Origin of the sequence: Enterobacter cloacae complex sp. IR5459 (assembly GCF_049238005.1) — a bacterium.
GTDB lineage: Bacteria > Pseudomonadota > Gammaproteobacteria > Enterobacterales > Enterobacteriaceae > Enterobacter > Enterobacter hormaechei_C.
The window spans coordinates 1-57,671 of record NZ_JBMKIG010000017.1; the positions used below are offsets into that span (position 1 = coordinate 1).

General features: G+C 55.9%; 46 protein-coding genes (1 of these 46 running past the window's edge). 25 read left to right on the forward strand and 21 right to left on the reverse strand.

Annotation, left to right across the window (positions count from 1 at the left end):
- Nucleotides 1–379: 379 nt before the first annotated feature.
- The 4 genes from hemG to pepQ are packed head-to-tail and all read right to left on the reverse strand — an operon-like array spanning nucleotide 380 to nucleotide 4,371.
- Entirely contained in the window at nucleotides 380–922 is a 543-nt protein-coding gene (gene hemG, locus ACOTX4_RS23550) for a menaquinone-dependent protoporphyrinogen IX dehydrogenase (protein ID WP_045332011.1), read from the reverse strand.
- Nucleotides 923–932: 10 nt separating this feature from the next.
- Entirely contained in the window at nucleotides 933–2,384 is a 1,452-nt protein-coding gene (gene trkH / locus ACOTX4_RS23555) for a Trk system potassium transporter TrkH (protein WP_022649737.1), read from the reverse strand.
- Between the two features lie 41 nt (nucleotides 2,385–2,425).
- Nucleotides 2,426–3,040, reverse strand: coding sequence for an IMPACT family protein (locus ACOTX4_RS23560; RefSeq protein WP_023323863.1), 615 nt, complete (start codon nucleotides 3,038–3,040; stop codon nucleotides 2,426–2,428).
- Nucleotides 3,040–4,371, reverse strand: a complete 1,332-nt coding sequence (gene pepQ / locus ACOTX4_RS23565) for a Xaa-Pro dipeptidase (protein WP_003860124.1) — start codon at nucleotides 4,369–4,371, stop codon at nucleotides 3,040–3,042. The genes ACOTX4_RS23560 and pepQ overlap by 1 nt, the downstream gene beginning before the upstream one ends.
- A 190-nt stretch (nucleotides 4,372–4,561) precedes the next feature.
- Between pepQ and fadB the strand changes: the two genes are divergently transcribed.
- Entirely contained in the window at nucleotides 4,562–6,751 is a 2,190-nt protein-coding gene (fadB, locus tag ACOTX4_RS23570) for a fatty acid oxidation complex subunit alpha FadB (RefSeq protein ID WP_023315008.1), read from the forward strand.
- Between the two features lie 9 nt (nucleotides 6,752–6,760).
- Nucleotides 6,761–7,924 (forward strand): acetyl-CoA C-acyltransferase FadA, encoded by a 1,164-nt coding sequence (gene fadA / locus ACOTX4_RS23575; RefSeq protein ID WP_045332008.1) that lies wholly within the window; start codon nucleotides 6,761–6,763, stop codon nucleotides 7,922–7,924.
- A 202-nt stretch (nucleotides 7,925–8,126) separates the two neighbouring features.
- Here the strand turns inward: fadA and glyS are convergent, their stop codons facing one another.
- From glyS to ACOTX4_RS23590, 3 genes are all read right to left on the reverse strand, one after another.
- Nucleotides 8,127–10,196, reverse strand: a complete 2,070-nt coding sequence (gene glyS, locus ACOTX4_RS23580; protein ID WP_045332005.1) for a glycine--tRNA ligase subunit beta — start codon at nucleotides 10,194–10,196, stop codon at nucleotides 8,127–8,129.
- Nucleotides 10,197–10,205: 9 nt separating this feature from the next.
- A complete protein-coding gene (gene glyQ / locus ACOTX4_RS23585) occupies nucleotides 10,206–11,117 on the reverse strand; it encodes a glycine--tRNA ligase subunit alpha (RefSeq protein WP_003860141.1) in 912 nt (303 codons plus the stop codon).
- Nucleotides 11,118–11,277: 160 nt separating this feature from the next.
- Nucleotides 11,278–11,583, reverse strand: a complete 306-nt coding sequence (locus ACOTX4_RS23590) for a YsaB family lipoprotein (RefSeq protein ID WP_017693801.1) — start codon at nucleotides 11,581–11,583, stop codon at nucleotides 11,278–11,280.
- Nucleotides 11,584–11,767: 184 nt separating this feature from the next.
- On the opposite strand from ACOTX4_RS23590, the gene ACOTX4_RS23595 reads away from it, so the two are divergent.
- On the forward strand, nucleotides 11,768–12,763 hold the full coding sequence (locus ACOTX4_RS23595; protein WP_045332002.1) for an acyltransferase: 996 nt from the start codon (nucleotides 11,768–11,770) through the stop codon (nucleotides 12,761–12,763).
- Nucleotides 12,764–12,815: 52 nt separating this feature from the next.
- Here the strand turns inward: ACOTX4_RS23595 and xylB are convergent, their stop codons facing one another.
- A complete protein-coding gene (gene xylB, locus ACOTX4_RS23600) occupies nucleotides 12,816–14,270 on the reverse strand; it encodes a xylulokinase (protein WP_063938472.1) in 1,455 nt (484 codons plus the stop codon).
- A 59-nt stretch (nucleotides 14,271–14,329) separates the two neighbouring features.
- The gene (gene xylA / locus ACOTX4_RS23605) at nucleotides 14,330–15,652 is read right to left on the reverse strand and encodes a xylose isomerase (protein ID WP_026080557.1); all 1,323 of its coding nucleotides are present in this window, start codon (nucleotides 15,650–15,652) and stop codon (nucleotides 14,330–14,332) included.
- A 371-nt stretch (nucleotides 15,653–16,023) separates the two neighbouring features.
- Here xylA and xylF point away from each other — a divergent pair, with 371 nt between their 5' ends.
- The 4 genes from xylF (at nucleotide 16,024) to xylR (ending at nucleotide 21,001) form a co-directional block, all read left to right on the forward strand.
- Nucleotides 16,024–17,016 carry a D-xylose ABC transporter substrate-binding protein gene (gene xylF, locus ACOTX4_RS23610; RefSeq protein ID WP_006808602.1) on the forward strand — a complete coding sequence of 331 codons (993 nt, stop codon included), beginning with the start codon at nucleotides 16,024–16,026 and terminating at the stop codon, nucleotides 17,014–17,016.
- Nucleotides 17,017–17,088: 72 nt separating this feature from the next.
- Entirely contained in the window at nucleotides 17,089–18,630 is a 1,542-nt protein-coding gene (locus ACOTX4_RS23615) for a xylose ABC transporter ATP-binding protein (RefSeq protein WP_015572746.1), read from the forward strand.
- Nucleotides 18,608–19,789, forward strand: a complete 1,182-nt coding sequence (xylH, locus tag ACOTX4_RS23620; RefSeq protein ID WP_003860151.1) for a xylose ABC transporter permease XylH — start codon at nucleotides 18,608–18,610, stop codon at nucleotides 19,787–19,789. The genes ACOTX4_RS23615 and xylH overlap by 23 nt, the downstream gene beginning before the upstream one ends.
- Nucleotides 19,790–19,822: 33 nt before the next feature.
- Nucleotides 19,823–21,001 (forward strand): D-xylose utilization transcriptional activator XylR, encoded by a 1,179-nt coding sequence (xylR, locus tag ACOTX4_RS23625; RefSeq protein ID WP_003860152.1) that lies wholly within the window; start codon nucleotides 19,823–19,825, stop codon nucleotides 20,999–21,001.
- Nucleotides 21,002–21,036: 35 nt separating this feature from the next.
- Here xylR and ACOTX4_RS23630 read toward each other — a convergent pair whose 3' ends face one another.
- Entirely contained in the window at nucleotides 21,037–21,861 is an 825-nt protein-coding gene (locus ACOTX4_RS23630) for a protein bax (RefSeq protein ID WP_022652025.1), read from the reverse strand.
- A gap of 314 nt (nucleotides 21,862–22,175) precedes the next feature.
- Here ACOTX4_RS23630 and ACOTX4_RS23635 point away from each other — a divergent pair, with 314 nt between their 5' ends.
- Together ACOTX4_RS23635 and avtA are read left to right on the forward strand one after the other, a co-directional pair.
- The gene (locus ACOTX4_RS23635) at nucleotides 22,176–24,206 is read left to right on the forward strand and encodes an alpha-amylase (protein ID WP_022652026.1); all 2,031 of its coding nucleotides are present in this window, start codon (nucleotides 22,176–22,178) and stop codon (nucleotides 24,204–24,206) included.
- 191 nt (nucleotides 24,207–24,397) lie between these two features.
- On the forward strand, nucleotides 24,398–25,651 hold the full coding sequence (avtA, locus tag ACOTX4_RS23640; protein ID WP_015572749.1) for a valine--pyruvate transaminase: 1,254 nt from the start codon (nucleotides 24,398–24,400) through the stop codon (nucleotides 25,649–25,651).
- A 7-nt stretch (nucleotides 25,652–25,658) separates the two neighbouring features.
- Here the strand turns inward: avtA and ACOTX4_RS23645 are convergent, their stop codons facing one another.
- On the reverse strand, nucleotides 25,659–26,114 hold the full coding sequence (locus tag ACOTX4_RS23645; RefSeq protein ID WP_022652027.1) for a 4Fe-4S dicluster domain-containing protein: 456 nt from the start codon (nucleotides 26,112–26,114) through the stop codon (nucleotides 25,659–25,661).
- Between the two features lie 3 nt (nucleotides 26,115–26,117).
- Nucleotides 26,118–26,936 (reverse strand): IclR family transcriptional regulator YiaJ, encoded by an 819-nt coding sequence (gene yiaJ, locus ACOTX4_RS23650; RefSeq protein ID WP_015572751.1) that lies wholly within the window; start codon nucleotides 26,934–26,936, stop codon nucleotides 26,118–26,120.
- A gap of 224 nt (nucleotides 26,937–27,160) precedes the next feature.
- On the opposite strand from yiaJ, the gene yiaK reads away from it, so the two are divergent.
- The 8 genes from yiaK to araD all read left to right on the forward strand — a co-directional run bounded on the left by yiaK (nucleotide 27,161) and on the right by araD (nucleotide 34,755).
- On the forward strand, nucleotides 27,161–28,159 hold the full coding sequence (gene yiaK, locus ACOTX4_RS23655; protein WP_022652028.1) for a 3-dehydro-L-gulonate 2-dehydrogenase: 999 nt from the start codon (nucleotides 27,161–27,163) through the stop codon (nucleotides 28,157–28,159).
- Nucleotides 28,160–28,169: 10 nt separating this feature from the next.
- Complete coding sequence (locus ACOTX4_RS23660; RefSeq protein ID WP_015572753.1) at nucleotides 28,170–28,637, forward strand: YhcH/YjgK/YiaL family protein; 468 nt, start codon at nucleotides 28,170–28,172, stop codon at nucleotides 28,635–28,637.
- Between the two features lie 26 nt (nucleotides 28,638–28,663).
- The gene (locus ACOTX4_RS23665; RefSeq protein WP_022652030.1) at nucleotides 28,664–29,590 is read left to right on the forward strand and encodes a DUF4862 family protein; all 927 of its coding nucleotides are present in this window, start codon (nucleotides 28,664–28,666) and stop codon (nucleotides 29,588–29,590) included.
- Between the two features lie 45 nt (nucleotides 29,591–29,635).
- Nucleotides 29,636–30,955: an MFS transporter gene (locus ACOTX4_RS23670; RefSeq protein ID WP_022652031.1), complete on the forward strand. Its 1,320-nt coding sequence runs from the start codon at nucleotides 29,636–29,638 to the stop codon at nucleotides 30,953–30,955.
- 92 nt (nucleotides 30,956–31,047) lie between these two features.
- Nucleotides 31,048–32,553 (forward strand): FGGY-family carbohydrate kinase, encoded by a 1,506-nt coding sequence (locus tag ACOTX4_RS23675; RefSeq protein WP_045331999.1) that lies wholly within the window; start codon nucleotides 31,048–31,050, stop codon nucleotides 32,551–32,553.
- On the forward strand, nucleotides 32,550–33,203 hold the full coding sequence (ulaD, locus tag ACOTX4_RS23680; RefSeq protein ID WP_017693795.1) for a 3-keto-L-gulonate-6-phosphate decarboxylase UlaD: 654 nt from the start codon (nucleotides 32,550–32,552) through the stop codon (nucleotides 33,201–33,203). Before ACOTX4_RS23675 ends, ulaD begins: the two co-directional genes overlap by 4 nt.
- Nucleotides 33,204–33,205: 2 nt before the next feature.
- On the forward strand, nucleotides 33,206–34,066 hold the full coding sequence (locus tag ACOTX4_RS23685; protein ID WP_017693794.1) for an L-ribulose-5-phosphate 3-epimerase: 861 nt from the start codon (nucleotides 33,206–33,208) through the stop codon (nucleotides 34,064–34,066).
- Nucleotides 34,060–34,755 (forward strand): L-ribulose-5-phosphate 4-epimerase, encoded by a 696-nt coding sequence (araD, locus tag ACOTX4_RS23690; RefSeq protein ID WP_045331996.1) that lies wholly within the window; start codon nucleotides 34,060–34,062, stop codon nucleotides 34,753–34,755. The genes ACOTX4_RS23685 and araD overlap by 7 nt, the downstream gene beginning before the upstream one ends.
- Here araD and ACOTX4_RS23695 read toward each other — a convergent pair whose 3' ends face one another.
- Nucleotides 34,756–35,574 (reverse strand): AraC family transcriptional regulator, encoded by an 819-nt coding sequence (locus ACOTX4_RS23695; RefSeq protein ID WP_032649828.1) that lies wholly within the window; start codon nucleotides 35,572–35,574, stop codon nucleotides 34,756–34,758.
- 226 nt (nucleotides 35,575–35,800) lie between these two features.
- On the opposite strand from ACOTX4_RS23695, the gene ACOTX4_RS23700 reads away from it, so the two are divergent.
- Together ACOTX4_RS23700 and ACOTX4_RS23705 are read left to right on the forward strand one after the other, a co-directional pair.
- On the forward strand, nucleotides 35,801–37,201 hold the full coding sequence (locus ACOTX4_RS23700) for an MFS transporter (protein ID WP_045331993.1): 1,401 nt from the start codon (nucleotides 35,801–35,803) through the stop codon (nucleotides 37,199–37,201).
- 10 nt (nucleotides 37,202–37,211) lie between these two features.
- Nucleotides 37,212–39,161: a glycoside hydrolase family 127 protein gene (locus ACOTX4_RS23705; RefSeq protein WP_058652510.1), complete on the forward strand. Its 1,950-nt coding sequence runs from the start codon at nucleotides 37,212–37,214 to the stop codon at nucleotides 39,159–39,161.
- 137 nt (nucleotides 39,162–39,298) lie between these two features.
- Here the strand turns inward: ACOTX4_RS23705 and aldB are convergent, their stop codons facing one another.
- Nucleotides 39,299–40,837 (reverse strand): aldehyde dehydrogenase AldB, encoded by a 1,539-nt coding sequence (aldB, locus tag ACOTX4_RS23710; RefSeq protein ID WP_006808612.1) that lies wholly within the window; start codon nucleotides 40,835–40,837, stop codon nucleotides 39,299–39,301.
- Nucleotides 40,838–41,003: 166 nt separating this feature from the next.
- On the opposite strand from aldB, the gene ACOTX4_RS23715 reads away from it, so the two are divergent.
- Nucleotides 41,004–41,888 (forward strand): ROK family protein, encoded by an 885-nt coding sequence (locus ACOTX4_RS23715; protein WP_003860164.1) that lies wholly within the window; start codon nucleotides 41,004–41,006, stop codon nucleotides 41,886–41,888.
- A 3-nt stretch (nucleotides 41,889–41,891) separates the two neighbouring features.
- On the opposite strand, the gene selB is transcribed toward ACOTX4_RS23715, so the two are convergent.
- The 3 genes from selB to ACOTX4_RS23730 form a co-directional block, all read right to left on the reverse strand.
- Complete coding sequence (gene selB, locus ACOTX4_RS23720) at nucleotides 41,892–43,730, reverse strand: selenocysteine-specific translation elongation factor (protein WP_023315017.1); 1,839 nt, start codon at nucleotides 43,728–43,730, stop codon at nucleotides 41,892–41,894.
- The gene (selA, locus tag ACOTX4_RS23725; RefSeq protein WP_045331984.1) at nucleotides 43,727–45,112 is read right to left on the reverse strand and encodes an L-seryl-tRNA(Sec) selenium transferase; all 1,386 of its coding nucleotides are present in this window, start codon (nucleotides 45,110–45,112) and stop codon (nucleotides 43,727–43,729) included. Before selA ends, selB begins: the two co-directional genes overlap by 4 nt.
- Before the next feature lie 103 nt (nucleotides 45,113–45,215).
- Nucleotides 45,216–45,824, reverse strand: coding sequence for a glutathione S-transferase (locus ACOTX4_RS23730; protein ID WP_015572763.1), 609 nt, complete (start codon nucleotides 45,822–45,824; stop codon nucleotides 45,216–45,218).
- 436 nt (nucleotides 45,825–46,260) lie between these two features.
- Between ACOTX4_RS23730 and ACOTX4_RS23735 the strand changes: the two genes are divergently transcribed.
- The 4 genes from ACOTX4_RS23735 to ACOTX4_RS23750 all read left to right on the forward strand — a co-directional run bounded on the left by ACOTX4_RS23735 (nucleotide 46,261) and on the right by ACOTX4_RS23750 (nucleotide 50,426).
- Nucleotides 46,261–48,168, forward strand: coding sequence for a PTS mannitol transporter subunit IICBA (locus tag ACOTX4_RS23735; protein ID WP_023315019.1), 1,908 nt, complete (start codon nucleotides 46,261–46,263; stop codon nucleotides 48,166–48,168).
- A gap of 101 nt (nucleotides 48,169–48,269) precedes the next feature.
- Nucleotides 48,270–49,418 (forward strand): mannitol-1-phosphate 5-dehydrogenase, encoded by a 1,149-nt coding sequence (mtlD, locus tag ACOTX4_RS23740; RefSeq protein ID WP_017382581.1) that lies wholly within the window; start codon nucleotides 48,270–48,272, stop codon nucleotides 49,416–49,418.
- Nucleotides 49,415–50,005: a mannitol operon repressor MtlR gene (gene mtlR, locus ACOTX4_RS23745; RefSeq protein ID WP_015572766.1), complete on the forward strand. Its 591-nt coding sequence runs from the start codon at nucleotides 49,415–49,417 to the stop codon at nucleotides 50,003–50,005. The genes mtlD and mtlR overlap by 4 nt, the downstream gene beginning before the upstream one ends.
- A gap of 58 nt (nucleotides 50,006–50,063) precedes the next feature.
- Nucleotides 50,064–50,426: a YibL family ribosome-associated protein gene (locus ACOTX4_RS23750; RefSeq protein WP_015572767.1), complete on the forward strand. Its 363-nt coding sequence runs from the start codon at nucleotides 50,064–50,066 to the stop codon at nucleotides 50,424–50,426.
- Between the two features lie 32 nt (nucleotides 50,427–50,458).
- On the opposite strand, the gene ACOTX4_RS23755 is transcribed toward ACOTX4_RS23750, so the two are convergent.
- Genes ACOTX4_RS23755 through ACOTX4_RS23770 form a run of 4 tightly spaced genes read right to left on the reverse strand, consistent with a single transcriptional unit; the run spans nucleotide 50,459 to nucleotide 55,334 of the window.
- Nucleotides 50,459–51,553 carry a fimbrial protein gene (locus ACOTX4_RS23755; protein WP_045331981.1) on the reverse strand — a complete coding sequence of 365 codons (1,095 nt, stop codon included), beginning with the start codon at nucleotides 51,551–51,553 and terminating at the stop codon, nucleotides 50,459–50,461.
- Nucleotides 51,554–51,562: 9 nt separating this feature from the next.
- The gene (locus ACOTX4_RS23760) at nucleotides 51,563–54,043 is read right to left on the reverse strand and encodes a fimbria/pilus outer membrane usher protein (RefSeq protein WP_052687537.1); all 2,481 of its coding nucleotides are present in this window, start codon (nucleotides 54,041–54,043) and stop codon (nucleotides 51,563–51,565) included.
- A 4-nt stretch (nucleotides 54,044–54,047) separates the two neighbouring features.
- Nucleotides 54,048–54,722: a fimbrial biogenesis chaperone gene (locus ACOTX4_RS23765; protein WP_022652045.1), complete on the reverse strand. Its 675-nt coding sequence runs from the start codon at nucleotides 54,720–54,722 to the stop codon at nucleotides 54,048–54,050.
- A 30-nt stretch (nucleotides 54,723–54,752) separates the two neighbouring features.
- Nucleotides 54,753–55,334 carry a fimbrial protein gene (locus ACOTX4_RS23770; protein ID WP_032660742.1) on the reverse strand — a complete coding sequence of 194 codons (582 nt, stop codon included), beginning with the start codon at nucleotides 55,332–55,334 and terminating at the stop codon, nucleotides 54,753–54,755.
- Between the two features lie 1,099 nt (nucleotides 55,335–56,433).
- Here ACOTX4_RS23770 and lldP point away from each other — a divergent pair.
- Nucleotides 56,434–57,671: the 5' portion of an L-lactate permease gene (lldP, locus tag ACOTX4_RS23775; RefSeq protein ID WP_045331976.1), read on the forward strand. The gene runs 418 nt beyond the window's last position; the window shows 1,238 of its 1,656 coding nt (coding positions 1–1,238); its start codon is at nucleotides 56,434–56,436; the stop codon falls past the right edge of the window.

A 57,671-nucleotide genomic window follows, 5' to 3' on the forward strand; every position in this document is an offset into this window, starting at 1 on the left:
CATGATCAAACTCTTCAATTTAAAAGTTTGATGCTCAATGAATTAAACTTCGTAATGAATTACGTGTTCACTCGTTGAGACTTGGTATTCATTTAGTGTCCGAGGACATTAAGAATCCATGTCACTTTGAGTGCCCACACAGATTGTCTGATAAATTGTTAAAGAGCAGTGCCGCTTCGTTTTCGCTGCGGCGCGGGGTGTGCATATTACGCTTTCCCGCTTCAGAGTCAAGCGTTTGTTTTGCTTTTCTCTGCTGACCCGGCGGCTTGCGTGCCGTTGTTCCGTGTCAGTGGAGGCGCATTATAGGGAGTTCTTCTGAAGTGACAAGCACTAAATACAAAAAACTTTTCGTTCGCTCATTTTTCAAACTCAACGCTTATTAAACCCGCGCATCGTCCGTTAAATGCGCAATTTCACGGGCAAAACTGGCGACCTGAGCCCAGTCGGTATAAACCACTTCTTTACGCGTATCCGTTTCCCCGCCCGTCATTTTCATGATCAGGCGGATCATAAAGCGGTCGTACCAGCGGTAACGCGGGTAACGCAGCGCGCCAGCAAAGACAGAACAGATATCGGGCTGCCATGGCGAACTCAGCAAAAACTTACGCGTATAGCTGTTAGTCTGCGGCGTACGCTTCTCTGCTTTACGGGCAACCAGGTTGACCGAGTAAAACGCGCCAGGCAGCTGAGCGAGTTCCGCCGTATGCTTTCTCACAAAGCGATCCAGCGCCGGATGGAAATGGCCGTAACGAATTGAAGCGCCAATGACCACGCGGTCGTAATCCTGCCAGGCAATCTGCTCTGTGCGATTCAGGTTCACCACATCAGAATAAATGCCCAGCTCTTTGAGTTCAGAAGCCAGATATGAAGCAATCTCACGCGTTTGTCCGTCACGCGTTGAGAAAAGAATTAACGTTTTCACCAATGTCTCCTTACTCACGCCAGAATGTTGGGGTAAACAGCACCAGCAGCGTAAAGACCTCAAGACGCCCAAACAGCATATTGGCGATTAAGATCCACTTCGCCACCGGGTTCATACTGGCGAAGTTATCCGCCACGACGCCCAGCCCCGGCCCCAGGTTGTTTAACGTTGCCACCACAGAGGCGAAGGCAGAGAAATCATCCACGCCCGTGGCGATAATCGCCAGCATACTGACAATAAAGACCAGTGCATAAGCGGAGAAGAATCCCCACACCGCTTCGAGGATGCGTTCCGGCAGCGCGCGGTTCCCCAGCTTAATACTGTAAACCGCATTCGGGTGGACCAGACGTTTCAGCTCACGGTTCCCCTGCTTGAACAGCAGCAGAATACGGATCACCTTCAGACCGCCGCCCGTTGACCCGGCACAGCCGCCGATAAACGCAGAGCACAACAGCAGCACCGGCAGGAACAGCGGCCAACGCGCAATACTGTCCGTGGTGAAACCGGCGGTTGTTGCCATCGATACCACCTGGAAGAAGGCCTGGTTCAGGGTCGTGACCGCCGAGTTATAGACATCGTGGAACCACAGTACCAGGGTACAGATGATCACCAGAGTCAGCTGGACGCCAATAAACATCCGGAATTCCGGGTCGCGCCAGTACACCTTCAGGCTCCGTCCGCTAAGCAACGAGAAGTGTAGACCGTAGTTACAGCCTGAGATCAGCAAAAAGATGGCAATGATGGTATTGATTGTCGGGCTGTCGAAGTAGCCGACGCTGGCATCGTGGGTGGAGAACCCGCCGATAGCAATAGTCGCAAAGCTGTGCCCGATGGCATCAAACGCAGGCATCCCGGCAAACCACAGCGCCAGCGCGCAGGCCACCGTCAGCAGGACATAGATAAGCCACAGGGTTTTCGCCGTCTCCGCAATACGCGGGCGCATTTTGTTATCTTTCAGCGGGCCGGGCATCTCCGCCCGGTAAAGCTGCATCCCCCCGACGCCCAGAATCGGCAGGATAGCCACCGCCAGGACAATGATCCCCATACCGCCGAACCACTGAAGCATCTGCCGGTAAAAGAGAATCGCATGCGGGAGCGAATCCAGCCCCACAAGCGTGGTGGCCCCGGTGGTCGTTAATCCGGAGAACGATTCAAAAAACGCATCCGTGACGGTGAGATTCGGTTGTTCGGAGAAGATAAACGGCAGCGCACCCACGCTTCCCAGTACCGTCCAGAACAGGACCACAATCAGAAACCCCTCCCGGGATTTCAGTTCACCTTTCTCACGGCGGTTTGGCCACCACAGCAGGGAGCCAATCGTCAGCGCGACAAAAAAGGTTTGCGTAAATGCACGCCCCGCGCCGTCCCGGTAGATGAGCGCCACCAGTCCGGGAATGATCATTGTCCCGGAGAAAAGTATGACCAGCAATCCAACGATTCGGGTAATGGCACGAAAATGCATCTCTGCCGCTTCCTTAGGTATTCAAAATTGTGAGGTGGGGATTATTCTTCAATCGGCAGTAATTGCAATGAACCGCGACTAAAATCAGCGAGTTTTGCTGAAAAAGCAGCCAGTTCCGCCTGAGGAAGCGCCACGCGTAATTGCACCATTGCCTGATAATCACTCTGTGCGATGACACCGTTAAACTGTTTAAGCAGTGCTTCGATACCCGATAGCTGGGCGTAATCGCATAACAAAGTATATTCCGTAAGTGGCGTTTTGCGGGTTGTTATCAGAAGATTAAGCGCCTGCTGGACACCACCTCCGTAGGCTTTAACCAGCCCTCCGGTGCCTAACAAAATGCCCCCGTAGTAGCGGACCACGACGGCGGTGATTTCACCCACGCCGCTGCCCATCAACTGGGAGAGCATCGGTTTTCCGGCCGTACCCGCCGGTTCACCGTCGTCAGAAAATCCGAGCTGCTGTGAGTCGTCTGGCGGCCCTGCGACCCACGCCACACAGTGATGGCGGGCATCCGGGTGCTGCGCGCGGACGGACTCGACGAACGCCTTCGCCGCCTCCACGCCGTCGGTATGCGCCAACAGCGTGATAAAGCGGCTTTTTTTGATTTCCTCAACAAAGGTGACCGGCTCGGCCGGTATCAGCCAGCTTTCCATCAGGCCAGCTTCAAATCTCGCGTCATGTTCTCAATGCTGTTCTCGTGAATAACCACGTTATCCTCGATACGAATGCCGCCATAAGGCTTCAGCGCTTCAATTTTCTCCCAGTTGAAGTGCTTGCTGAATTGCCCTTCGCGCCACGGCGCCAGCAGGGATTCAATAAAGTAGATGCCCGGCTCGATGGTCAATACCATACGCGGCGCCAGAACGCGGGTGCAGCGCAGATAAGGATATTTAGACGGTGCCGCCAGGTGCGTGCCGGTATCATCCTGCATAAAGCCCGCGACGTCATGAACCTGCAAACCCAGCGGGTGGCCGATACCATGCGGCATAAATGGCCCGGTCAAATCGTTCTCAACCATCGCCTCTTCGCTCATGTCTTTGATAATCTGATGCTTACGCAGCAGTTTAGCGATGCGCTGATGGAACTGGATGTGATAATCCACGTAGCTGGTTCCGGCCTTCATGGTGCCAATCAGCGCCAGCTGTTCGTCGTTCACGTCTTTAATCAATTGCGCAAAATCGGTATCCGCATTCGCCGCCCAGGTACGGGTCAGGTCTGCCGCATAACCATTGTACTCAGCCCCCGCGTCCAGCAGGAAGCTACGCATCTCAGCCGGAACCTGATGATCCAGTTTGGTGTAGTGCAGAACCGAGGCATGTTCATTCAGCGCCACGATGTTGCTGTACGGCACGTCGGTATCGCGGTGGCCGGTCGCCGTCAGGTAAGCCTGATTGATATCGAACTCGCTCATACCGGACTGGAACGCTTCGTGCGCCGCACGGTGGCCATTCACCGCCGTTTTTTGCGCTTCACGCATGCAGTAAAGTTCGTAGTCGGTCTTGTAGGCGCGATAGTAGTGCAGATAATCCAGCACGCCTTTCGGGTTGAGTTTATCTGCCGGAATATCCAGACCCAGCGCGCGCTCAGGAACCGGACCAATGTAGCCGATGTTGCCGCGCGCCGCTGGCAGCTGGCTGCCTATGCCGTCTGCTTTTGGCAGCGCAATCACGTCAATTTCTTCGGTCCAGAATGAGGTCGGCAGCGGCTCCACGTTGTGCCAGTAATCGACCGGCAGGTAGAACCACAGTTTCGGCTTGTTCACGCCATCCACCAGCAGCCAGCAATTTGGAACCTGCGTGACAGGCACCCAGGCTTTAAACTGCGGGTTAACCTTGAAGGGATAAGCATGGTCATCAAGAAAAGTATTCATCAGCTCGCCGGAGTGGATCAGCAGGGCATCCAGCTTGAAGCGGGCCAGTACATCGCGGGTACGTTCCTGTAGGGTAACGATATGATTTTTATAAAGCGAAGCCAGTGAGTCCATCATTCTTCCTTTCGTTTTTTTGACCTCAAGTCATCGCATCTTAGCACACCTCACTCCGGCTGCGTGATTTCCACCGACCGTGATCAGCGCAGCAATTTCTTAATGACTAATTTGCATTTTATTAACATAAATTCCACACTCCGTTTCATCTGGTATGACCAGATCCAATTGCTGGATTCAGGAGACCGACATGCTCTACAAAGGCGACACCCTGTACGTAGACTGGCTGGAAGATGGCATTGCCGAACTGGTGTTCGATGCCCCCGGCTCAGTGAATAAGCTTGATACCGCGACGGTGGCCAGTCTTGGCCAGGCGCTGGATGTACTTGAAAAGCAATCAGATTTAAAAGGGCTGCTGCTGCGCTCCAACAAAGCGGCCTTTATCGTTGGCGCGGATATCACCGAATTCCTGTCGCTGTTCCTGGTGCCAGAAGAACAGCTGAGCCAGTGGCTGCACTTCGCGAACAGCGTCTTTAATCGTCTGGAAGATCTGCCTGTCCCGACCCTTTCTGCCGTCAACGGTTACGCGCTGGGCGGCGGCTGCGAATGCGTGTTAGCCACTGATTACCGTCTGGCGACCCCGGACCTGCGTATCGGCCTGCCGGAAACCAAGCTGGGCATCATGCCGGGCTTTGGCGGCTCCGTCCGTATGCCGCGCATGCTGGGCGCCGACAGCGCGCTGGAGATCATTGCCGCGGGTAAAGACGTCGGCGCAGAACAGGCGCAGAAAATTGGCCTGGTCGACGGCGTTGTAAAACCTGAGAAGCTTGTTGAAGGCGCACTCGCCATTCTGCGTCAGGCCATTAACGGCGACCTCGACTGGAAAGCCAAACGTCAGCCGAAGCTGGAGCCGTTAAAGCTCAGCAAGATTGAAGCCACCATGAGCTTCACTATCGCCAAAGGCATGGTGATGCAGACGGCGGGTAAACACTACCCGGCGCCAATCACGGCGGTGAAAACCATTGAAGCGGCAGCCCGTCTGGGCCGTGATGACGCCCTGAAGCTGGAAAACCAGAGCTTTGTCCCGCTGGCGCACACCAACGAAGCCCGCGCGCTGGTTGGTATCTTCCTTAACGATCAGTTTGTGAAGGGCAAAGCCAAACAACTCACCAAAAACGTTGAAACGCCAAAACACGCGGCGGTACTCGGCGCGGGCATTATGGGGGGCGGCATCGCCTACCAGTCTGCCTGGAAAGGCGTGCCGGTGGTGATGAAGGACATCAACGAGAAATCCCTGACGCTGGGCATGACCGAAGCGGCCAAGCTGCTGAATAAACAGCTTGAGCGCGGCAAAATTGATGGTCTGAAGCTTGCAGGCGTGATCTCCACCATCCAGCCAGTGCTGGAATACAGCGGTTTCGACCGTGTGGACGTGGTGGTTGAAGCGGTCGTCGAGAACCCGAAAGTGAAAAAAGCGGTGCTGGCCGAAACCGAAGACAAGGTGCGTCCGGAAACCGTGCTGGCCTCTAACACCTCCACCATTCCTATCAGCGAACTGGCGAGCGTGCTGAAGCGTCCGGAAAACTTCTGCGGGATGCACTTCTTTAACCCGGTGCACCGCATGCCGCTGGTCGAAGTGATCCGTGGGGAGAAAACCTCCGACGAAACCATCGCCAAAGTGGTGGCGTGGGCGAGCAAGATGGGCAAAACGCCGATCGTCGTTAACGACTGCCCGGGCTTCTTCGTTAACCGCGTGTTGTTCCCTTACTTCGCCGGCTTCAGCCAGCTGCTGCGCGACGGCGCAGACTTCCGCAAAATCGATAAAGTGATGGAAAAACAGTTCGGCTGGCCGATGGGCCCGGCGTATCTGCTGGACGTTGTCGGCATCGATACTGCCCATCACGCTCAGGCGGTGATGGCGGCGGGCTTCCCGCAGCGCATGCAGAAAGACTATCGCGACGCCATTGACGCCCTGTTCGACGCCAACCGCTTTGGTCAGAAAAACGGTCTGGGCTTCTGGCGCTATAAAGAAGACAGCAAAGGCAAACCGAAAAAAGAAGAAGATGCGGCGGTGGATGGCCTGCTGGCCGACGTCAGTCAGCCGAAACGCGACTTCACTGACGACGAGATCATCGCCCGGATGATGATCCCGATGATCAACGAAGTGGTGCGCTGCCTCGAAGAAGGCATTATCGCCAGCCCGGCAGAAGCGGATATGGCGCTGGTGTACGGCCTCGGCTTCCCTCCGTTCCACGGCGGCGCGTTCCGCTGGCTGGATACGCTCGGCAGCGCTCGCTATCTCGATATGGCTCAGCAGTACCAGCACCTCGGCCCGCTTTATGAGGTGCCGGAAGGTCTGCGTAACAAAGCGCGTCATAACGAACCCTACTACCCAGCAGTTGAGCCAGCCCGTCCGGTTGGCGCGCTGAAAACGGCTTAAGGAGTCACAATGGAAAAGGTTGTCATTGTTGATGCGATTCGCACCCCGATGGGCCGTTCAAAAGGCGGTGCGTTCCGTAACGTGCGTGCGGAAGACCTCTCCGCGCACCTGATGCGTAGCCTGCTGGCGCGTAACCCGGCGCTGGACCCTGCTGCGCTGGACGATATCTACTGGGGCTGCGTCCAGCAGACGCTGGAGCAGGGCTTCAACATTGCCCGTAACGCGTCCCTGCTGGCGGAGATCCCGCACTCGGTTCCGGCCGTCACCGTCAACCGTCTTTGCGGTTCGTCGATGCAGGCGCTGCACGACGCGACGCGGATGATCATGACCGGCGATGCGCAGGCCTGTCTGGTGGGCGGCGTGGAGCACATGGGCCACGTGCCGATGAGCCACGGGGTCGATTTCCATCCAGGTATGAGCCGCAACGTGGCGAAAGCCGCCGGTATGATGGGCCTAACCGCCGAGATGCTCTCCCGTCTGCACGGCATCAGCCGTGAGATGCAGGATGCCTTTGCCGCTCGCTCGCATGCCCGCGCCTGGGCCGCCACGCAGTCTGGTGCCTTTAAGAATGAGATCATCCCGACCGGCGGTCACGACGCAGACGGCGTACTGAAGCAGTTCAGCTATGACGAAGTCATCCGCCCGGAAACCACCGTTGAAGCGCTTTCTACCCTGCGTCCGGTGTTTGATCCGGTCACCGGTACGGTAACGGCGGGCACCTCGTCTGCCCTGTCCGACGGTGCCGCCGCGATGCTGGTGATGAGCGAAAGCCGCGCCCGCGAATTAGGCCTGACGCCACGCGCCCGCGTGCGTTCGATGGCGGTCGTGGGCTGCGATCCATCCATCATGGGCTACGGCCCGGTTCCGGCGTCAAAACTGGCGCTGAAAAAAGCGGGGCTGAGCGCAAGTGATATCGACCTCTTTGAGATGAACGAAGCGTTCGCCGCGCAGATCCTGCCGTGCATTAAGGATCTGGGGCTGATGGATCAGATCGACGAGAAGATTAACCTCAACGGCGGCGCGATCGCCCTCGGACACCCGCTGGGCTGCTCCGGGGCGCGTATCAGTACCACGCTGATTAACCTGATGGAACGCAAAGATGCCCAGTTTGGTCTGGCAACGATGTGTATCGGGTTGGGTCAGGGGATCGCGACAGTGTTTGAGAGGGTGTAAATTAATTGAGAGAGTGTAAATAAGGAAAAGTATCTCAAAGCCAATGACGTCAGAACAAGGCGGCAAGCGAGCGAATCCCGATGAGCTTACATTAGTAAGTGATTCGGGTGAACGAGCGCAGCCAACGCAGTTATGGCGCCATTGGCGAAGAGAGACAGTTTAGTTGCCGTTCTTCCCGCCTGTCAGGGGCGGGTTTTTTACGTTATTGCAGCAGCGAAATATCCGCCACGCGCAGGAACAGCTCACGCAGTTTCTCAAGCATCGAGAGACGGTTAATCCGCAGCTCTTTATCTTCCACGTTCACCATCACCTTCTCGAAGAAGGCGTCGATGACGTCACGCAGCTCCGCCAGCTCCACCAGCGCTTCCTGGTAGCGACCTTCCGCGAAATACGGCTCCAGCTTGTCGCGCAGCACCACAACCTGCATCGCCAGAGAAATCTCTTCCGGCTCTTTCAGGGTTGCAGCGTTTACGCGATCGTTCAGCGTCTCGTCGGATTTCGCGAGGATGTTGGATACGCGCTTGTTAGCCGCGGCCAGCGCAGACGCCGCTTCCAGCGTACGGAAGTGGGATACCGCTTTCATACGCGCATCGAAATCTGCCGGACGGGTCGGACGACGCGCCAGCACCGCCTGAATGGTATCAACGGAGTAACCTTCGTCCTGATACCACGCGCGGAAACGACCGAGCATAAAGTCGATAACATCATCCACAACCTTCGCGTTGGTCAGCTTATCGCCGTACAGACGTACCGCTTCTTCGGTTAGCGTTTGCAGATCGAGGTTCAGGTTCTTCTCAACGATGATTCGCAGCACGCCCAGCGCAGCACGACGCAGCGCAAACGGGTCTTTGTCGCCTTTTGGATGCTGGCCGATACCGAAGATACCCGCCAGGGTGTCCATCTTATCGGCAATCGCCACGGCGCAGGCAACCGGATTGGACGGCAGATCGTCACCGGCAAAGCGCGGCTGATACTGCTCGTTCAGGGCTACCGCCACGTCTTCCGCTTCGCCATCGTGACGCGCGTAGTGCATACCCATCACGCCCTGGGTGTCGGTAAATTCGAACACCATGTTGGTCATCAGGTCGCACTTGGAGAGCAGGCCCGCACGGGTAGCGTGGTTAACGTCGGCGCCAATTTCACGGGCAATCCAGCCGGACAGCTCCGCGATACGGTCGGTTTTGTCGCGCAGCGTACCCAGCTGCTGCTGGAACAGTACAGTTTGCAGACGCGGCAGGTTATCTTCCAGACGTTTTTTACGGTCTGTGTTGAAGAAGAACTCGGCATCCGCCAGACGCGGACGCACCACTTTCTCGTTACCGGAGATAATCTGGCTCGGATCTTTCGATTCGATGTTCGCCACGAAGATGAAGTTTGGCAGCAGCTTGCCGTCGTTGGCGTAAACCGGGAAGTACTTCTGGTCACCCTTCATGGTGTAAACCAGCGCTTCTGCCGGAACGGCCAGGAATTTCTCTTCGAATTTCGCGGTCAGTACAACCGGCCATTCGACCAGCGAGGTCACCTCTTCCAGCAGGATGTCGCTCAGGTCAGCGTTTCCGCCAATCTTGCGCGCCGCTTCTTCTGCGTCCGCTTTAATTTTGGCTTTACGCTGTTCATAGTCAGCAATGACCTTGCCGCGCTCCAGCAGGATTTGCGGATACTGGTCGGCATTGTCGATGGTGAACTCAGGCTCGCCCATAAAGCGATGGCCGCGGATCACGCGATCGGACGCCACGCCCAGAATGGTCGCCGGGATAACGGTATCGCCCAGCAGCAGGGTCACGGTGTGAACCGGACGCACAAAGTGAACGTCGGACGCGCCCCAGCGCATCAGCTTAGGGATTGGCAATTTTGCCAGCGAGGTCGCGATCATGTCAGGCAGCAGCGCTTCGGCGCTTTCGCCTTTCACATGGGCACGATACAGCAGCCATTCACCTTTGTCGGTGGTCAGACGCTCGGCCTGATCAACGGTGATGCCGCAGCCGCGCGCCCAGCCTTCTGCCGCTTTGCTCGGCTTGCCTTCCGCGTCGAACGCCTGAGCAATGGCCGGGCCACGTTTTTCAACTTCGCGATCCGGCTGGGACGCCGCCAGGTTTGCCACTTTCAGCGCCAGACGACGCGGCGCAGCAAACCACTCAATTTTACCGTGCGCCAGGCCAGCGTTATCCAGCTCAGCAGTGACGTTCGCAGCAAAAGATTCAGCCAGGCTGCGCAGGGCTTTTGGTGGCAGCTCTTCAGTGCCGATTTCCACCAGGAAAGTTTTCTCAGACATGGCCGCCTCTTATTTGTTTCGGTTGCACATCGGGAAGCCAAGGGCTTCACGGGACGCGTAGTAAGCTTCTGCAACGGCTTTGGTCAGGGTACGAATACGCAGAATGTAGCGCTGACGTTCAGTCACGGAGATCGCTTTGCGGGCATCCAGCAGGTTGAAGCTGTGGGCAGCCTTCAGAATACGCTCGTAGGCAGGCAGCGGCAGCGGAGTCTCCAGCGCCAGCAGCTGCTGGGCTTCTTTCTCGTACTGCTCGAAGCAGGTGAACAGGAAGTCCACGTCCGCGTATTCGAAGTTATAGGTGGATTGCTCCACTTCGTTCTGATGGAACACGTCGCCGTAGGTGGTTTTACCCAGCGGGCCGTCGCTCCAGACCAGGTCGTAAACGCTGTCTACGCCCTGAATGTACATGGCCAGACGTTCCAGACCATAGGTGATTTCGCCGGTAATCGGTTTACATTCCAGACCACCAACCTGCTGGAAGTAAGTGAACTGGGTCACTTCCATGCCGTTCAGCCACACTTCCCAACCCAGACCCCAGGCACCCAGCGTTGGGTTTTCCCAGTTATCTTCCACGAAACGAATGTCGTGAATTGTTGGATCCATACCCAGCTCTTTCAGTGACCCGAGGTACAGTTCCTGAATGTTGTCGGGTGATGGCTTAATCACCACCTGGAACTGATAGTAGTGCTGCAAACGGTTCGGGTTTTCGCCATAACGGCCATCGGTCGGACGACGGGATGGCTGCACATAGGCGGTCGCCATTGGCTCTGGCCCTAACGCGCGCAGGCTGGTCATCGGGTGTGAGGTGCCTGCGCCAACTTCCATGTCCAAAGGTTGAACAATGGTGCAGCCCTGACGAGCCCAGTAATCCTGTAAGGTCAGGATCAGGCCCTGGAAGGTCTTGGTATCAAACTTTTGCATAGTATTTCGTGCTGGATACGTGTGGTTTTAAATGGAAGGGATCAGTATACCCGCTGGCTGCAAGATATACAGTACGAAACGGGGTTGTTTAGGGAAAATTGGGGAATAAGCCCTACAGCCAGAACCTGCGAAGGCTCTGGTTGCTGCTTATACGAGCAATTTAACGCATTGAGAGATGTAAAAACTGGCCGTCTGCATCAAAAGAGCAGACAAAGCCCTCTTTACGCGCCGTATAGCCTTTCAGTTCATAGCTGCCCTGAAAGCGCTCGAAGCCGTTTATATGAATTTTCTGTGCTTCGGAATTATAGCGGTGAGCCGCCTGATCCCTGCACAGCTGTTCCATATTCAGGGAACGCTCCGGGCTCATTTTCCCCTGCTGCGCTTTTTGGACAGGTATCTCCTCAGAAGCACTGCATCCTGTTAATAAGAGCAGCAGAAAGAGTGACACCCCACGCTTCATCATCATTTTTATTACCGCCCTGGTCAGTGGCTGTTATTTTTAGTAGCAACACGTTTATAGATTAAAGTCCGTCATTCTGCGAATCTCGCCAGCTCCCTACAAGTTAGCCTGGCTAAACTCAGAATTTTCCAAGGGAAAAGTTTTACGCAATCGCAGTCACACTTTCTTTATCAGGAATACAGAGGAACTGATGCAGTCAAAAATTAACTGGATTGATAACCTGCGGGGAATAGCCTGTCTGATGGTGGTGATGATCCACACAACGACCTGGTATGTCACGAACGCGCACAGTATCAGCCCTGTTAACTGGGATGTCGCCAATGTTCTGAACTCGGCCTCCCGCGTGAGCGTCCCGCTGTTCTTTATGATTTCCGGTTTTCTCTTTTTTGGCGAGCGTAGCGCACAGCCGAGACATTTCATCCGTATTGTCTCCTGTCTGCTGTTTTACAGCGCGATTTCGCTGCTCTATATCGTCCTGTTCACTTCAATTAACGCTGAACGTTCCCTGCTCAACTTGTTGCAAAAACCAGTGTTCTATCATCTATGGTTTTTCTTCGCGATAATCGTTATTTATCTTATTTCACCGTTAATTCAGGTAAAAAACGTCAACGGTAAAATGCTGCTGGCGCTGATGGTGGTCATCGGGATCGTGGCCAACCCGAATACCGTCTCACAGAAAATTGATGGCTTTGAATGGCTGCCCGTTAACCTCTATATCACCGGGGATACGTTTTATTACGTGCTGTACGGCATGCTGGGGCGCGCCATTGGCATGATGGAGACGCAAAAGCGAGGAATAAACTGGCTATGCGCGGCCGCGTTTCTCGTCGGTGTGTTTATTATCTCTCGCGGGACGCTGCATGAGCTGCAATGGCGCGGCAACTTTGCCGATACCTGGTATCTGTACTGCGGCCCGATGGTCTTTATCTGCGCAATCTCTCTGCTGACGCTGGTTAAAAACACCCTGAATGCCCGCCCGCTTCCGGTGCTGGGGTTTATCTCTCGCCACTCGCTGGGCATTTACGGTTTTCACGCGCTGGTGATCCACGCCCTGCGCACCCGAGGCGTTGAGCTTAAAAGCTGGCCGGTGCTGGATATTGTCTGGATATTTACCGTTACGCTGGTTGTCAGCCTGCTGCTGTCAATGTTGCTGCAAAGAATCGATACGCGCCGGTTTGTGAGCTAACCCGGTTGAAGGCTGGCAGGCCGGGTAAGCGTTAGCGCCACCCGGCTCCTGTTTATGACATTAGCGGCAAAAGCTGCCGATAAATTTTGCGGAACACGTCTCGTCTTTCAGCATAGCGAGCATGATTTTTCGCATCAGGACGATGCTGCTGTTCAAGCGACAGCTGGGGCAAAAGCTGGGGCAGTGGTTTATCCCGGTTCAGCGCAATTTGCGCCAGCCGTGCCGCACCGAGCGCCGGGCCGACATCGCCTCCCGTACGATAGTCCAGCTGCAACCCGCTGATATCGGAAAGCATTTGCCGCCAGTAGCTGCTTCGCGCACCGCCGCCAATTAACGTAATGCTGGATGGCGTAAGTCCACAGTCATGCACGACATCCATTCCGTCCGCCAGAGCATAGCCAACGCCTTCAAGCACCGCGCGCGCCAGCTCTGCCGGGCCGTGCTGATGGGTAAGACCGAAGAACACCCCTTTCGCTTCCGGGTTGTTATGAGGCGTCCGCTCGCCGGAAAGGTACGGTAAAAACCAGACCGCACCGGCATTATCATCCGCCTGCTGTGCCGCTGCGATAAGCGCCGGGACGTCCGCCATTCCGGTTAGTTTTGCCGCCCAGTCGAGGCAGGAAGCCGCGCTCAGCATCACCGACATTAAATGCCATTTACCCGGCAACGCGTGGCAGAAGCTGTGTACGGCGCTTCCAGGATTGCTACGATACCCGTCACTGACGGCAAAATAGACACCGGAAGTGCCGAGCGAGAGCATGGCCTGTCCTGCCTCGACCATCCCCACGCCGACCGCCCCCGCCGCATTATCGCCGCCGCCAGCGACGACAGGTACGGCTGGCATATTCCAGCGTTCAGCAACAGAAGGCTGCAAAGCGCCCGTGATTTCGCTGCCTTCAAACAGCGCAGGCATATGATCGCGCGTCAGCTGGCAGGCATCCAGCATCGCCTCGCTCCAGTCCCGTTTCGCCACGTCGAGCCACATCGTGCCCGCGGCGTCAGACATGTCGCTGGCAAAATCCCCCGTCATGCGAAAACGCAGGTAGTCTTTCGGCAACAGAACCTTCGCCACCTGGCGAAAAATATCAGGCTCATGGCGCTGCACCCACAGGAGTTTTGGCGCGGTAAAACCGGGCATCATCAGGTTGCCCGTAATCTCGCGGGACGCAGGCACACGTTCCTCAAGGATCGCGCACTCTTCCGCACAGCGGCCATCGTTCCAGAGAATAGCCGGGCGCAGAACGCGATGCTGGCTATCCAGCAACGTTGCGCCATGCATTTGTCCGGCGATGCCCAGCGCTTTAACGTCGCGCAGGCTGTGCTGCTCGCCTAAGGTTGTCATCGCGCGGTCCGTCGCCTGCCACCACTGCTCCGGATCTTGTTCCGACCAAAGCGGATGCGGGCGTGAAACCTGCAACTTTTCAGTCTGCGTGGCTAACACATCGCCCTGCTCGCTTAACAGGATGGCTTTCACCCCCGACGTGCCAAGATCGATCCCGATATACATGTGGTGACTCCTTTGACAGAAATGCCCGGTGGCGCAGCGCTTACCGGGCATGAATGCTGTTATTTATCGAACAGGTAGTGATTGACCAGGTTTTCCAGCAGCTCCTGATGGCCGCTCTGATGCTGCGGCGCAAGCTGATGCTGTTCAGCGTACTTCGCGATCTCCGCAAGCGATAACTGACCTTTCAAAATTTGCTGGCCCAGCTCACTGTTCCAGCCGCTGTAGCGCTTCGCCACGCGCTTATCCAGCTCACCGTCTTCAATCATACGGGCTGCCACTTTCAGCGCCAGCGCCATGGTGTCCATCGCGCCAATATGCCCGTAGAACAGATCGTATTTGTCGGTGCTCTGGCGACGCACTTTGGCGTCGAAGTTCAGGCCGCCGGTGGTGAAACCGCCCGCTTTGATGATCTCGTACATCACCAGCGCATTCTCTTCCACGCTGTTCGGGAACTGGTCGGTATCCCAGCCCAGCTGTGGATCGCCACGGTTAGCATCGACAGAGCCGAAGATGCCCAGCGCAATCGCAGAGGCAATTTCGTGATGGAACGAGTGGCCCGCCAGGGTAGCGTGGTTAGCCTCAATATTCACTTTGATCTCTTTTTCCAGACCAAACTGCTTCAGGAAGCCATACACGGTGGCGACATCATAATCATACTGATGCTTGGTTGGCTCCTGTGGTTTTGGCTCAATCAGCAGCGTGCCGCGGAAACCGATTTTGTGTTTGTGGTCCACCACCATCTGCATAAAGCGACCAATCTGCTCACGCTCCTGACGCAGGTCGGTATTCAGCAGCGTTTCATATCCTTCACGACCGCCCCAGAGTACATAGTTCTCACCGCCCAGCTGATGCGTGGCGTTCATCGCCGTCACGACCTGGGTTGCCGCCCAGCTGAAGACTTCCGGATCCGGGTTGGTTGCCGCGCCCGCGCCATAGCGAGGGTTGGTAAAGCAGTTAGCCGTACCCCAGAGCAGCTTGACGCCACTTTGCTGCTGTTTTTCAGCCAGTACGTCGACCATCTGCGCGAAGTTGTTCAGATACTCTTTCAGCGACGCCCCTTCCGGCGACACGTCCACATCGTGGAAACAGTAGTACGGCACGTTCAGCTTATGGAAGAACTCGAACGCGACGTCGGCTTTACGCTTCGCCAGCTCAATGGCCTCGCCCGGCTGTTGCCATGGACGGTCAAAAGAGCCCACGCCGAACATATCGGCACCGTTCCAGCAGAAGGTGTGCCAGTAGCAGGCGGCAAAGCGCAAGTGATCTTCCATGCGCTTACCCAGCACCAGCTCATCCGGGTTGTAGTGACGAAATGCTAAAGGATTGGTCGTTTTCGTGCCTTCGAAACGAACGCGATCGAGTTGGTCGAAATAAGCTTGCATATTGAGCTCCATAATCAGGGTATGCGGCGTGGTCTTGCTTCTGGAGTAATAGTGAATAGACATTGGAGGTTGCTCAATTACGTTATTTCACACTGCTATTGAGAGAATGCGCAATTGTGCGCTGGCTCGCAAAATAATGTGCAGACAAACTATTTTTCGGCGCGCATTCCAGAATCAAATGTAATTAATAGGTTACGCTTTTTAAAATCCGATCGCGGTCATAAATTCAGAAATAAACCAAATATCGTAATGAGAAGATAAAAATCTGTAATTGCCAGCAGGCCTTTCCACGTTAAAAATTTGCTGCGTCTCAGCAGTGAATGTTTCTTTTATCTCAGCTACACATACCCCTACAAAAAGGCCTAATAATTATGAAGATAAAGAACCTGACCCTAACGCTCTGCACTACTCTCCTGCTTGCAAGCTTTGCCGGCCACGCCAAAGAGGTCAAAATCGGCATGGCGATTGATGACTTACGCCTGGAGCGCTGGCAAAAAGATCGCGATATCTTTGTTAAAAAAGCGGAATCTCTCGGCGCGGAGGTGTTCGTTCAGTCCGCTAACGGCAACGAAGAGACGCAAATGTCGCAAATCGAGAATATGATCAACCGTGGCGTCGATGTGCTGGTCATTATCCCGTATAACGGCCAGGTATTAAGCAACGTGGTGAAAGAAGCGAAACAGGAAGGCATAAAAGTCCTGGCTTATGACCGCATGATTAATAATGCCGACATTGATTATTATATTTCGTTCGACAATGAAAAGGTGGGCGAATTACAGGCTAAAAGCCTGGTCGCAAAAGTGCCTCAGGGGAATTATTTCCTGATGGGCGGCTCGCCCGTGGATAACAACGCCAAACTGTTCCGCCAGGGACAAATGAAAGTGCTGAAGCCGTATATCGACGAGGGCAAAATTAAAGTCGTCGGCGACCAGTGGGCTGACGGCTGGTTACCGGAAAACGCGCTGAAAATTATGGAAAACGCGTTGACTGCAAATAACAACAAAATCGATGCGGTGGTGGCCTCTAACGATGCCACTGCGGGTGGCGCCATTCAGGCGCTGAGCGCGCAGGGTCTGGCCGGGAAAGTCGCTATTTCCGGACAGGACGCCGACCTTGCGGGTGTAAAACGCATCATCGCGGGTACCCAGACCATGACGGTGTATAAGCCCATTACCGAGCTTGCCAATACGGCCGCCGAAATTGCCGTTGAGCTGGGCAATGGCCAGCAACCTAAAGCAGACGCGACGTTAAATAACGGCCTGAAAGACGTACCTGCTCGCCTGCTTACCCCTATCGAAGTCAACAAAGAGAATATTGACGCCACCGTGGTGAAAGACGGTTTCCATAAGAAGAGTGAACTGTAATCCAGCGCAGCCCCTGCCCGGCAGGGGCGCATCGACCTGCCCTGTACATCTGTCGGGCCATGCGGAGCAGTTATGTCTTATTTACTTGAAATGAAAAGCATCACCAAAGCCTTCGGGGCGGTGAAAGCAGTCGATAACGTAAGCCTGCGGCTGAATCCCGGCGAAGTGATGTCGCTGTGCGGCGAAAATGGCTCGGGAAAATCCACGCTGATGAAAGTGTTGTGCGGGATCTATCCGCACGGCAGCTACGAGGGCGAAATCGTCTTTGCCGGCGAGGTGCTCCAGGCCACGCACATTCGCGATACCGAACGTAAAGGCATCGCTATTATTCACCAGGAGCTGGCGCTGGTGAAGCACCTTACCGTGCTGGAAAATATTTTTCTCGGCGCCGAACTCTCACGCCACGGCGTACTGGATTACGACACCATGACGCTGCGCTGCGAAAAACTGCTGGCCCAGGTGAGCCTGGCTATCTCACCGGATACGCGCGTGGGCGACTTAGGTTTGGGCCAGCAGCAGCTGGTGGAGATCGCCAAGGCGCTGAACAAGCAGGTACGCCTGCTGATCCTCGACGAGCCAACCGCCTCGCTCACCGAACAGGAAACCGCCGTTCTGCTCAATATCATCCGCGACCTGCAAAACCACGGTATCGCCTGCATCTATATTTCGCACAAGCTCAATGAGGTGAAAGCTATTTCCGACACCATCTGCGTCATCCGCGACGGGCAGCACATTGGCACGCGTGAAGCAGAAGGCATGAGCGAAGATGACATCATCACCATGATGGTGGGTCGCGAACTCACCGCACTGTATCCCAACGAACCACACACCATAGGCGAAGAACTCCTGCGCGTGGAAAACCTGACGGCGTGGCATCCCGTTAACCGCCACATCAAGCGCGTGGATAACCTCTCCTTCTCGCTGCACCGCGGCGAAATTCTCGGTATTGCGGGTTTAGTGGGTGCCGGAAGAACCGAGGCCGTGCAGTGTCTGTTTGGCGTCTGGCCGGGGCGCTGGGAAGGCAAAATTTATATCGACGGTCAGCCGGTAAAAATCGACAACTGCCAGCAGGCCATTGCCAAAGGCATTGCTATGGTGCCCGAAGACCGCAAAAAAGACGGCATCGTGCCGGTCATGGCGGTGGGAAAAAATATCACGCTGGCGGCGCTCAGCCAGTTTTCCGGCGCGCTGAGCAGCCTGGATGATGCCGCAGAACAGCAGTGTATTCTTCAGTCACTTGCCAGGCTCAAGGTGAAAACCTCCTCGCCGGAACTGGCGATAGGTCGCCTGAGCGGCGGCAACCAGCAGAAAGCGATTCTGGCGCGCTGCCTGTTGCTTAATCCGCGCATTTTAATTCTGGACGAACCCACGCGCGGGATCGATATCGGCGCGAAGTATGAAATCTACAAGCTGATCAACCAGCTTGTGCAGCAAGGGATTGCCGTCATTGTTATCTCGTCCGAATTGCCTGAAGTGCTGGGGCTGAGCGACCGCGTGCTGGTCATGCATGAAGGGAAACTCAAAGCCAACCTGAACAACCAGAACCTGACGCAAGAGCAGGTGATGGAAGCTGCCTTAAGGAGCGAACGCCATGTCGAAAAGCAACCCGTCTGATATCAAAGTCGCTGTTCCGACGCCCGGTGCGTTCGCAGGACTTAAATCGCTGAATCTGCAAGTTTTTGTAATGATTGCCGCCATTATCGTGATCATGTTGTTCTTTACCTGGATGACCGATGGCTCCTATTTGAGCGCACGTAACGTTTCTAACCTGCTGCGTCAGACCGCCATCACCGGGATCCTGGCGGTGGGGATGGTCTTTGTGATTATCTCAGCGGAAATTGACCTGTCAGTAGGGTCGATGATGGGTCTGCTCGGCGGCGTGGCGGCAATTTTTGACGTCTGGCTCGGCTGGCCGCTGCCGCTGACGATTGCGGTCACGCTGGTACTGGGTCTGCTGCTGGGGGCGTGGAATGGCTGGTGGGTGGCCTACCGTAAGGTCCCGTCGTTTATCGTCACCTTAGCGGGGATGCTGGCCTTCCGCGGCATTCTGATTGGGATCACCAACGGCACTACCGTCTCCCCGACCAGCGCCTCGATGTCCCAGATTGGCCAAAGCTACCTCTCTGATGGCGTCGGTTTTACGATCGGCGTGGTTGGGCTGATGGCGTTTGTCGCGTGGCAATGGCGAGGACGCATGCGTCGCCAGGCGCTGGGGCTGGCCTCGCCTGCTTCAACCTCGGTTGTCGGCCGTCAGGCGCTTACTGCGGTGATTGTACTGGGCGCCATCTGGCTGTTAAACGATTATCGCGGCGTCCCAACGCCCGTTCTGCTGCTGGCGCTGTTGCTGTTAGGTGGGATGTTTATGGCCACGCGTACCGCATTCGGTCGCCGTATTTATGCCATCGGTGGCAATCTCGAAGCCGCGCGTTTGTCCGGCATTAACGTAGAACGCACCAAACTCGCCGTCTTTGCCATCAACGGCCTGATGGTGGCCATCGCGGGGCTGATCCTCAGCTCACGTTTGGGGGCGGGCTCCCCCTCTGCCGGTAATATTGCCGAGCTGGACGCCATCGCCGCCTGCGTGATTGGCGGGACCAGCCTCGCCGGGGGCATTGGCAGCGTGGCGGGGGCGGTGATGGGCGCATTTATTATGGCTTCGCTGGATAACGGGATGAGTATGATGGACGTGCCGACGTTTTGGCAGTATATCGTCAAGGGTGCCATTCTTTTGCTGGCAGTCTGGATGGACTCTGCCACCAAGCGGCGCGCCTGATAACAGTATCGTGACTAATTTGGGAAATAAGCCATGTTTGAAAAGCGTCACCGCATTACGTTGTTATTCAATGCCAACAAAGCCTATGACCGGCAGGTGGTTGAAGGGGTTGGCGAATATTTGCAGGCGTCGCAATCCGAATGGGATATTTTCATCGAAGAAGATTTCCGTACCCGTCTGGAGAACATCAAAGACTGGCTGGGCGACGGGGTCATCGCTGACTTTGACGACCCCGTGATTGAACAGTTGCTGAGTGGCGTTGACGTGCCTATCGTGGGCGTTGGCGGCTCTTATCATACACCGGAACATTATCCTCCCGTTCACTACATCGCCACGGATAACCATGCTCTGGTCGAGACCGCCTTCCTCCATTTAAAGGAGAAAGGCGTCCATCGTTTTGCGTTTTACGGATTGCCCGCCACGAGCGGAAAGCGCTGGGCGATGGAGCGTGAGTATGCCTTCTGCCAGCTGGTTGCCCAGGAGAAGTATCGCGGCGTCGTTTATCAGGGGCTGGAAACCGCGCCAGAAAACTGGCAGCACGCACAAAATCGTCTGGCTGACTGGCTGCAAACGCTGCCGCCCCAGACAGGGATTATCGCCGTGACGGACGCCCGCGCCCGCCACGTATTACAGGTGTGCGAACATTTGCATATTCCGGTGCCTGAAAAGCTGTGCGTGATTGGTATTGATAACGAAGAGCTTACGCGCTATCTGTCGCGCGTGGCGCTCTCATCCGTGGCTCAGGGTACCCGTCAGATGGGCTATCAGGCCGCAAAGCTGCTGCACAGACTGTTAGACAACGAATCCCTGCCGCTCCAGCGTCTGCTGGTTCCTCCCGTTCGCGTGGTCGAACGTCGCTCAACTGACTACCGCTCATTAAACGATCCGGCCGTGATTCAGGCGATGCACTACATTCGCAATCATGCCTGCAAAGGGATTAAGGTCGATCAGGTGCTCGATTCGGTCGGCATATCACGTTCGAATCTGGAGAAGCGGTTTAAAGAGGAAGTGGGTGAGACGATCCACGCCGTGATCCATGCGGAAAAGCTGGAGAAAGCGCGCAGTCTGCTGATCTCCACCTCGCTGTCGATCAACGAGATTTCACAGATGTGTGGCTATCCGTCGCTTCAGTATTTCTATTCGGTGTTCAGGAAAGAGTATGACACCACGCCGAAGGAGTACCGTGAACGGTACAGTGAAGTCCTGCTCTAGAAAAAAGAACGCCTTCCAGTGGAAGGCGTTTTTCATTACATATGTGCGGCAATCAGACGCTGGTTATCCTGGTACATGGAGAACAGGTAATTGTTATAACGCTGTCCCTGAGTGGAATAACCTTTCAGCTTATGGATCATCGCCGTGGCCGTCACTTCCTGATCCGCCTTACGCAGCTGAGCGCGTGACTTACGGAACGAGGAATAGGCCGGGTGGGTGTTCAGGTTCACCACGTAGGCATTCACGGAATCTTTCACCGATTCAAACTGTGAATAGCCCTTCACCTTGCCGGGCGCGTTAGTACAACGACCTTTTACGCATTTCATGCCAAACAGATTGTTGTTGTTGCGCGCCAGCTTCGAGGTGCCCCAACCGCTTTCGGCGGCGGCCATTGTCGCGACCATACTGCCTGGAATGATGTCCACACGTTCTAACAGTGAGTTCCAAGGCACGCGACGCGTGTTCCCGCTCCACTTCACTTTATAGCGTTTGGCGATATCTTTCAGGCGAGTGCGCTCAGACGGCGACCAGCGGCTGTCGTACTGTTTGGAGATCAGCCAGTTACGATCCGCAGTAATCGCGGCATTTTGGCTTTTAATGTAAGGCATTACCGTCCGGAGAAACGCTTTTTTCCTTGGTGTCCCGGAAGGGTATTTTCGCAAATCAGGAAGTGAACTACTCTTTGCACTATTGCGAGAATACTCTTGTTTACTGCTAACCTTACTGCTTGTCGTCTTTATTACGTGGGCTTTCTTACTCGTTGTATCCGTGTGCGTCTTTGCAAGCACCTCACCTGAAAATGCCATGGTGAGTAACATGAGTATCGCGGCCCCATATCGTCGAATGGGAGTCGATATCATTAGGTCTCCTGGTCGGATATAAACATTCCAACACCTTATTTTCTTCAAAAATTTGAGAGCGGAATCTCAAATCGTACCAAAAATAGTCTTCAAGAGCACGTCTATAAATAGTCCAATTCCGAAACTATGTCATCCGGAACATGCTCATTAAAGCATCAACGCTGGAAAAATGTGCGCGATATCGCAGATAACTGCCTAATTTTGCGCGGGATCACTCATCCCTTCGCGTCCTCCTTGCAGAAAGCCGTAGAGGAGGAGTTTTTCCCCTGAGCCGAATGGCACACTGGTCAAAAATGCCGCGACAGGAAAATGGAATGAAACGCACTGCATTAGCTGTTCTGATGTTACCCGCATTCGCGCATGCCGACTGGTCATCGCCGGGATTTAACGCGTTTAGCGCTGAAGGTACCGGCGTCTTTACCAGCCAGGCAACGCTTGCGAAGGGTACCCGCCCGCTGACGTTGAGTCTTGACAACGCGTGCTGGCAGCCGACAGGTGCCATTAAGCTCAACGAGATGCTGTCGCTCAAACCGTGCGAAGGCACCCCACCGCAGTGGCGGTTATTCCGTGACGGCGTTTATCAGATGCGTATTGATACGCGCTCGGGAACGCCGACGCTGATGTTGACGGTGCAAAGTGCGGCGCCACAGCCTGTCGCAAACGTCACCCGCCAGTGCCCGAAGTGGGACGGCAAACCGCTCACGATCGATGTCGTTAACACCTTTCCGGAAGGCACGGTGGTCCGTGATTTTTACAGTAAACAGACCGCGACCGTTCAAAATGGCAAAGTGACTCTTCAGCCAGCCGCCAACAGCAATGGCCTGCTGCTGCTTGAGCGCGCCGAGACGGACAAACCCGCGCCGTTCAGCTGGCAAAACGCCACCGTCTATTTCGTGCTGACCGATCGCTTCGTGAATGGCGACCCCACCAACGACAACAGCTATGGCCGTCATAAAGACGGTATGCAGGAGATTGGTACTTTCCATGGCGGCGATCTGAAAGGGCTTACCAGCAAACTGGATTACCTTCAGCAGCTGGGCGTGAATGCGCTCTGGATAAGCTCGCCGCTGGAGCAGATCCACGGCTGGGTTGGCGGCGGCACCAAAGGGGATTTCCCCCACTACGCCTATCACGGCTATTACACTCAGGACTGGACGAAACTCGACGCCAACATGGGCAACGAAGATGATTTACGCCAGCTTGTCGACGACGCGCACAGGCGCGGTATCCGCGTCCTGTTTGACATTGTCATGAACCACGCGGGTTATGCGACGCTTGCAGATATGCAGGAGTATCAGTTTGGCGCGCTCTATTTGCAGGGCGATGAGCTGAAAAAAACCCTCGGCGAGCGCTGGACTGACTGGAAGCCAGGAGCGGGGCAAAGCTGGCACAGCTTCAACGATTACATCAACTTCAGTGACAAAGCCGCATGGGAAAAATGGTGGGGTAAAAAATGGATCCGTACCGATATCGGTGATTACGACAACCCGGGCTTTGACGATCTGACCATGTCGCTGGCCTTCCTGCCTGATCTGAAAACGGAATCTAAGATCCCGTCAGGTTTGCCGAACTTTTATCAACACAAGCCCGACACCAACGCGAAAGTGATGACGAATTTCACCCCGCGAGATTACCTGACTCACTGGCTTAGCCAGTGGGTACGTGACTACGGCATCGACGGTTTCCGGGTCGATACCGCTAAGCACGTTGAGCCTGAAGCCTGGCTGCAACTGAAAAACCAGGCCAGCCAGGCGCTGGCCGCGTGGAAAGCCGCCAACCCGGACAAAAAACTCGACGATGCGCCATTCTGGATGACCGGTGAATCCTGGGGCCACGGCGTGATGCAGAGCGATTATTACCGCCACGGCTTCGATGCGATGATCAATTTTGACTATCAGGAGCAGGCGGCAAAAGCGGTGGACTGCCTGGCCGATATGGATTTGACCTGGCAGCAAATGGCAGAAAAGCTGCAAAGTTTTAATGTGCTGAGCTATCTCTCCTCCCATGATACGCGTCTGTTCCGTGAAGGAGGCCAGCGCGCCGCTGAGTTACTGCTGCTGGCACCGGGAAGCGTGCAGATCTATTACGGCGATGAATCAGAGCGTCCATTCGGCCCTACGGGCTCCGATCCGCTACAGGGGACCCGTTCGGATATGAACTGGCAGGACGTCACGGGTAAACAGGCGTTAACTGTCGCCCACTGGCAGCTTCTGGGGCAGTTCCGCGCCCGTCATCCGGCGGTGGGTGAAGGCAAGCAAACAACGCTGTCGATGAAAGAAGGCTACGGCTTTGTGCGCGAGCACAAGGGCGATAAGGTGATGGTGGTGTGGGCGGGTAATCAATAGACCCCCTCACCCTAACCCTCTCCCCAAAGGGGAGAGGCCTGGGGTGAGGGGCATTCACCAGAACAATTCACCACACAAATACAAACCCGCCACATAAAACAACAAATCCGACCACATCCGCCGATTTGCACCAACACGGTGCTGGCGTTATGGTTACTGCCTTTCATATTAAGCCCGACAGATCACCTGCTATGACGTTTTCACTTTTCGGCGACAAATTTACCCGCCATTCAGGCATTACCCGCCTGATGGAGGACCTCAACGACGGGCTGCGCACCCCAGGCGCTATCATGCTTGGCGGCGGAAACCCGGCTCAAATTCCGGAGATGAACACCTACTTCCAGACGCTGCTGGCAGAGATGCTGGAAAACGGTAAAGCAACCGATGCGCTATGTAATTACGACGGCCCTCAGGGTAAAACAGAACTACTGACGCTTCTGGCGGCAATGCTGCGGGAAGCGCTGGGTTGGGATATCGAACCACAGAATATTGCACTGACAAACGGCAGTCAGAGCGCGTTTTTCTACTTATTCAATCTGTTCGCCGGACGCCGCGCCGACGGCACCACGAAAAAAGTGCTGTTCCCGCTGGCACCGGAGTATATTGGCTATGCCGATGCCGGCCTCGAAGAAGACCTGTTTGTTTCCGCACGTCCGAATATCGAGTTGCTGCCAGAGGGCCAGTTCAAATATCACGTCGATTTTGAACATCTGCATATCGGTGAAGAGACGGGCATGATCTGCGTATCTCGTCCCACCAACCCGACGGGGAACGTGATCACCGACGACGAGCTGATGAAGCTGGATGCGCTGGCGAATCAGCACGGCATCCCGCTGGTGATCGATAACGCCTATGGCGTACCGTTCCCGGGGATCATCTTCAGCGAAGCGCGTCCGCTATGGAACCCGAATATCATCCTCTGCATGAGCCTCTCCAAGCTGGGCCTGCCGGGCAGCCGTTGCGGCATTATCATTGCTAACGAGAAAATCATCACCGCCATTACCAACATGAACGGCATTATCAGCCTTTCGCCTGGCGGCATCGGCCCGGCGATGATGTGCGAGATGATCAGGCGTAACGACCTGCTGCGCCTGTCGAATGAGGTGATTAAGCCGTTTTACTCTCAGCGCGTTCAGGAAACTATAGCCATCCTTCGCCGCTACTTACCGGAAGAACGCTGCCTGATCCATAAACCGGAAGGGGCAATTTTCCTGTGGCTGTGGTTTAAGGATCTGCCCATTACGACAGAGCTGCTTTATCAGCGTCTGAAAAAACGTGGCGTACTGATGGTGCCAGGGGATTACTTCTTCCCGGGGCTGGATAAGCCGTGGCCGCACACGCACCAGTGCATGCGTATGAACTACGTCCCGGACCCGGAAAAAATCGAAGCGGGTGTGAAAATTCTCGCCGAAGAGATTGAGAACGCCTGGCGCGAGGCCGGTTAATAAAACCTCAGGCCATATTACGCAGCCGTTCCGCGCGTAAGCTGGCGGGGTCTATGCAGCGCAGCGCGTGGGTGGGACAGGCTTCGACGCAGGCGGGACCGCCCTCGCGATGCGCGCACAAATCACATTTCAGCGCCTGAACGCGATCTTCCACGACCCGAACCTGCATTGCCCCGAACGGGCACGCCACCATACAGCTTTTGCAGCCGATACAGCGCGATTGCTTAACGAGCCAGGCTCCCGCAGCGCGGTGAATGGCCCCCGTCGGGCAGACATTCGCGCAGGGCGCATCTTCACACTGGTGGCAGCCCACTGCCGTGGTGAAGGTTTCCCCCTTAACCACGCGGATCCGTGACGTAAACGCTACTGGCGTGGCGCTGCTTTGATGCGACATCATGCACGCTACCTCACAGGTACGACACCCGATACATTTTTCAGGATCCGCCAGGATAAATTGGTTCATCAGTTACGCCTCGCGCACGTTAAACCCCAGTTCTTTCGAGATAGCTTCCGCCGTGTCACGCAGCGGTTTTAGCAAGTTTTTCTCACCCACCTGCTTCATGCGCGACGTCGACAGCGAAATGGAGATGGCATAGGGTACGCGCCCGTGAATATCAAAGACCGGCACGGCGATACATGACACACCCAGCTCGTTCTCTTCTTTATCCATCGCCATACTGTGATCGCGAATTTCCGCCAGCTCATCATACATCGCGCTCAGTTCGGTGATGGTGTTGCGGGTCAAAGGTTGGATCTGTTCCTGGTGGCTTTCCCAGTAGCTCGCCACGTAATCCTGATGACCAAACGCCATATAGATTTTGCCCATTGCAGAACAATAGAGCGGCATATGCTGGCCGATATATGCGCGCGTGCGCAGCATACCGGTTGTCGGCTCAAGCTTATAAATCAGGATCGCGTGATCATCTTCACGGCTGGAGAAGTTGACCGTTTCGCCGGTGGCAATGTTCAGCGCCTCGAGGTGCGGCGCCGCCACGTGAATAATATTGAGAGATGAAAGCGCCTTTTGCCCGACGGCGATAAATTTGGTGGTCAAACGATAGCTCCCTGCCGCCGGCGCTGGCGTCACGTACCCGCACGACTGCAACCCCTGCAATAACCGGTGCACGGTACTTTTATTCAGCCCCGCCAGTTCTGATAAATGCGCAAGCGGACACCCGTTCGGATAGTTACTGAGGATTTCAATCAGCATCAGGCCGCGAAACAAGCTCTGGCTACCTGCTGGCCTCTCTTTTTCTTGCGTCATTTCGCTCTCTTTTATGCTCATCAAATAGCTCCTGTTTATTGCGCCCTGATGGTAGCGCAAAGTGTGTTTTAGTTCACGATCTCAACAGAAAAAACACAACCATTTGATTTTAATCGATTTTGAAAAACGTGAATGTCGTTGATCTGACAAAATTTGATCGTTATATTTGAAATCAGATTTCGCATAGTGAAATTTAGTGATAAAAAAGCACTCGCACTTGCCCCTAAAAAAACAGGAGAACAGGGATGAAAGTGACCTTCGAAGAGTTGAAAGCGGCGTTCAATCGGGTTCTGCTCGATCGCGGTGTAAAAGCGGATACCGCTGACGCCTGCGCCGAGATGTTCGCCCGCACCACGGAGTCCGGCGTTTATTCACACGGCGTCAACCGCTTCCCGCGATTTATTCAGCAGCTTGACGCAGGCGACATCATCCCTGACGCCCAGCCGAAACGCGTAACGACATTAGGCGCCATCGAACAGTGGGATGCGCAGCGTTCCATCGGCAACCTGACGGCGAAGAAGATGATGGACCGTGCTACTGAGCTGGCGTCCGATCACGGGATCGGCCTGGTGGCGCTGCGTAACGCGAACCACTGGATGCGCGGCGGCAGCTACGGCTGGCAGGCGGCGGAGAAAGGCTATATCGGCATCTGCTGGACCAACTCTATTGCCGTGATGCCCGCGTGGGGATCAAAAGAATGCTGCATCGGCACAAACCCGCTGATCGTCGCTATCCCGTCGAATCCAATCACCATGGTCGATATGTCGATGTCGATGTTCTCCTACGGCATGCTGGAGGTGAATCGCCTGGCCGGACGCGAATTACCGGTCGACGGCGGCTTTGACGATGAAGGCAATCTGACCAGAGAGCCGGGCGTGATTGAGAAAAACCGTCGCATTCTGCCCATGGGCTACTGGAAAGGTTCTGGCTTATCGATTGTGCTCGACATGATCGCCACCCTGCTCTCTGACGGCGCGTCCGTTGCGGAAGTGACCCAGGACAACAGCGACGAATACGGCGTATCGCAGATCTTTATCGCCGTCGAAGTGGATCGCCTGATCGACGGTCCAACCCGCGATGCCAAACTACAGCGCATCATGGACTTCATCACCACCGCAGAACGCGCTGATGAAAATGTCGCCGTCCGTCTGCCTGGACATGAATTTACTCGCCTGCTGGAAGAAAACCGCCGGGACGGCATCACCATCGACGACAGCGTGTGGGCGAAAATCCAGTCTCTGTAAGGAGTGGGTCATGATATTCGGACATATTGCACAGCCAAATCCATGTCGCCTGCCGCTGGCGATAGAAAAGGCGCTTAATTTTCTGCGTACCACGGATTTCACCACCCTGGCACCGGGCGTGATCGAAATTGAAGGCCGCAACATTTTTGCCCAGGTTCTCGACCTCACCACAAAGGAGCAGCACGAGAACCGCCCTGAAGTCCATCGCCGCTATCTGGATATCCAGTTTCTGGCCTGGGGTGAAGAAAAAATCGGTATTGCTATTGATACCGGGAATAACAAAATCAGCGAATCATTGCTGGAGCAACGGGATATTATTTTTTATCACGACAGTGAACACGAGTCGTTTATCGAAATGATACCTGGCAGTTACGCCATATTTTTCCCGCAGGATGTTCACCGTCCTGCCTGTATTAAAAACAAGGGATCCGCAATTCGTAAAATTGTGGTGAAAGTGGCCATCAGCGAATTAGATTAATTTTCTGATAAATACAGGAATGCGAAATGACCAACACCGGTTTTATTATTGGTGCGTACCCCTGCGCACCCTCGTTTCACCAGAAAGGGGAGCAGGAAGAATACACCTTCTGGCGGGAACTTTCCGACACGCCAAATATTCGCGGGCTGGAACAACCTTGCCTTGAAAATCTCCATCCGTTTGGAGATGAATGGCTGTTTCGTCATACGCCGGGCAACTGGCAGATCGTTGTCACAGCCGTTATGGAAACCATGCGCCGCCGCGGCAGCAACGGCGCGTTTGGCCTGGCGTCCGCGGACGAAGAACAGCGTAAAGCGTGCATTGAATATTACCGCCATCTGCATCAAAAGATTGATGCCGTTAACACCCGCTTTCCCGGGAAAGTGGTCGCTCTGGAAATGCAGGCCGCACCGCAGGCGGGTAATGAATCTGTCGAGCAAGCGACAGAAGCATTCTCCCGCTCGGTACGGGAAATCGCGAGCTGGGACTGGGGCTGCGATCTGGTGCTGGAACACTGTGATGCGATGAATGGCCCGGCGCCGCGTAAAGGGTTCTTGCCCTTAGAGCAGGTGCTGGAGGTAGTGAAAGAGACCGATATCAGCGTCTGTATCAACTGGGCACGTTCGGCTATTGAAGGTCGCAACACCGCCCTTCCGCTGGAACATGTTCAGGCGGCACTCGCTGCCGGGAAACTGGGGGCGCTGATGTTTTCGGGCACGACCCCTCACGGTGAGTATGGAGAATGGCAGGATCTGCACGCGCCGTTTTCTTCGTTCTGCGCCGACAGTCTCATGTCCATTGAACATGTAAAAGCGCTGTTTACTGCGGCGAGCGCCGCAACATTGAAATTCTCCGGTATTAAATTACTGGAAATAAATGCTAATGCTGACGTCAGCCATCGCATCGCTATTTTGCGCGACGGCATTAGCGCTATGAATAAAGCATCACAATAAAAATAAAGAATACATTTTCCGGTTACCTTCACTGAGATATTAACTATGAATATTTCTTCTAATGCTCTACACGCGGACATTCCGCGTCAACGCTGGCTAAGGATCATTCCCCCTATTCTTATCGCCTGCATTATTTCCTATATGGACCGCGTAAATATAGCTTTTGCGATGCCCGGCGGTATGGATGAAGAGCTGGGCATTTCCGCCACGATGGCGGGCCTGGCGGGGGGGATCTTTTTTATCGGCTATTTGTTCCTGCAAGTTCCCGGCGGCAAAATTGCCGTGCACGGCAGCGGTAAGAAGTTTATCGGCTGGTCGCTGGTTGCCTGGGCGGTGATCTCGGTTCTGACCGGGCTTGTGACCAACCAGTATCAGCTGCTGGTGCTGCGCTTCTTACTCGGTGTGGCGGAAGGCGGGATGCTGCCCGTTGTGCTCACGATGATCAGTAACTGGTTCCCGGATGCCGAGCGCGGCCGCGCCAACGCGATTGTGATCATGTTCGTGCCCATCGCCGGGATCATCACCGCCCCGCTGTCGGGCTGGATTATTACCGCTCTCGACTGGCGCTGGCTGTTCATTATTGAAGGTCTGATGTCCGTTGTTGTGCTGGTGCTGTGGGCGTTCACCGTCTACGACCGGCCGCAGGAAGCGCGCTGGATCTCTGAGGCCGAGAAAAACTACCTGGTACAAACGCTGGCGGCAGAGCAGCAGGCCATTGCGGGTAAAGAGGTGAAAAACGCCTCGCTCAGCGCGGTGCTGTCTGACAAAACCATGTGGCAGCTGATCGCCCTCAACTTCTTCTACCAGACTGGCATATACGGTTACACCCTCTGGCTGCCCACCATTCTGAAAGAACTGACGCACACCAGCATCGGCCAGGTGGGAATGCTCGCTATTCTGCCTTACATCGGCGCCATTGCCGGTATGTTCCTGTTCTCTTCACTCTCTGACCGCACCGGCAAGCGCAAGCTGTTTGTCTCCCTGCCATTGATTGGCTTTGCGCTCTGCATGTTCCTCTCCGTGGCGCTGAAAGAGCACACCTGGCTGGCCTATGCCGCGCTGGTGGGCTGTGGCTTCTTCCTGCAATCCGCAGCGGGCGTGTTCTGGACTATCCCGGCGCGTCTGTTCAGCGCTGAGATGGCGGGTGGCGCTCGCGGCGTGATCAATGCCCTGGGCAACCTCGGCGGGTTCTGCGGTCCTTATGCGGTAGGCGTACTGATCACCCTGTACAGCAAAGACGCAGGCGTTTACTGCCTGGCGGTTTCGCTGGCGCTGGCATCGCTGCTGGCCCTGCTGTTACCGGCGAAATGCGATGCCGGAGCAGAGCCTAATCCCACGGTGACTCCACATAAACGTGCGGCCTGATGCCCTCACCCTAGCCCTCTCCCACGGGGAGAGGGAGAAAACCGAACCGTAGGCCGGGTAAGCGAAGCACCCGGCAATTAAGCGAGAAGAAGATGAGTGAAAAAGAGCCCTTCTGGTTGGGTATCGATTGTGGCGGTACTTATCTGAAAGCCGGTTTATACAACAGCCAGGGAAAAGAAGTCTGTATTGAACGCCGCTCAGTGGCCACGCTCAGCCCACGCGCCGGCTACGCCGAGCGGGATATGCACCAGCTCTGGCAGCACTGCCACATAACGGTCGCCCTGCTGCTCAAAAATTCAGGCGCTGACGGCGGTCAGATCAAAGGCGTTGGCATTTCAGCCCAGGGCAAGGGGCTGTTTCTGCTCGATAAACAGGATCGCCCCTTGGGTAACGCCATACTCTCCTCCGATCGCCGTGCGCTGGAGATCGTGCAACGCTGGCAGCAGGACGGTATACCCGAAAAGCTCTATCCACATACTCGCCAGACGCTGTGGACGGGGCATCCGGCCTCGCTCCTGCGCTGGGTTAAAGAGAACGAGCCGCAGCGGTATCAGCAAATTGGCAGCGTGATGATGGCGCACGATTACCTGCGCTGGTGTCTGACCGGGGTCAAAGGCTGCGAAGAGAGCAACATCTCGGAATCCAATCTCTACAACATGAATACCGGGCAGTACGATCCGCAGCTCACGCGCTGGCTCGGCATCAGCGACATTGACGGTGCCCTGCCGTCCATTATCGGTTCAGCAGAAATTTGCGGGGAAATCACCGCTCAGGCAGCCGCACTAACCGGTCTCACGGCGGGTACTCCCGTCGTTGGTGGACTGTTTGATGTGGTTTCCACCGCGATCTGCGCCGGGCTGCATGACGAACATACGCTGAATGCCGTAATGGGGACCTGGGCCGTGACCAGTGGGATTGCCCACGGCATCCGCGACAACGAGCCGTTCCCCTACGTCTATGGCCGCTACGTCCATCCGCAGCAGTTCATCGTTCATGAAGCCAGCCCCACGTCGTCCGGCAACCTGGAATGGCTGACGGCCCAATGGGGCGATATGTCATTCGATGAGATTAACCACGCCGTGGCCAGCCTGCCAAAAGCTGAAAGCGATGTGTTCTTCCTGCCTTTCCTCTACGGCAGCAACGCCGGGCTGGAGATGACCAGCGGCTTCTATGGCTTGCAGGCGCTGCATACCCGCGCGCACCTCCTCCAGGCGGTTTATGAAGGGGTGGTATTCAGCCACATGACCCACCTCAACCGTATGCTCGAACGCTTTCCCCACGTGCAGGCCCTGCGCGTGACGGGCGGCCCAACCCATTCGGACGTGTGGATGCAGATGCTCGCCGACGTCAGCGGCCTGGCGATTGAACTCCCGCAGGTGGAAGAGACCGGCTGTTCCGGTGCGGCGCTGGCCGCGCTCGTCGGTACAGGCCTTTATCCCGATTTTTACGCCGCTCAGCGCGCCCTCAGGCATGACATCCGGATGATTGAACCTGACATGCGTGCCCATGCCGCCTACCAGCGCAAATATCACCGTTACCAGCTACTGATTTCAGCATTACAGGGCTATCACGCCCGTGTTAAGGAGTACGACCTATGAGCCGACCATTATTGCAGCTGGCGCTCGACCACACCTCGCTTCAGGCCGCGCAGCGCGATGTCGCGACGCTTTCCGATCACGTCGACATCGTCGAAGCCGGCACCATTCTATGCCTGACCGAAGGGCTAAACGCCGTTCGCGCCCTGCGTGCGCAGTGTCCGGATAAAATTATCGTGGCGGACTGGAAAGTCGCCGATGCCGGAGAAACGCTGGCTGAGCAGGCGTTTGGCGCAGGCGCAAACTGGATGACCATCATCTGTGCCGCCCCGCTGGCCACCGTTGAACGTGGCCACGAGGTCGCACTGCGCGGCGGCGGCGAGATCCAGATGGAGCTGTTTGGCAACTGGACGCTGGACGACGCGCGCGCGTGGCATCGCATCGGGGTGAAGCAGGCGATTTACCACCGCGGGCGCGACGCACAGGCCAGCGGCCAGCAGTGGGGTGAGGCGGATCTCAGCAAAATGAAGGCGCTGTCCGATATCGGTTTGCAGCTTTCTATAACTGGCGGTATCACCCCCGCTGACCTGTCGCTGTTTAAGCAGATCAACGTCAAAGCCTTCATTGCCGGGCGCGCGCTGGCAGGCGCCGATAATCCGCCGCAGGTGGCACAGGCATTCCATTCGCAAATCCGCGACATCTGGGGAGAGTAACCATGCGTCAGCATCCGTTAGGCATTTACGAAAAAGCGCTGCCAAAAGATCTCTCCTGGCCGGAGCGCCTGGTTCTGGCAAAAAGCTGCGGCTTCGATTTTGTGGAGATGTCGGTGGATGAGACCGACGAGCGTTTATCGCGCCTTGAATGGAGTACCACGCAGCGCGCCTCTCTTGTGGAAGCGATGCTGGAGACCGGCGTGGCCATCCCGTCGATGTGCTTATCTGCCCATCGTCGCTTCCCGTTTGGCAGCCGCGATGAAATCGTGCGCGAACGCGCCCGCGAGATCATGACCAAAGCCATCCGGCTGGCCCGTGATTTGGGTATTCGCACCATCCAGCTTGCGGGTTATGACGTGTACTACGAGGAGCACGACGAGGGCACGCAACAGCGCTTTGCCGAAGGGCTGGCGTGGGCCGTAGAGCAGGCTGCCGCCGCGCAGGTAATGCTGGCGGTAGAGATCATGGACACTGCGTTTATGAACTCCATCAGCAAGTGGAAAAAGTGGGACGACATGCTCGCCTCGCCGTGGTTCAGCGTTTACCCGGACGTCGGCAACCTGAGCGCGTGGGGCAACGACGTCACCGCCGAGCTGACGCTGGGCATTGACCGCATCGCCGCTATCCACCTGAAAGATACCCGGCCCGTTACCGAGCAAAGCCCCGGACAGTTCCGCGACGTGCCGTTTGGCGAGGGCTGCGTCGATTTCGTTGGCGTGTTTAACACGCTGAATCAACTTAATTATCGCGGCGCATTTCTGATTGAAATGTGGACCGAGAAAGCCAAAGAGCCGGTGCTGGAGATCATCCAGGCGCGCCGCTGGATTGAAGCCCGAATGCAGGAAGGAGGCATGACATGTTAGAACAACTCAAAGCCGAGGTGCTGGCGGCAAATCTCGCCCTGCCCGCCCACCAGCTGGTGACGTTCACCTGGGGCAACGTCAGCGCGGTTGACCGTGCCAGCGGCATGATGGTGATCAAACCATCCGGCGTGGAGTACGACGTGATGACCGCAGAAGATATGGTGGTGGTAAATATCGCCACGGGTAAAGTGGTCGAGGGGAGTAAAAAGCCCTCCTCCGACACCCCGACCCATCTCGCGCTGTATCGTCGTTACCCGGAAATTGGCGGCATTGTGCATACCCATTCCCGCCACGCCACCATCTGGTCGCAGGCGGGGCAGGATTTACCCGCGTGGGGAACGACGCACGCGGACTATTTTTACGGTGCGATCCCCTGCACGCGGCTGATGACCACGGCTGAAATCGCGGGTGAATATGAATACCAGACGGGGGTAGTCATTATCAAAACCTTCGAGGAGCGCGACATAAGCCCGATGCAGGTCCCGGCGGTGCTGGTTCATTCTCACGGCCCGTTTGCCTGGGGCAAAGACGCTGCCGATGCGGTACACAATGCCGTGGTGCTGGAAGAGTGCGCCTATATGGGGCTTTTCTCGCGCCAGCTTGCACCTCAGCTTCCGGTTATGCAGCAGGAATTGCTGGAGAAGCATTACCTGCGCAAGCATGGCGCAAATGCCTATTACGGCCAGTGATCATCCGGAATTAATATGCTCTTTACAGTACCGCCGTTTCCAGACGGCGGGCGTTAACCCGGTATGTTTTGAGAATATTTGCCGGAAATAACCCACGTCATTAAAACCGCACCGGGCGGCCACTTCAGTTAATGAGGCCGCATCGTTCAGCAGCAGTTTTTCAGCGGCCCTGACGCGCTGGCGGTGAATTGCCTCCGTCAGGGTTAAATGAAACGTCCGACGAAATACCCGCCCCAGGTAATCTGCGTTGCAGTGCAGCTCTTTTGCCAGCTGCGAAGTGGACAGGGGCAAATGAAAGTGCGTGCGGATAAGCTGCTTGGCCTTCCACGCCATTGCTGCGCCCGCATCATCCGCTTTATCTTCATATCCCGGCGAGAGCGATATCTGCTGCAAAATTAACAGCAAGATTATCTCCAGCGCCTGGCTACGCTGTAATTTTTCCTGCTCGCTTAAAAACTGACGGAATAACGCAATAACATATTGCGGATCCCGCACGCTACAGTGTTGCTCAATCGACAGCGGCGTCGCGCCTGGCAACACCGGCAAGCGTTCATCCACCTCAAAATGCAGCCAGTAAAATTTGAGATCGCCCGGAAAATCTTCCACGCCGACATGCCGCCGCTTCGGCCAAAGTAATAAACTCTCGCCAGCGTTTACCTCAAACAGCGTATTTTCCTCCTGGATCGTTAATGTCCCTTTTTCGACAAAAATTATTTCCCATGAAGATAATTTTCGTGCGGGATGACGGCCCACGCCCCGGGAGATAAATAACCCGCCATTTTGAACCCTGATCGGAAGTGCTATGGATAATTCAAGCATGGATATTCATTTTTCCGCTTTTATGGTGGCTAATATTGTCTTTATCCCTTGATTATTAATAAATATCAGCAGAACGGCTCGATCAAACTCACAGTTTTATCATCAGGTCGGAATTGTCACCTTTTTATACTTTTCCCTTCCCTTGTTGGTCTGCCCGTTGAATGCAGAATAAATGGGGTACCTTGCACAAATACGATAAAAAAATCGTTTATCGAGGAGTTACCCCATGACTTCCACACCGATTACAGACGCAGAAGTTGCAAAACAGGCAGCCGATGAACGGCTGTCAGTCCGCGAGAAAATTGGCTACGGCCTGGGCGACGCGGGCGGCACGGTAATTACCTGCCTGATCATGAACTTCCTGACCTTTTTCTATACCGATGTATTTGGCCTGACGCCCGCGCTGGTGGGCACGCTGTTTATTGCCCTTCGGGTATTTGACGCGATTTCCGATCCGGTGATGGGCGTGATTGCCGACCGCACGCAGAGCCGCTGGGGGCGTTTTCGTCCGTGGCAGCTGTGGGTCGCGCTTCCTATCGGGATCGTCGGCGTGCTGACCTTCACCGTCCCGGACGCCAGCATGGGCGTGAAAATCGCCTGGGCGTTCGGCACCTATCTGTTGCTTTCAGTGGGCTATACCGCCATCAACGTGCCGTATTGCGCGCTGATCAACACCATGACCACCCGCCACAACGAGGTTATATCCTGCCAGTCCTGGCGCTTCGTACTGTGCGGCGTGGCGGGCTTTCTGGTCTCCGTTGGCCTGCCGTGGCTGGTGTCAGAGCTGGGACAGGGCAATACCGCCCGGGGTTATCAGTTGGGCGTTGGCGTGCTGTGCGCCATCGCCGTGGTGATGTTCCTGTGCTGCTTCTTCTGGGTGCGCGAGCGCGTCCCGCTTGCGCTGATGGGTAAATTCACCCTGCGCGAGCACCTGGCTGGCCTGCGGAAAAACGATCAGCTGCTGCTGATGCTGGTGATGTCGTTTCTGCTGATCAACGTCTTCAACATTCGCGGCGGCGGATACATGTATTTCATCACCTACGTGCTTCAGGGCAGCACGGCGTACACCTCGCTGTTTTTCACCATGGTGACCTTTGCTGCCATTCTGGGCGCGGTGATCGTCAGCCCGCTGTCGCGGCGGATTGATACCGTCAAACTCTACTACTACACCAACCTGGTACTTGCTGCGCTTGCGGTGGGAATGTGGTTCCTGCCGGGTGGCCCGGCGCACCAGACGCTCTGGCTGATCGTGATTTTAAGTAACGGCGTGATCCTGGGCTTCACCCTGCCGCTGCACTTCTCACTGATGGCCTTTGCCGATGATTACGGCGAATGGAAAACCGGCGTGCGCTCCTCGGGGATGAACTTCGCCTTCAATCTGTTTTTCATCAAGCTCGCGTGGGCATCCAGCGCCGGGATCATCAGCCTGGTGTTTATTGCCGTGGCCTATCAGCCAGGCGCGGGTAACCAGACGCCCGCCTCATTGCAGGGCATCACCGCCATGGAGACGCTGCTCCCTGCCCTTTTCCACCTGCTGCTGGCGGTCGCTATCCGCTGGTGCAGGCTTAACAATCCCGTGATGTCGCGCATTGCCACCGATTTGCGCCAGCGTCATGTACAGTCCTGAGGAGAACGATATGACCATAATGGAAGCCGACCTGCATCAGCTGAAAATCAACGACCCGTTTCTTGGTCAGTACCAACGGCTGGTCCGCGATGTGGTGATCCCCTACCAGTGGGATGCGCTTAACGATCGCGTGGCAGAGGCCGAACCCAGCCACGCCATCGCCAACTTCCGCATCGCGGCCGGTCTGGAACAGGGGGAGTTCTACGGGATGGTCTTTCAGGACAGCGACGTGGCGAAATGGCTCGAAGCCGTGGCGTGGTCGCTGTGCCAGAAGCCGGATGCTGAACTGGAAAAAACCGCCGACGAGGTGATCGAGCTGGTCGCAGCGGCGCAGTGTGAAGATGGCTATCTCAATACCTATTTCACGGTGAAAGCACCGGCCGAGCGCTGGACCAATCTGGCCGAATGCCACGAACTGTACTGCGCCGGGCATATGATTGAAGCGGGTGTGGCGTATTTCCAGGGAACCGGAAAGCGCCGCCTGCTGGACGTGGTGTGCAGGCTGGCGGATCATATCGACAGCGTGTTTGGCCCGGGCGAAAACCAGCTGCACGGCTATCCGGGCCACCCGGAAATCGAGCTGGCGCTGATGCGGCTGTACGACGTCACGCAGGAGCCACGCTATCTCAATCTGGTGAAATACTTTATTGAGGAACGCGGCGCGCAGCCTCACTTCTACGATATCGAATACGAGAAGCGCGGCAGAACGTCATACTGGAACACCTATGGCCCGGCGTGGATGGTCAAGGACAAAGCCTACAGCCAGGCGCATCTGCCCCTTGCCGCACAACAAACGGCCATCGGCCACGCCGTGCGTTTTGTCTATCTGATGGCGGGCATGGCGCATCTGGCGCGCCTGAGCAACGACGAGGGGAAACGTCAGGATTGCCTGCGGCTGTGGAACAACATGGCACAGCGCCAGCTGTACATCACCGGCGGGATTGGCTCCCAAAGCAGCGGCGAGGCGTTCAGCAGCGATTACGATCTGCCCAACGATACGGTCTACGCCGAAAGCTGCGCCTCCATCGGCCTGATGATGTTTGCCCGCCGGATGCTGGAGATGGAGGCGGACGGCCACTACGCCGACGTGATGGAGCGCGCGCTGTACAACACGGTGCTGGGCGGCATGGCGCTGGACGGTAAGCATTTCTTTTATGTGAATCCGCTGGAAGTGCACCCGAAAACCCTGTCCTTTAACCATATCTATGACCACGTCAAACCGGTGCGCCAGCGCTGGTTCGGCTGCGCCTGTTGCCCGCCGAATATTGCGCGCGTGCTGACCTCGCTGGGGCACTACATTTATACCGTTCGCCCGGACGCGCTGTTAATCAACCTGTACGTGGGGAACGACGTCGCCATTCCGGTTGGGGATAACATCCTCCAGCTGCGGATTAGCGGGAACTATCCGTGGCATGAGCAGGTGAAAATCGAGATTACCTCACCAGTTCCGGTGACTCACACGCTGGCCCTGAGGCTGCCGGACTGGTGTGCGGAACCGGCTGTTTCGCTCAATGGTCAGGCCATTACAGGCGAGGTCTCCCGTGGATACTTATACCTCAACCGCAGCTGGCAGGAAGGCGACACGCTGACGCTGACGTTACCGATGCCGGTCCGCCGCGTGTACGGCAACCCGCAGGTGCGCCAGCAGGCGGGGAAAGTCGCATTGCAGCGTGGGCCGCTGATTTACTGCCTGGAAGAAGCCGATAACGGCGCAAATCTGCATAACCTTTCTTTGCCCCAGGACAGCGCGTTTCGGGTATTTGAAGGCAAAGGCATTTTCGCGCACAAGATGCTGATACAGGCAGAAGGGATCGGGTGTCAGGCGAAGGACACTGATGCCCTGTGGCAGTACGACCACTCACCGGTAGAACGTCAGCCCCGGACGCTGACCTTTATTCCGTGGTTCAGCTGGGCAAACCGGGGAGAAGGGGAAATGCGGATATGGGTGGATGAAAGCTGAATAACTGCGGCCTGTTGCCCTCACCCCAGCCCTCTCCCACGGGAGAGGGAGTAAAAAGTAGGCCGGGTAAGGCGAAGCCGCCACCCGGCTTTAACCCGGCTCAGGCCACCCCACCCGGGACGACCTGAGCCCGGAGATTAAAACAACCCCAGCGGTTTATCGGAGTAGCTGACCAACAGACATTTCGTTTGCTGGTAGTGCTCCAGCATCATCTTATGGGTTTCACGCCCGATGCCCGACTGCTTGTAGCCGCCAAACGCCGCATGAGCCGGATAGGCGTGATAGCAGTTTGTCCATACGCGTCCGGCCTGAATGCCCCGGCCCATTTTATAGGCCAGATTACCGTTACGGCTCCAGACGCCCGCCCCCAGGCCATACTGCGTGTCGTTGGCGAGCTCCAGCGCCTCGTCCATGGTTTTAAACGTGGTGACGGCCAGCACCGGTCCAAAAATTTCCTCCTGGAAAACGCGCATATTGTTCTTACCGAACAGGATGGTCGGCTCAAGGTAGTAGCCCTCCTGCAAATCGCCGCCCAGCACCTTACGACGACCGCCGGTCAACACATCGGCCCCCTCTTTTTTACCGATATCAATATAGTTGAGGATGGTTTCCAGCTGGCCATGCGATACCTGCGCCCCCATCTGGGTAACGTTATCCAGCGGATTACCGCTGCGAATCGACTCCACGCGCCGGATCGCCCGCTCCATAAAGCGCTCATAAATGGATTCCTGCACCAGCGCGCGGCTCGGACAGGTGCAGACTTCGCCCTGGTTAAACGCGAACAGCGCAAACCCTTCCAGCGCTTTGTCGAAGAAGGCGTCCTCTTCGTCCATCACGTCGGCAAAGAAGATGTTCGGCGATTTGCCGCCCAGCTCGAGCGTGACCGGAATGATGTTCTGGGTCGCGTACTGCATGATCTGCTGGCCCACTTCCGTTGAGCCGGTGAACGCCACTTTGGCGATACGTTTTGAGGTAGCCAGATATTCGCCGATCTCTCCCCCGGCCCCGTTGACCACGTTAATGACCCCCGGCGGCAACAGGTCGCCAATCACCTCCATCAGCAGCAGTACCGAAAGCGGCGTTAAGCGAGCGGGTTTCAGCACAACGCAGTTACCCGCCGCCAGCGCGGGCGCCATTTTCCAGCTAGCCATCAGCAGCGGGAAGTTCCACGGAATAATTTGCCCCACCACGCCGAGCGGCTCGTGGAAGTGATACGCCACGGTATCTTTGTCAACTTCACTTATTCCCCCCTCCTGGGCACGAATGCAGGACGCAAAATAGCGGAAATGGTCAATCGCCAGCGGCACGTCCGCCGCCATGGTTTCCCGGATCGGCTTGCCGTTGTCCCACGTTTCTGCGGTCGCCAGCAGCTCCAGATTCTGCTCCATCCGATCGGCGATTTTGAACAAAATGGCCGCTCTGTCCTGAACGGACGTTTGTCCCCACTTATCTTTCGCCTTATGCGCCGCATCCAGCGCTAAATCGATATCCCGCTTGCCCGAACTGGCAATTTCACACAACGGCTGGCCGGTAACGGGCGTCAGGTTGGAATAGTATTCACCGTCGACGGGCGCCACCCAGTCGCCGCCAATAAAGTTGTCATAGCGGGGCTTCAGCTTAAGGGGAAAACCATACTCGCCTGGCTGGATACGCGATGAGGGAGGATTGTTTGTCATGACCGTCTCCTTGCAGTAGGTGTACAACAAGGGTAGTTCCGGCTGGTGGTTTTCTCGCCTGTCGGTAACGGGTTTACGAGCCGTATCACGGATTACCGTACTTTACGTTTCGTTTCTGCCGCCAGAGCCATACTTAATAGCTCAGGGGCTCATGAGGAACGATGCAATGCAGCTATTTATCGGCTTTGACGTGGGCGGAACCCACATCAAACACGGCGTGATTAACGAAAACGGCGAAGAACTGACATCCGATGAATATGATACGCCTGACGATGAAAGCACCTTCAAACAGAAGTGGAAAGCGGTGGTGGATAAGTACCGCCAGGAGCATGAGATCGTCGGCATCGGCGTGAGTTTTCCGGGCCACATCAATCACCATACCGGCGAAGCGGCCAAGGCCGGGGCGCTGGATTACCTTGACGGTGAAAACCTGTGCGAGCTTTTCGCACAGCTGACCGATCTCCCCGTAACAACCGAAAATGACGCCAACTGCGCGGCGCTGGGCGAACGCTGGCAGGGCGCCGGCAAGGACTATGAGCATTTTGTCTGCATCACCATCGGCACCGGCATCGGCGGCGGTATCGTCATGGAGGGCGATCTCTACCGTGGGTCGCACTACCGGGCGGGTGAGTTTGGCGTGCTGCCCGTTGGCAACAACGGCGAGCCGATGCACGAAGTGGCGTCAGCCAGCGGCCTGATGAAAGCCTGCCGCCGTGCGCTGGCCGTGTCGGAAGATGAGATGCCTGACGGTGAGGAGCTGTTTAAACGCATGGACAGCGACGTGCATCTGCGTGAGGCCATAGAAGAGTGGGCGCATTTCCTCTCGCGCGGCATCTACAGCGTGATCTCCATGTTTGATCCGCAGGCGGTGCTGATTGGCGGCGGCATTAGCGAGCAGGAGAAAATCTATCTCCTGCTGGATAAATACCTACAGCGATTCGAGGAGTGGGAGGCGCTCCGGGTGCCCATCCTTCCCTGCGAGCTGGGTAACCAGGCGGGAAGGCTGGGCGCGGTCTGGCTGGCTAAGCAGAAGCAGGCGCGCAGCGCTTAACGCTTACGGAAATAACTGCGCGTCGCGTAGCACATGGTCATTGCCACGACGACGCGTAAACCCGATGCGGTTGAAATACTCCAGGATCTGAATCGCCAGTTTGCGTCCCACATTTAGCCGATCGCGGAAGTCTGCGGCGCAGGTTGATCCGCGCGCCTGATCCAGCTCCCGGATCAGGTTCGCAAACGCTACGATCCGATCGTTGCGGTAATAACGATCTTTCACGATCGCCACAATCATCCCCTGCTGTGCCGCATGGCGCAGTACCTGACGCATCAGCTGCTCATCGGTATTGGTTTCACGCGCCAGATCGCGCACCCACCACGGTTCATCGCCAAACAGCGCCGCCACTTTTTGCCAGACCGCGTCCTGCTCAGCGGTAAAACCGGCCTTGTGTTCCGGCAGGTGTAGCCAGCCGTGATGACTTGCAATAACGCCGCTTTCACGCATGTTTTCAATCAGCAACAGCACCAGCGCGTCGTCTTCCATGGGCAACGCCATGCGCCGCAGACGTTCACGGCCCGGGCCGGGCTCATCCTGATGCTGTTCATGGTAGGTCGCCAGCGTGCTCAGCACTTTGCGCTGCCAGCGCGCCGCCACCGGCGCGTTCAGCAGGCTGTTCCCGGCCTGAATAAAACCTGGCTCCTGCGTCAGAAGACGCAATCCTTCGCCGCTGAGCTGGCGCGCCCAGGCGAACGCCGCCAGATCCACCGCGCCACGCTCAAGGTGGATATCTAACGCAGACTTATCATCGCGGGTCTGGGCCAGCGCGGCCAGCCACTGTAAATACTCGGGCTTACGTTTGCCGCGACGGGGCGGATCCAGCATGACCACGCGCGCGCCCGCCAGCGTTTCCCGCGCCGAAATATCGCGCAGAACCAGGCGGTCGTTATCCGCCAGCCAGAGCGGGGAGTCGAACACCAGTTCGGCGAGATCGTTTTCCAGCAGCGACACGCGTCCGGTGATGTGGCTGGCCGCGTGGTGGATATGCAGCGGCTGCCACTGGGTCAGCGGCGTATGGGTCTGAAGAGAAACGATAATCCGTTCAGAGGGCTCCGGCGGCGCGTCGGCCAGCAGCCAGTCGCCGCGGTTAAGCTGGTCTTTTTCGGCATCACCGGCAATATTCAGCGCGATACGCTGCCCGGCGTGGGCCTGTTCCACCGGCTGGTTTTGCGCATGAAGCCCGCGCACGCGCATCGGTTTGTTCACGCCCGTGAGCCACAGGGTATCGCCCACGTTCACTTCCCCGCTCAGCGCGGTACCGGTCACCACCAGCCCAGCCCCTTTCACGGTAAACGCCCTGTCGATCGCCAGACGGAAGCGGTGATGGCTGGCCTGTTCACGAGACGGGATCTGCTGCAAATGGTTGCGAAGAGCATCGATACCGCGGCCTTCTGTCGCTACGGTGACAAACAGTGCGACATCCTTAAAACCGTATTCACTCAGCGCCGCCAGCACCTCTTGACGCACCTCGTCGATACGCGCCTCATCCACACGGTCCGCTTTGGTGAGGGCGACGGTCAACTGCGGGTTTCCCGTCAGCTGGAGGATCGCCAGATGCTCGCGCGTTTGCGCCATCACCCCGTCATCGCACGCGACCACCAGCAGAGCGTGATCGATCCCGCCCACGCCCGCGAGCATATTGGAAAGAAACTTCTCGTGACCGGGCACGTCGATAAAGCCCAGCACGCGACCGTCGGGCTGCGGCCAGTAGGCGTAACCCAGGTCAATGGTCATGCCGCGCTTTTTCTCTTCCGGCAGGCGATCGGCATTCACGCCCGTAATGGCCTGCAATAACGTGGTTTTGCCGTGGTCAACGTGACCGGCGGTGGCAATAATCATTTCAACATCATCTCCAGAAACCGCACTTCATCTTCCAGACAGCGTAAATCCAGCCACATGCGCCCGTCACCGATCCGGCCAATCACCGGCGTCGGTAATGCGCGCCAGCGCGCCGACAGCGCCTCAAGCTGGCTTCCGCGTCCGTCGCGCGGGGTGAACGTCAGCGCTTCGCTCGGTAACCTGTCCACCGGCAGCGAGCCGCTGCCAATTTGCGACAGGCAAGGCTCGATACGAACTTCAAACTCAGGGTAATGAGGAGCAACCTGCGGCAGTAGCGCTTCCGCCTGCGCGCGAACAGAGGCCGCATCACGGCTCAGCAAACGCAACGTGGGCAGGCGGTCAGCCAGTTTCTCCGGGTGGAGATAGAGCCGCAGCGTGGCTTCCAGCGCGGCCAGCGTCATTTTATCGGCACGCAGGGCGCGCTTCAGCGGATGCTGCTGTAGCTGCGCAATCAGCTCGCGCCTGCCGACGATAATACCCGCCTGCGGCCCGCCCAGCAGTTTATCGCCAGAGAAACTGACCAGGCTTACGCCCGCGGCAACCATTTCCTGCACCATTGGCTCTTTTGGCAGACCATACTGGCGCATATCCACCAGCGACCCACTGCCAAGATCGGCAATCACCGGCACGTTTAGCTCGCGCCCGATGGCGGCCAGTTCAGCCTCTTCCACCGTTTTGGTGAAACCCTCAATGTGGTAATTGCTGGTATGCACTTTCATCAGCAGGGCGGTGTTTTCATTCACCGCCGCGCGATAATCTTTTGCATGGGTACGGTTAGTTGTGCCCACTTCATGCAGCGTGCAGCCCGCCTGCCGCATGACGTCCGGAATACGAAACGCCCCGCCGATCTCCACCAGCTCGCCGCGAGAGACGACAACCTCTTTTCCGCTTGCGGTGGCCGCCAGCATTAACAGCACCGCCGCCGCGTTGTTATTCACAATGCAGGCATCTTCCGCGCCGGTGATCTGGCAGAGAAGATCCGCCAGCGCGCGATCGCGATGTCCGCGCCCGGCGCCGTCCAGATCGTACTCCAGCGTCACCGGCGAGCGCATGGCCCGGGTGACGGCCTCTATTGCCTCTTCTGCCTGCTGTGCCCGGCCCAGATTGGTATGCAAAACCGTGCCTGTCAGGTTAATAACCGGGCGCAACGCGCTTTGCGCGTGCTTGCTCAACCTCCTTTCAACTTCCTGCGCCCATGCCTCGCACCAGCCGGGTATCGCGTTCTCAGCCTGAATATGGCGACGCGCATCGTCCTGAAGCTGGCGTAGCATGTCGACCGTTGCAGTATGGCCAAACTGCTCCAGCACCGCAGTGATGCGCGGGTCACGAAGCAGACGATCGGTAGCGGGGATCTGGCTGTAGAGGGAATGATGAGTAGTCATGAATGCGCCTGGCGAGTAAATATCTTCCCCCCTCCCGACGGGAGAGGGAGTTAACATGTGGGGGGATTGTACCGCCTCCCGCCAGGAAGTGTTATAACCCGCATCAAGCCTTTGGTGGTTCAGTCCGGGCGAAACTTTCGCGCTGGAAGAGCGTCTCCGCCAGTTTGACCAGCAGCGGACGATCCACGCACCAGCCCGGCGAGACGCGGCGGAAATTGAGGTAGCCGATGGCGCAGGCGATGGCGATCGTCGCCAGATTCAGGCTATCGCTCTGAATTTTCCCGTCGCGGATCAGCTGTTCGCACATATCCAGGCTGCGGCTGATTTTTTCGCGCTGGCGCAGCAGCTCATTTTCTGACTGCTGGGCGGCGGGCCTTGCCTGCTCGCGTACGGACGTTAATGCCGCATCCATAATGCCATCCGCCAGGGCTTCAATTTGCTTCATCGCCAGCGCTGCTTTTGGATCCGCCGGCAGCATGGCTGGCGCAACGCCAAGCAGCTCGATGTACTCCGCAATGATCGGGGAATCAAACCAGTAGTCGCCCTCGTCCGTTACCAGCGCCGGGACTTTCCCCAGCGGGTTGTACTGCGCAACGCCGTTCTCTGCGTTGTAGGGTTGTTCATTTACGAATTCAAATTCAATCCCTTTCTCCAGCAGGAGAATCGAAATCTTACGCACGAAAGGACTTGTATAACTGCCGATGAGTTTCATTGCTTATCCTTAATGCCCACAAAGAGGTCAGTATGGATCAAGCCGTGGTAAAAGGCAGGTGTGCGTATCGCATTCCTGTCGTGAGGGGATACGGGAGAAATCTGCATAAAAATATTTTGTGAATCAAATCACAATCTGAAAACAAACAGCCAACTTAACATTGTGATATTAATCACAAAAACCCGCCCATTTTGGCGTAATTCTGAACGATGTATTTTTTTTACACACTCATTATGTGATCGCGATCACTTCATTAATATCCTCACCCCCTACATTCATGTGATTCAGATCACACAAAATTTCGCTGTCTGGACAGTTGAACGATTCAGTGCCAGATTTCACAGCATCAGAACAGGGCCCGGCTACCTCTGCCGCCGCACATTAACGATAAACCTCGGGCCACAAGCCTAAGCGTAAACATAAGAAGGGGTGTTTTATGTCATCCGATTTCAAGATCAAAGTGCAAAGCTTTGGTCGTTTCCTCAGCAACATGGTGATGCCAAATATCGGCGCGTTTATCGCGTGGGGTATTATCACCGCATTATTTATTCCGACAGGGTGGTTGCCTAACGAAACGCTGGCGAAACTTGTTGGCCCAATGATTACGTACCTGCTGCCGCTGCTCATCGGTTATACCGGTGGTCGTCTGGTGGGCGGTGACCGTGGTGGCGTCGTGGGTGCCATCACAACCATGGGGGTGATCGTCGGTGCGGATATGCCGATGTTCCTCGGTGCGATGATTGCCGGTCCTCTGGGCGGCTGGGCGATTAAGAAATTTGACGTCTGGGTTGATGGCAAGATCAAATCCGGCTTCGAAATGCTGGTGAACAACTTCTCTGCGGGCATCATCGGGATGATCCTCGCGATTCTGGCGTTCCTCGGCATTGGCCCTGCGGTTGAAGTGCTCTCCAAGCTGCTGGCGGCGGGCGTTAACTTCATGGTGGCGCATGACATGCTGCCGCTGGCGTCAATCTTCGTTGAACCGGCGAAAATCCTGTTCCTGAACAACGCCATCAACCATGGTATCTTCTCACCGCTGGGGATTCAGCAGTCACACGATCTCGGCAAGTCCATCTTCTTCCTGATTGAAGCGAACCCGGGTCCGGGTATGGGCGTTCTGCTGGCATACATGTTCTTTGGTCGCGGCAGCGCGAAACAGTCTGCTGGCGGCGCGGCGATCATTCACTTCCTGGGCGGTATTCACGAAATTTACTTCCCGTATGTACTGATGAACCCACGTCTGATCCTGGCCGTTATCCTCGGCGGTATGACCGGCGTGTTCACCCTGAGCGTACTGGGCGGCGGTCTGGTCTCTCCGGCTTCTCCCGGCTCTATCCTGGCGGTGCTGGCGATGACCCCGAAAGGCGCCTACTTCGCGAACATCGCGGCGATCTGTGCGGCCATGGCGGTCTCCTTCGTGGCCTCCGCTATCCTGCTGAAAACCAGCAAGGTGAAAGAAGACGACGATATCGAAGCGGCAACCCGTCGTATGCATGACATGAAAGCCGAATCCAAAGGCGCAACGCCGCTGGCGGCAGGCGATGTCTCTAACGACCTGAGCCACGTTCGTAAAATCATCGTTGCCTGCGATGCCGGTATGGGCTCCAGCGCAATGGGTGCGGGCGTGCTGCGTAAGAAAGTGCAGGATGCGGGTCTGACCAACATCTCCGTCACCAACAGCGCGATTAACAGCCTGCCGCCGGACGTTGACCTGGTGATCACGCACCGCGATCTGACCGAACGCGCTATGCGTCAGGTACCGCAGGCGCAGCACATTTCCCTGACCAACTTCCTCGACAGCGGCCTGTACACGAGCCTGACCGAACGTCTGGTGGCGGCGCAGCGCCATGAAGATAACGAAGTGAAAGTACGTACCAGCCTGCAAGACAGCTTCGACGAGAGCAACGCGCATCTGTTCAAACTGGGCGCAGAAAACATCTTCCTTGGCCGCACGGCGACCAATAAAGAAGAGGCCATTCGCTTCGCCGGTGAGCAGCTGGTGAAAGGTGGCTACGTTCAGCCGGAATACGTTGAGGCGATGCTGGAGCGTGAAAAGCTGACCCCAACCTACCTGGGTGAATCCATCGCGGTTCCACACGGTACGGTGGAAGCCAAAGACCGCGTGCTGAAAACCGGCGTGGTGTTCTGTCAGTATCCTGATGGCGTGCGCTTCGGTGAAGAAGAGGACGACATCGCCCGTCTGGTGATTGGTATCGCCGCTCGCAACAACGAGCATATCCAGGTGATTACCAGCCTGACCAACGCGCTGGATGACGAAACGGTTATTGAGCGTCTGGCCAACACCACCAGCGTTGAAGAAGTTCTGGCCCTGCTTAACAAATAACGGTACTCCTCCCTCTCCCCCCCGGGGAGAGGGCTAGGGTGAGGGGAAAACGTTCCTCACCCCAGCCCTCTCGGGTAAAAACATTGATGAAGGTTAACACTATGAAAGCATTACATTTTGGCGCAGGTAATATTGGTCGTGGCTTTATCGGTAAACTGCTGGCAGACGCGGGCATTACCCTGACATTCGCCGATGTGAATCAAGTGGTTCTGGATGCCCTGAATGCCCGTCATAGCTATCAGGTTCACGTGGTGGGTGAAAACGAACAGGTTGAAACGGTCTCTGGCGTCAACGCGGTAAGCAGCATTGGCGACGATGTTATCGATCTTATTGCCAGCGTTGATCTGGTCACCACCGCCGTGGGTCCGGTGGTGCTTGAGCGTATCGCCCCGGCGGTCGCGAAAGGCCTGGCGAAGCGTAAAGCACAGGGCGTTGAAACGCCGCTGAACATCATCGCCTGTGAAAACATGGTGCGCGGCACCACGCAGCTGAAAGGCCACGTTCTTGCGGCCGTCGCCGACGAAGATAAAGCCTGGGTTGAAGCGCACGTAGGTTTTGTTGATTCCGCCGTGGATCGCATCGTTCCGCCGTCAGCATCCGCCACCAACGACCCGCTGGAAGTGACCGTGGAAACCTTCAGCGAGTGGATCGTTGATAAAACCCAGTTTAAGGGCGCGCTGCCGACCATTCCGGGAATGGAATTAACCGATAACCTGATGGCATTTGTCGAACGTAAACTCTTCACGCTGAACACCGGGCATGCTATAACCGCGTACCTCGGAAAATTGGCCGGTCATCAGACCATTCGTGACGCGATCCTCGATGAGAACATCCGTGCGGTGGTCAAAGGGGCAATGGAAGAGAGTGGCGCGGTGCTGATCAAACGCTACGGTTTTGATGCTGATAAACACGCAGCATACATCCAGAAAATCCTCGGTCGTTTTGAAAACCCGTATCTGAAAGATGACGTTGAGCGCGTGGGTCGTCAGCCGCTGCGTAAACTGAGCGCGGGCGATCGCCTGATTAAACCGCTGCTGGGCACGCTGGAATACGGCCTGCCGCACGCTAACCTGGTGAAGGGAATCGCTGCCGCAATGCACTACCGCAGCGAGCAGGACCCGCAGGCAATTGAGCTGGCTCAGCTGATTGATGACAAAGGCGCGCAGGCTGCGCTGGCACAGATCTCCGGTCTGGATGCCAACAGTGACGTAGTTGCGGAGGCGGTCAGCGCATACAACGCAACCAAATGATGCAGAGTCCGGCGCAGGTGAGCCTGCGCCCGAATAACAGATTGTCAGATATGCAGGCAATAATGGAACAAACCCAGGCCTTTGAAAATCGTGTGCTTGAGCGTCTGAATGCTGGCAAAACCGTACGAAGTTTCCTGATTGCCGCCGTCGAGCTGTTAACCGAGGCGGTAAACATTCTGGTGCTTCAGGTGTTTCGCAAAGACGACTACGCGGTAAAGTACGCTGTAGAACCGTTACTGGACGGAGACGGACCGCTGGGCGATTTATCGGTACGGCTGAAGCTGATTTACGGTCTCGGCGTGCTGAACCGTCAGGAGTATGAAGACGCCGAGCTGTTAATGGCGCTGCGCGAAGAGCTCAATCATGACGGCAATGAGTACACCTTTACCGATGATGAGATACTGGGTCCCTTCGGCGAACTGCACTGCGTATCCGCGCTCCCTCCCGCACCTCAGTTTGATAACAGCGACCCAGAGCTGTACGCGATGCAAAAGCTGCGTTATCAACAGGTTGTGCGCTCCACCATGGTGCTTTCCCTGACTGAGCTGATTTCTAAAATCAGCTTAAAAAAAGCGTTTCAGAAGTAAGCCCGCACACATTGGTGTATCCTTCCCTGTAAATTCCCCGTTTTCAGAGTTATTTGTCATGAAAGAAGTCGAAAAGAACGAAATTAAACGCCTGAGCGACCGTCTGGATCTGATCCGCCATCAGATGGCTGGCCTCTCCCTGGTCGATTCCGCCGAGAAATATGCCGAGCTGGAAAAAGAGTCCGTGAAGCTGGAGGCGGAAATTGAACGCCTGCGCGAAGTGAAAGGCCAGAAGCTGAGTAAAGAAGCGCAGAAGCTGATGAACATGCCGCATCGCCGCGCGATCACCAAAAAAGAGCAGGCCGACATGGGCAAGCTGAAGAAAAGCGTCCGTGGCCTGGTGGTGGTGCACCCGATGACTGAGCTTGGTCGCGAAATGGGCCTGAAAGAGATGACGGGTTTTTGTAAGACCGCGTTCTGATCGTCCTCCCCTGCCGCTGCGGCAGGGGAAACTCAGTTGTAAATCAGGTTAAACGTGGCCATCGCATCCGCTTTTCCCGCCGTCACGTTCGCTTCCGTCTGAATGTAATGCGCATCAAACCAGAAGGTTTGCGTCTGGTTATCCCCTACTTGCCCAAGCGCTGATACCTGCGGGGTGTTCCACGGTACCACCTGCCCCTGAACCGAACCGGTATTGTCACCGTAAAGCAGTTCGATCCCGACACCGCTGGCGCTATCCTCCTGCTTCGTCAACGCCAGCGCCCGATCGTTGCCCGGCGTGGTATCGCCAAAGAAACCCATCTTAACCGCCGTGTTATTTTCGCAAGTCACCGGAATGCTGAAGCGTCCGCCCCCGGCGCGGGAGCCGATGCCGTGAAATTCACGCTGGCTCACGCTCCCCATGGGAACAAGAATGCTGCGAGAGCCCACTGAACAGCTGGTACGCCTGACGGTGAAGCTGGCGAGATGAATCTGTACTGGTGTCGCCACGTTGGTGGCGCTGGCTTGATTTTCTCCCGCCTGCAATATCAGCGATCCGACATTTTGCTCCTGGGAGTTGGCGTTATCGTCAGGCATGGGGCTGGTCGTCGGGATTTTGTAAAACACTACCCAGAACTGCAATTTATACGTTGGGGCGCTGGCAAAGGCAGGATTCTGTGAGGCATCACAGATACGCCGGGACTCGTTGCCGTCTACCGGGCTGGTGCCGTCAATATACCGTACGGCATCCGCACCACAGTACTGCTGCTCGCGGAACCCGAGCGCGTAGCCGATGCCGTCGATCTGAGTTTTATAGACGTGACGTGACGCGCCGTCTTCCCCCACCACGGTGCCGACGGGGTTATCCATGTCGACAAAGCCGATACTACGCCAGGCGTCATTCCCGCCATCACAGCTGTAGAAATCCGCCCCGGTAGACTGTATCGGCGCAGATATCGGCGTCCAGTCAGACGTGCCGGGCGCATACCCAATGGCATAAGGCACCTGAACGACCCACTGATCGCGCGTGGTGCGGCAGGTTGAAGTCTGGGCATGGGCATGAAAACTCAGCATGCCAAAAAGCGAAAGCAGACTGAGATAGAAAACCCAGTGAATAAAGTGACGCATGATATTCCTCTAGTGGCACTCAAGAGACAGCGTAGCGATGCCGGGGGCCATATGAGCTTTCCCCAGTCTGAAAGGTGTCTGGCATTGCTGCTGCTCCCCGTTTTCATACCAGGTGACGCGCAGGGTGCCGCGCTCGGGTACTCCGCTCAGGTAGGCCTGACCGCCGTCAGCGACCATGCTTCGGTTTGCAGAATGGCGGTTCTGCTCCACCACTTCAGCCTGCGCGCCAAACGGCAACGGTTCACCGTGGTAGCGCAGGGAAAACAGAACGCGATAACCAATGTGGGTTTTGTAATTGGCCAGCACCACCGCGCCGCTGGTGGGAATGAGCGTCAGACCGCTCTGCTCAACGTCGACGTTCTCACCCAGCGTCGCCGTATCAAGGCTGACGGTATTTTTGCGATACGCCGAGAGCGTTGGCATGACCGCATAGCCGCGGCTGTCGGTATGGATCCCGTTGTAACCCTCCGGCTCAACGTTCGCCGCACCGGGCACGCGCAGCAGGGCGACGGTATCGCCCAGCGGCTCGCTAAGCGTGACGCCATACTGCGTGGCGATAACGCCTCCGGCGAGTCCGAGGCTCGCGTTGCTACCGCTTCGGCTGTGGTCATAACCGAGGCTGACGTTGCCGTAGCCACCGTTGTATTGCAGCGCCAGGCTGGTACTGTCGGCTTGTCCCTCGCTGGCCTTACTCTGCTGAACGCTGTAATTAAGGTTGCGATTCGCCAGCGCGCTGCCGTTGAGAGACATCTGCTGCGTGGTCATTCCACGATTGTTGTGGTTGATGAAGTAACTGACCGAGCTGTCCGGTAACCAGTGGCCAAGCGGAACATTGACGTTAAACGACACGGTGCGATCGGGATGCTGCTCACGCGCTGAGTCGGTGTAGTCATATCCCGCGCCCCAGGAAATGCCCCGCCAGCTGGTGTACCAGCCAATGTGGATGGTTTTATCCTGCCCGGACGTATGCCAGTAATCCTGCATCCATGCCGAGACGCTGAGGCTGCCGAACTGACCCAGCGTCTGTGAAAAGGTGACCTGCGAGCGGCTACGGCGATTATTGAGTTGCAGCTGTTGGCTGTCAGACTGATTCAGTTCACTAAATTCATAGTAATTGCGCGAGGCATAGCGATAACTCGCCAGGTTGAAGGCGGTGCCGGTAGCGCTGAAATCTTTCTGATACTGAATGCGCCACGCCTGCCCTATCGCGTTTTTGCCGTCGGGTAAATGGCTTTTTGCCAGCGTATCGTCAATGCCCAGCGAGCCAAATGCGCCAAACCCTCTGCCTATGCCAATTGCACCGGCCTGGTAGTTGCTCGCCGTACGAAAGCCGCCATACACCGTCATCCTGGAGAGCAGACCGTAGAAAAAAGCGCCTTCAACAAACTCAGGCGAACGCGCATCGCCGGAGCCGGAGTGAAATCGTCCTGCATTGAGACTGTATTTCAGGCTGCCCTGGCGTCGCATAAACGGCACCGCAGAATAGGGTTGGGTAAAGACGCGCGTTGAGCCGTCACTTTCCGTGACCGTAACCTGTAGATCGCCACTTTGTGCGCCCGGGAACAGATCGTTAATGATAAATGGCCCGGCGGCCACCCAGGTTTCATAGATCACATAGCCATTTTGCGAAACGGAGACTTTAGCGAAGCTGTGTGCAACGCCGCGGATGGTTGGTGCGAAGCCGCGCTGGCTGTCGGGCAACATGCTTTCGCTTGATGAGAGCTGTACTCCACGAAACGCCACGCTATCGAAGACGTCGCCTGCGGTCCAGGCATCGCCGATCCGTAGCTGGCTGTTAAGACGGCGAATATCCCGGCTCAGCCAGCTACTTTGCGTCTGAAAATGGTCGCCGCCCGCGTCGCTGTGGCTCCAGGCCGAAGTGTTGCGCAACCGCCACGCCCCCAGATTGATGCCGTTACGCAGGCTCAGATAGCTGGATGTCGTGACCCCGCTCTGATGACGGGCCTGACCGCCCGACAGACTGTAATCAGTAAATGCCGCCGGGATACCATCGTCCCACTGCGACTGCGGCACGTAGCCACGGCTGCGGTGTTTCATCGCCGCCTGCGGCAGGTTGAGAAAAAGGCGCTGTTGGTTGAAATCATAGGAGGTTCGCGCTGCCGGAATAAAATCCTCGAGGTGCGTGAACGTTTCTCCCTCCTGCAACCGGGAGAATGCAGGAATGGCCCCTACATTTACTCCAAGCGCTTCCAGCAGCGATACGCTAAAAACGGGTTGCAGGCTGCCTTTCTCATTGACGAAGGTGATCTCCTGATGCCGCTCCTCGCGTCCGTTAATCTCCAGCGTCACGAGCCAGGTGCCTGGCATCTGCCCGCCCTTTTCAGAGAAATAGTGCAGATCCGCCGTTTTCTGTTCAGTAGAGGAAAGCTCCAGCGCGGCGGGATCAAAGTAATCCTCGGCCATCCCCGCACGGCTGAAGCTAAGCAGCAACACTGAAAGCGGCGCGTAACGAAACAGGCGAAAAGGCATGATCTTAAAGAGGCTGGGTGTGGGTGGCGGTGATGGCACCAAAATCATTAATAGCCGACCAGCTTACGCCCCCGGAGGCGGACACAGGCCATTCACGGGTTTCCCCTGGACCGATCATGCCCGGCTGCTCAATTTTATGCCCGCCAACGGTCAGCCGATAAAAAGAGACGTAGTATGGCGTCGGGTTAGCGGCCTTAAGCCCTTTTCCCGTCCGCGAAAACGTTATTTTCTGCCAGGCAGTTGCAGCGTCCCCTTTTAGATTGTCCGGGCGGTAGAAAATTTTAAATTTCGATTTAACGTTAACTTGTAATTCGTTGCTGCTCTCTTTTGGCTTTGGCGCAATCGCTTTAATATCGAGCCAGAATACAGATTCACGATCTGTGGGCAGCGGAGCGCCGGTATATTGAATACGCAGCGTGTTGGTCTGCTCCGGATCAAGTCTGAACAGAGGTGGCGTGACAATAAATGGCGCAGCGTTATTTTTACCCTGCCCATCCCCTTCAACCCACGACTGAATAAGATAGGGAACCGCACTTTCCATATTAGAAACAGAAAATGCCACCTCCTTGCTGTGTTGTGGGTATACGATCCGTGTTCCCCCCATTACAACGCCAGCGGAAACTGACGCAGAACTAACCATTAATGCAGTGAGCATAATATACGATAAACGTTTCATCATTATTATCTCTGGAGGTGGCTGACAGTGAAATCAGTTATAAACCATCAGGAAGTTGGATACGGCGTTAACATCGCCGGCGTTGATTTCTGTGCCATCTTTGTCAAGTGCGGCATAGAAAGTTAATTCAGCATTGCCTTCATCATCCGGTGCGGTTGTTTCAGATACCGTACCCGGTTTAATCGCCGTGCTGCGATCGCTGTTATAAAGCTTCACGCCGACACCCGTCGCCATACCTTCACCTGGCGTAACCTGTAGCAGTGTGTCATTCACCGTATCTTTGGTTCCGTCAAACAGTACCGCAACCGATTCAACCGTATCCGGGCAGTTTTCCACGTTGATTTTGAACTCGCGCGGCGTCGTTTCGTTGTGATCGTCAAAGTAGCTTTTTGCCCACGCCCCAAGGTCTACCGTTTTGTTTTTTGAGGCCGGAGTAATATCACAGGAAATAAGGGTGATCTTACCGGTAAAATTGATCACCCCGCCCGTACTTTGCGAACCCGCACCGGTATCCAGAGAAGCATTAACGCCAGAATCACTGCTTGCCAGTACCGATTGAGAAGATAACAGCAGCCCCGCCGCGGCAATCGCCAGCGCCACATTTTTGATTTTCATTTGGAACACTTTCCCCTCTGTAAATTAAACAGATATAGACTTGTTGTACCAGGTACAATAACCGCTATAAGGATTTAAAAACGCCACCGAAAGGGTTTTAGCAGAATGGGTGACGCGACCTTATAGAATAAAGCAGGGTCCATCCCATGGTGATAATCCGTATATTTTCAGAAGGCCATACACAGATATCCTTCAACTGAGGAATGACTTCTGGCCGAAAATAACACTGAATACGTTGTGGTTAGTAATAAATTTAAAATCTTCTGTTACGTTGCTTCTGAATAAATAGTAAATCAAATGCCTTTTAACGTCTACGTATTGAAAAGTAATACGCCGCGCTTTTAAACATTCTGAAATTAACACTCAGCTAACAAATTTAACCCCTTTCCATTGCCCTAATAATTATTAATCTGCTTTTAATACCGCAACTAAATTACAAGAGAGTTAACTGATCATTGTTTGATCAATTTATTTCAGAATATTATTAGCCAAAAAATGTCACTTCAGCAAAAAATTCTTTCACTTTATCCTGAAAAATCACGGTTAAACAGGATATTTCCTTATCGATCAGCAATTGATCGTTTGTAATACACTGTTAAAATCTATATGTGAAATTTACCTTAATTAAAATTTTTTGCTACAGCTTCGATTTCGCATTTTTAACCAAAAAAAATTTTTATTTATAGGAAATATATCACTCTGATCACACATATACAGATTTTCAAAAACATAAATAAAACAAACAAACCTCATTTGATTCACGCAATATTATCACATACCCATTTTATTCAACCTCTTTTACGCGCCGTATCTGCTCAAAAGGCGAATGTAATGCCCTCCACCTGACTACCGCTCCCAACGCACGCGGTGAGTTGAACTTGCGGTTTTGGTCCTACCAATCATGCGTAAAGCTATCCATCGTTCACAGTTTCGATGCTCCACTTCACAAAAGCATTGCTGAATAGCAACACTTGGTTAACCATTTATTGCCATTAACCCTACATCACAATATTGGAAGGACCACTTTTACACTAAGTGTGACGCTGAGATGAGCAGAGACTCACCCGACGAACACCCGTGTGGTCCTCAGGAGACCTGCATGAGCCTCTGGCAACAAAACTACGATCCGGCCGGGAATATCTGGCTGTCGAGCCTGATCGCATCGCTACCGATCCTGTTCTTCTTCTTTGCGCTGATAAAGCTCAAGCTGAAGGGCTACCTTGCCGCAACGTACACCGTTGCCATCGCCCTGCTGGTGGCGCTGTTCTTCTATAAAATGCCGGTCGATCGCGCGCTGGCCTCCGTGGTGTATGGTTTCTTCTACGGCCTGTGGCCGATTGCGTGGATCATCATCGCCGCCGTCTTTGTCTACAAAATCTCGGTGAAAACCGGGCAGTTCGACATTATTCGCTCGTCGATTCTCTCTATTACACCGGACCAGCGTTTACAGATGCTGATTGTCGGTTTCTCCTTCGGGGCGTTCCTTGAAGGTGCGGCAGGATTTGGCGCGCCGGTGGCGATCACCGCCGCTCTGCTGGTCGGGCTGGGCTTTAATCCGCTGTATGCCGCTGGCCTGTGCCTGATTGTGAACACCGCCCCGGTGGCGTTTGGCGCGATGGGCATTCCGATTCTGGTGGCGGGTCAGGTGACCGGGCTGGACAGCTTCGAGATCGGCCAGATGGTGGGCCGCCAGCTGCCGTTCCTGACCATTATCGTGCTGTTCTGGATCATGGCGATTATGGACGGCTGGCGCGGCGTGAAGGAGACCTGGCCTGCGGTGATGGTAGCGGGCGGTTCGTTCGCCATTGCCCAGTATCTCAGCTCCAACTTACTCGGCCCGGAACTGCCGGACATCATCTCTTCCCTGGTGTCGCTGGTCTGCCTGACGCTGTTCCTGAAACGCTGGCAGCCGGTACGTATCTTCCGCTTTGCTGACATGGGCGCATCGCACGTGGATCAGACGCTGGCGCGCACCGGCTATACCGCCGGACAGATTGTGCGCGCGTGGTCACCGTTCCTGTTCCTGACCGCCACCGTGACGCTGTGGAGCATTCCGCCGTTTAAAGCCCTGTTCGCCCCGGGCGGCGCGCTGTACGACATGGTGATTAATATCTCCGTGCCGTTCCTCGACAAAATGGTCGCCCGTATGCCGCCGGTGGTGCACGACGCCACGCCGTATGCGGCAGTGTTTAAGTTCGACTGGTTCTCAGCCACCGGCACGGCCATCCTGTTTGCCGCTATCCTTTCCGTTGTGTGGCTGCGCATGAAGCCTGCCGCCGCGGTACAGACCTTTGCGGCGACGATTAAAGAGCTGATGCTGCCGATTTACTCCATCGG

Excerpts from the sequence above, each read along its gene's own strand:
- glyS (WP_045332005.1), bottom strand. The coding sequence starts at position 10,196 with ATGTCTGAGAAAACTTTCCTGGTGGAAATCGGCACTGAAGAGCTGCCA.
- selA (WP_045331984.1), bottom strand. The coding sequence starts at position 45,112 with ATGACTACTCATCATTCCCTCTACAGCCAGATCCCCGCTACCGATCGT.
- fadB (WP_023315008.1), top strand. The coding sequence starts at position 4,562 with ATGCTCTACAAAGGCGACACCCTGTACGTAGACTGGCTGGAAGATGGC.
- fadA (WP_045332008.1), top strand. The coding sequence starts at position 6,761 with ATGGAAAAGGTTGTCATTGTTGATGCGATTCGCACCCCGATGGGCCGT.
- ACOTX4_RS23635 (WP_022652026.1), top strand. The coding sequence starts at position 22,176 with ATGAAACGCACTGCATTAGCTGTTCTGATGTTACCCGCATTCGCGCAT.
- selB (WP_023315017.1), bottom strand. The coding sequence starts at position 43,730 with ATGATTATTGCCACCGCCGGTCACGTTGACCACGGCAAAACCACGTTA.
- ACOTX4_RS23715 (WP_003860164.1), top strand. The coding sequence starts at position 41,004 with ATGCAGCTATTTATCGGCTTTGACGTGGGCGGAACCCACATCAAACAC.
- ACOTX4_RS23760 (WP_052687537.1), bottom strand. The coding sequence starts at position 54,043 with ATGCCTTTTCGCCTGTTTCGTTACGCGCCGCTTTCAGTGTTGCTGCTT.
- ACOTX4_RS23755 (WP_045331981.1), bottom strand. The coding sequence starts at position 51,553 with ATGCGTCACTTTATTCACTGGGTTTTCTATCTCAGTCTGCTTTCGCTT.
- aldB (WP_006808612.1), bottom strand. The coding sequence starts at position 40,837 with ATGACAAACAATCCTCCCTCATCGCGTATCCAGCCAGGCGAGTATGGT.
- ACOTX4_RS23665 (WP_022652030.1), top strand. The coding sequence starts at position 28,664 with ATGACCAACACCGGTTTTATTATTGGTGCGTACCCCTGCGCACCCTCG.
- ACOTX4_RS23630 (WP_022652025.1), bottom strand. The coding sequence starts at position 21,861 with ATGATATCGACTCCCATTCGACGATATGGGGCCGCGATACTCATGTTA.
- ACOTX4_RS23700 (WP_045331993.1), top strand. The coding sequence starts at position 35,801 with ATGACTTCCACACCGATTACAGACGCAGAAGTTGCAAAACAGGCAGCC.
- ACOTX4_RS23560 (WP_023323863.1), bottom strand. The coding sequence starts at position 3,040 with ATGGAAAGCTGGCTGATACCGGCCGAGCCGGTCACCTTTGTTGAGGAA.
- xylH (WP_003860151.1), top strand. The coding sequence starts at position 18,608 with ATGTCGAAAAGCAACCCGTCTGATATCAAAGTCGCTGTTCCGACGCCC.
- xylB (WP_063938472.1), bottom strand. The coding sequence starts at position 14,270 with ATGTATATCGGGATCGATCTTGGCACGTCGGGGGTGAAAGCCATCCTG.
- ACOTX4_RS23675 (WP_045331999.1), top strand. The coding sequence starts at position 31,048 with ATGAGTGAAAAAGAGCCCTTCTGGTTGGGTATCGATTGTGGCGGTACT.
- glyQ (WP_003860141.1), bottom strand. The coding sequence starts at position 11,117 with ATGCAAAAGTTTGATACCAAGACCTTCCAGGGCCTGATCCTGACCTTA.
- mtlR (WP_015572766.1), top strand. The coding sequence starts at position 49,415 with ATGATGCAGAGTCCGGCGCAGGTGAGCCTGCGCCCGAATAACAGATTG.
- yiaK (WP_022652028.1), top strand. The coding sequence starts at position 27,161 with ATGAAAGTGACCTTCGAAGAGTTGAAAGCGGCGTTCAATCGGGTTCTG.
- ACOTX4_RS23615 (WP_015572746.1), top strand. The coding sequence starts at position 17,089 with ATGTCTTATTTACTTGAAATGAAAAGCATCACCAAAGCCTTCGGGGCG.
- pepQ (WP_003860124.1), bottom strand. The coding sequence starts at position 4,371 with ATGGACTCACTGGCTTCGCTTTATAAAAATCATATCGTTACCCTACAG.
- ACOTX4_RS23765 (WP_022652045.1), bottom strand. The coding sequence starts at position 54,722 with ATGATGAAACGTTTATCGTATATTATGCTCACTGCATTAATGGTTAGT.
- xylR (WP_003860152.1), top strand. The coding sequence starts at position 19,823 with ATGTTTGAAAAGCGTCACCGCATTACGTTGTTATTCAATGCCAACAAA.
- yiaJ (WP_015572751.1), bottom strand. The coding sequence starts at position 26,936 with ATGAGCATAAAAGAGAGCGAAATGACGCAAGAAAAAGAGAGGCCAGCA.
- ACOTX4_RS23695 (WP_032649828.1), bottom strand. The coding sequence starts at position 35,574 with ATGCTTGAATTATCCATAGCACTTCCGATCAGGGTTCAAAATGGCGGG.
- ACOTX4_RS23735 (WP_023315019.1), top strand. The coding sequence starts at position 46,261 with ATGTCATCCGATTTCAAGATCAAAGTGCAAAGCTTTGGTCGTTTCCTC.
- ACOTX4_RS23685 (WP_017693794.1), top strand. The coding sequence starts at position 33,206 with ATGCGTCAGCATCCGTTAGGCATTTACGAAAAAGCGCTGCCAAAAGAT.
- ACOTX4_RS23705 (WP_058652510.1), top strand. The coding sequence starts at position 37,212 with ATGACCATAATGGAAGCCGACCTGCATCAGCTGAAAATCAACGACCCG.
- trkH (WP_022649737.1), bottom strand. The coding sequence starts at position 2,384 with ATGCATTTTCGTGCCATTACCCGAATCGTTGGATTGCTGGTCATACTT.
- ACOTX4_RS23670 (WP_022652031.1), top strand. The coding sequence starts at position 29,636 with ATGAATATTTCTTCTAATGCTCTACACGCGGACATTCCGCGTCAACGC.
- ACOTX4_RS23645 (WP_022652027.1), bottom strand. The coding sequence starts at position 26,114 with ATGAACCAATTTATCCTGGCGGATCCTGAAAAATGTATCGGGTGTCGT.
- ACOTX4_RS23730 (WP_015572763.1), bottom strand. The coding sequence starts at position 45,824 with ATGAAACTCATCGGCAGTTATACAAGTCCTTTCGTGCGTAAGATTTCG.
- avtA (WP_015572749.1), top strand. The coding sequence starts at position 24,398 with ATGACGTTTTCACTTTTCGGCGACAAATTTACCCGCCATTCAGGCATT.
- ulaD (WP_017693795.1), top strand. The coding sequence starts at position 32,550 with ATGAGCCGACCATTATTGCAGCTGGCGCTCGACCACACCTCGCTTCAG.
- ACOTX4_RS23660 (WP_015572753.1), top strand. The coding sequence starts at position 28,170 with ATGATATTCGGACATATTGCACAGCCAAATCCATGTCGCCTGCCGCTG.
- xylA (WP_026080557.1), bottom strand. The coding sequence starts at position 15,652 with ATGCAAGCTTATTTCGACCAACTCGATCGCGTTCGTTTCGAAGGCACG.
- ACOTX4_RS23750 (WP_015572767.1), top strand. The coding sequence starts at position 50,064 with ATGAAAGAAGTCGAAAAGAACGAAATTAAACGCCTGAGCGACCGTCTG.
- xylF (WP_006808602.1), top strand. The coding sequence starts at position 16,024 with ATGAAGATAAAGAACCTGACCCTAACGCTCTGCACTACTCTCCTGCTT.
- mtlD (WP_017382581.1), top strand. The coding sequence starts at position 48,270 with ATGAAAGCATTACATTTTGGCGCAGGTAATATTGGTCGTGGCTTTATC.
- ACOTX4_RS23595 (WP_045332002.1), top strand. The coding sequence starts at position 11,768 with ATGCAGTCAAAAATTAACTGGATTGATAACCTGCGGGGAATAGCCTGT.
- ACOTX4_RS23590 (WP_017693801.1), bottom strand. The coding sequence starts at position 11,583 with ATGATGATGAAGCGTGGGGTGTCACTCTTTCTGCTGCTCTTATTAACA.
- araD (WP_045331996.1), top strand. The coding sequence starts at position 34,060 with ATGTTAGAACAACTCAAAGCCGAGGTGCTGGCGGCAAATCTCGCCCTG.
- ACOTX4_RS23770 (WP_032660742.1), bottom strand. The coding sequence starts at position 55,334 with ATGAAAATCAAAAATGTGGCGCTGGCGATTGCCGCGGCGGGGCTGCTG.